Origin of the sequence: Nonomuraea sp. WAC 01424 (assembly GCF_003947315.1) — a bacterium.
GTDB lineage: Bacteria > Actinomycetota > Actinomycetes > Streptosporangiales > Streptosporangiaceae > Nonomuraea > Nonomuraea spiralis.
In genome coordinates this window covers 114,237-171,907 of sequence record NZ_QHHZ01000011.1, presented here as the reverse complement: position 1 = coordinate 171,907, position 57,671 = coordinate 114,237, and the positions used below count along the sequence as shown (strand labels likewise).

Here is a 57,671-nt window from a genome sequence, read left to right as displayed (position 1 = left end):
GGTGGTCTCCCCCGGCTTGAGCCGCGGCTGCGCGCCCGCCGTGTTGAGCTGCGGGACGGAGTGCAGCGCCGAGTCGCCGTGGCCGGGCAGGTCGATCTCGGGGATGACGGTCATGCCGTTCTCCCCCGCGTAACGGACGATCTCGGCGTAGTCGGCCTTGGTGTAGAAGCCGGTGATGCCGGGTTCGGTGCCCCGCTCGGTCATCGCGGTGGCGCCGCCGACGCGGGTGAGCAGGCCGTAGTCGATGCCCGAGGGGTTCGTGGCCGGGTCGCCGACGGCGATGCGCCAGCCCTGGTCGTCGGTCAGGTGCAGGTGCAACCGGTTGATCTTGAACCGGGCGGCGGCGTCGACGGCGGCCTTCACCTCGGCGACCGGGTAGAAGCTGCGGGCGACGTCGAGCATCATGCCCCGGTGCGCGAAGCGCGGGTAGTCGGTGATCGTCACCGCGGGCGCCGTCCATCGCGCGGGCACGGCCGAGCCGGACTCCACCCACTGTGGGAAGAGCTGGCGTAGCGTCTGGACGCCGTTGAGCGCGCCGTTGGGCGTGCTCGCGGCGATGGCGATCCGGCCGGGGGCCACGCTGAGCCGGTAGCCCTCGTCCTCGTGACCGGCCGGCCCCTTGCCGGGGCCGACCTCGACGACGATCGGCGCGACGCCCTCGCCCGCGGTGACGACCGGCAGGCGGTGGCCGGTGGCCGGGCGCAGGGCCCTGGCCAGGTACTCGGCGGGCGCCCGCGCGTCCTGTCCGGCCGCGACGACGCGGGTGTTCTTGTGCAGCGTGTACGGCGTCCCGCCCTGTTCCTGGACCTCGACCGGCTTCGGCACCAGGCCCAGGACGGGCTTGGGCGGCGCGGGCGGCCGGTCCCAGATCTCGAACTCCGAGACGGAGTAGCCGTAGGTGGACCAGCGCTGGCGTCCCTGCATGCGGACGTAGGAGACGGGGGCCTGCGACGCCACGTCGATGACGTCGGTCCGCGGGCAGGTGTCGCGTTGCAGCGAGGCCACGTCGGTCCAGGTCACGCCGTCGGCGGAGGTCTGCAGGACGAAGTCGCGGGCGCAGGCGTTCGGCCAGCGCAGGGTCACGTGGTCGACCTTGGCGGGCGCGGCCAGCCGTACCTGGATCCAGTTGTCGTCGGCGTACTTGGAGGACCAGCGGGTGGCGGTGTTCCCGTCGTTGACCTGCGCGGCGACGAAGTCGGCGCGGTCGAGCTCGACGCTGGAGGCGGTGGCGGTGCCCGCGAGGGCCAGGTTGACGGGTTCGTCGTCGGCGACGGCGGCGAGCGCGCCCGACAGCGGCACGAGGAACGAGGCCACGAGCGCGGCGGTCACGAGATGTCGGCGCATCGGACTCCTTCGGGGAGGGGGGTGGTCATCGCACAGTGTGATCACCCTCACGGATTTACGTCAAGGCATGGGAAATAAAAAGCGACATCGCCCCCACATCAACCTCTTGCGGAGTCCATGATCCTCTTTTAACGTAAACCCTCAAGAAAAAATGAGCGATCGGAGAGCGAGTGACCAGTCCCCGCAACGTCCTGTTCCTGATGACCGACCAGCATCGGGTGGACACCCTCGGCTGCTATGGCAATCCCGTCGTGCGCACCCCCGCGCTGGACGGCCTGGCGGCGGAGGGCACGCGCTTCGACCGGTTCTACACGCCGACCGCCATCTGCACCCCGGCCCGCGCGTCGCTGTTCACGGGACTGCACCCGTTCCGGCACGGCCTGCTGGTCAACCCCGAGCGCAACGGCGGCGGCCGGGACGAGCTCGCCGACGACCACCCCACCCTGGCCGCGCCGCTGCGGGCCGCCGGCTACAACCTGGGCCACGTCGGCAAGTGGCACATCGGCCGCGAACGCGGGCCCGAGTTCCACGGCATGGACGGCGAGCACCTGCCCGGGGCCCTGAACCCGTTCGACCACCCCTCCTACGAACGCTGGCTGAAGGAGAACGGCCACCCGCCCTTCGCCGTGGACAACCCGGTCTTCGGCAAGGCCCCGAACGGCACCGGCCGCGGCCACCTCATCGCCGGCCGGCTGCGGCAGCCCCCCGAGGCCACGATCGAGGCGTTCCTCGCCGACCGCACGCTGGAGCTGCTGGAAGGCTACGCCGCCGAGTTCCACCGCACCGGCCGCCCGTTCCTGCTGTCCTGCCACTGGTACGGCCCCCACCTGCCGTACCTCATCCCCGACCACTACTACGACATGTACGACCCCGACCTGGTGCCGCTGCCCGCCTCGATGGCCGAGACCTTCGCCGGCAAGCCGGAGGTGCAGCGCCGCTACTCCGAGTACTGGTCGGCCGACCACTTCGACGCCGACGCCTGGCGCAAGCTGATCGCCGTCTACTGGGGCTACGTGACGATGATCGACGACCAGATCGGCCGGCTCCTGACGGCCCTGCGGGAGTTGTCGTTGTGGGACGAGACCTCCGTCGTCTTCACCGCCGACCACGGCGAGTTCACCGGCGCCCACCGCCTGAACGACAAGGGCCCGGCCATGTACGAGGACATCTACCGCATCCCCGGCATCGTCCGGGTGCCCGGCACGACGGCCAAGACCGTGGACGCGTTCGCCAACCTGATCGACCTCAACCCGACCATCCTCGACCTGGCGGGCCTGCCGCCGCAGCAGCCCTGCGATGGCGAGAGCCTGCTCCCGCTGCTGCGGGGCGAGCCCGCCGAAGGCCGGGACTCGGTGGTCGCCGAGTTCCACGGCCACCACTTCCCCTACTCCCAGCGCATGCTCCGGGACCGCCGCCACAAGCTGGTCTTCAACCCGGAAGGCGTGCACGAGCTCTACGACCTGGACGCCGACCCGCACGAACTGCGCAACGTCTACGCCGCCCCCGCCTACGCGGCGGTCCGGCGCGAGCTGACCGTCCGGCTGTACCGGGAACTGCTGCGCCGCGGCGACCCGGCCTACACCTGGATGAGTTACATGGCCGACATCGGCGAGGGCCGCGCCCCCGACGTTGACGGCGTCGCCGACGAGGTGGCATGAGACCGCCCGCGTCACCCCCCGATCCCTCCGTGAGACGAGAAAGGACCCCACGATGAGGCGTCCTCGCACCCTGGTCAGCGCCCTGGCGGCGCTGGCCGTCCTCCTCCCCGCCGCCGCCTGCGGCTCCTCCTCCGAGGGGGGTTCCGAAGCCAAGAGCGTGCGCTTCGGCTACATCGCCGACTTCTCCGGCGCCGCCGCGCTCGCCGCGGCCGACAAGCAGGGCCTGTGGGCCAAGCAGGGGCTGGAGCCCGACCTGAAGGTGTTCACCAACGGCCCGCTGCAGATCCAGGCGCTCGGCTCGGGCGACCTCGACTTCGGCTACATCGGCTCCGGCGCCACCTGGCTCGCGGCCAGCGGCAAGGCCAAGATCATCGCGCCGAACATGCTCGGCCAGGCCGACCGGGTGATCACCTATCCGGGGTCCGGCGTCACCTCGATCAAGGAGCTGAAGGGCAAGAAGGTCGGCGTGCCCGAGGGCACGTCCGGCGACATGATCCTGGAGCTGGCGCTGAAGGAGGCCGGCCTGTCCGGCAAGGACGTGCAGAAGGTCAACATGGACCCGAGCACGGTCGTGACCGCCTTCAGCGCCAAGCAGATCGACGCGGCGGCCATCTGGTACCCGCTGATCGACACCATCAAGAAGAACGTGCCGGACCTGGTGGAGCTGACCAAGAGCGAGGACTACTACCCCAAGCTCAGCTTCCCCAGCTCGTTCGTCGCCCGCAACGAGCTGGTCGCCGACGACGCGGCCACCGTCACCAAGGTGGTGAAGGTGCTCCAGGAGGCCAACGACTGGGTCGCCGGGCACGCGGCCGAGGCCGAGACCCTGACCGCCACCTTCCTCAAGGCGCCGCCGCAGCAGTTCAAGGGCGCATCTGCGGTGACGAAGATCCTGCCGACGCCCGAGCTGGTCAAGCTGGCCAAGGACGGCACGGCGGGCGGCTGGTACAAGGGCCTGGCCGACCTGTTCGTCACGATGGGCAAGCTCCAGGACTCGCCCGACCCGTCCACGTACTTCACCGCCGACCTGTACGCGTCGGCGTCCGCCGGATGAGATGGCCGGAAAGTTGACCTTGTTCCCCTGCCCACCATCATGGTCCCATGTCGTCACCCACTGACGCGCTTCAGCGGCTGCGCCTGGTGCACGAGGACGCCGTGCTCACCACGCTGCGCGCGGCCGGCGCGCTGAGCCGGGGCCAGCTCACCGAGCGCACCGGACTGTCCCGCAGCACGCTGTTCGCGATCATCTCCGACCTGATGGACCGCGGCGCGGTGATCGAGACGGACGCGGTGCCCGACGCGCCGCGCGGGCGCGGCCGGCCCGCCGCGCTCGTCTCGCTCAACCCGGCCGCCGGGCTGCTGCTCGGCCTCGACCTGGGGCGGGGCCGGGTACGGCTGGCCGTGGCCAACGCCGCCCACCAGGTGGTGGCCACCGCCTCCGCCTCCCTGCCGGAGGACGCGGCCCCCCTGGAGGAGGCCGAGGCGGCGATCCGGCTGGCCCACGAGGTCGCCGCCGAGCGCGGTATCGGCCTCGGCGCGCTGGAGGCCGTCGGCCTCGGCCTGGTCGGCGTCGTGGACGAGACCCCCGCGCCGGCCCCCCTCGACCTGCCGGGCATCCCGCGTACGCTCCCCGCCTGCTACCTCCCGGTGGCCAGGCGGGTCGCCGAGGAGTTCGGCGTACGGGTGGCCGTGGACAACAACGCCAGGCTCGCCGCGCTGGCCGAGGCCACGTGGGGCGTCGGCCGATCGGTGCGCGACATGGTCTACGTACGCTGGTCGGTCGGCGTCGGCGGCGGCTTCATCGTCGCGGGCCGGCTGCTGCGCGGCGCGCACGGCGCCGGCGGCGAGATCGGCCACGTCTCCCTCGACCCCGGCGGCGAGCCCTGCCACTGCGGCAGCCGCGGCTGCCTGGAGGGCGGCATCGGCGGCCAGGGCCTGCTCAGGGCGTGCGCCGCGCGCGGGATCCGGCTGTCCGGCCTCGACGCGCTGGTCGCGGCCGCCCAGGACCGGGTGCCGGCCGTGTGCGAGGTCATCGTCTCGGCCGCGGCCGACCTCGGCCGGGTGCTGGCCGGCACCGTCGCCCAGCTCGACCCCGCGCTGATCGTGGTGGGCGGCGAGCTGGCCGGCCTGGGCACCCTCGTCCTCGACCCGATCCGGGACGCGATCGCCCTGCTGGCCCTGCCCCGCTCCCCCCGCGAGATCGCCGTCGCACAGGCCGACCTGGGGGTGAACGCCTCGGCCATGGGCGCCATCGCCCTCCTCGTGCACGAGGAGCCCTCGATCCCCGCCCACCTCCGCCCGTCCGCCCCCTGATCTCCCCGACCACCCCTGACAAGCGCTGCCCGGAAGGATCCCTGCGACGATGACGAGCCCCGAACCATGACCGCCGTGACCGTGACCGACCCTCCCCCGGCCCCCCGGCGGCGCCTGCCGCGCCCCCGCCGCGCGCTGGTGCTCAACGCGGCCGCCGTCGTGGCGGGCCTGGCCGCCTGGAGCGGGCTGTCGCTGGCCGGCATCCAGGGCCTGTCCAGCCCGGCCGACGTGGCGGCCCGCGCCGCCGCGCTCGTCTCCGACGGCACCCTGCCCGCCGACCTGCTGGCCAGCCTGCGCCGGGTGTTCACCGGCTTCGCGCTCGGCACCGCGCTGGCCGTCCCGGTCGGCTTCCTCATGGGCTGGTACGCCACCGCCCGCGCGCTGATCGAGCCGTACGTGCAGTTCTTCCGGACGATCCCGCCGCTGGCGATCATCCCGCTGGCCATCGTGCTGATGGGCATCGGCGAGACGCCGAAGGTGTTCGTGATCTTCCTGGCGGCGTTCCTGTCGAGCGTGGTCTCCACCTTCCAGGGCGTCCTCGACGTCGACCGGACCCTGATCAACGCGGCCAGGGTGCTGGGCGCCGGCGACCGGACCATCTTCATGAAGGTGATCGTCCCGGCGTCCACGCCGTTCATCATCGTCGGCATGCGGATCGGGCTGGGCGCGGCGTGGGGCACGCTGGTGGCCGCCGAGCTGATCGCCGCCCAGGAGGGGCTGGGCTACCGCATGCAGCAGGCGCAGCTCTACTACGACCTGCCCACGATCTTCGTCGGGCTGATCAGCATCGGCGTGCTCGGCCTGGTCATGGACCGGCTGCTGCTGCTCGCCGAGCGCCGTTTGACCGGATGGCAGGAGCGCCGATGACCCCCAAGATCTCCTTCGAGGCCGTCTCCAAGACGTTCCCGCTCAAGGACACCGAGTTCGTCGCCCTCGACCGGGTCGACCTGGACATCGCCGACCGCGAGTTCGTCACGGTCGTCGGCCCGTCGGGCTGCGGCAAGAGCACGCTGATGAGCATGGCCGCGGGCCTGACCGAGCCGGGCGGCGGGCGCATCCTGCTCGACGGCGTCCCGGTGACCGGGCCCGGCCCCGAACGCGGCGTGATTTTCCAGCAGTACGCGCTGTTCCCGTGGCTGACCGTGCGCAAGAACGTCGAGTTCGGCCTCAAGCTGGCCGGCCTGCCCGCCGACGAACGCCGGCGGCGGGCCCAGCACGCCATCGACCTGGTGGGCCTGACGGACTTCGCCGACGCCCTGCCCAAGATGTTGTCGGGCGGGATGAAGCAGCGCTGCGCGATCGCCCGCGCGTACGCGGTGGGCCCGCAGGTGCTGCTCATGGACGAGCCGTTCGGCGCGCTCGACGCGCTCACCCGGGTGCAGTTGCAGGACCAGCTCCTCGACACCTGGAGCAGGGAACGGCGCACGGTCATGTTCATCACCCACGACGTGGACGAGGCGGTCTACCTCGCCAACAAGGTCGTCGTCATGGCCGCCCGGCCGGGCCGGATCCACCGCGTCGTCGAGGTGGACCTGCCCTACCCGCGTACGGAGGAGATCCGGCTGTCGCCGGAGTTCGCCCGTATCAGGAACGAGGTGTGGCACGCGGTCTACCACCAGGAGTCCGCCGCCTGACCGGGCGGCCCCGGGTGGTCCGGCCGCCGGGCACGGCGCGACTGACGACGACGCCCGCGACGAGGCACGTCGCCCCGGCGACCGCCAGCCCCGCGGCGGGTCCGAGGGCCGCCATCACCCCGGTGGCGGCGGCCAGGACCAGCGTCTCCAGGCTCATCCGCGTCGTGCTGAACAGCGCCGCGCCCGCCCCGCCGCGCCGGGCGGGCACGTACGCGAGAGCCTGCCCGTCGGGGACGCCTTCGGTCAGGCCGAGGCACAGACCGACGACCGCGGCCGCCCCGAGCAGGGCGGCGGGCCGCTCGGTGAGCTGCAGGACGACGGCGGTGGCGGCGCAGGCGAACAGGGCGACGGTCACCTGCGCCCGCGCCAGCCGGCGGGCCAGCCGCGCGGCGACCAGCGGCAGGACCGTGGACGGCACGGTCAGCAGGCTGAGCATGACCGCCGCCGTGCCGGGGCCCATGCCCTGGACGGCCCCGAGCTGCGGAAGCACGGTCAGCCCCACGACGAGCATCCCCATGAAGGCGCCCGTGGCCAGCCCGTAGGCCCGGTAGGCGGGGATCCGCAGCAGGTCCACGGGGATGGCGGGCTCGGCGGCGCGCCGTTCCACGCGGACCAGCAGGACCGCGCCGGCGACCGCCACGGCGATCAGCCCGCCCGGCCCCCACCACGGGACGCCGCCCCCGAGGCCCAGCCCGAGCGCGGTCACCGCGGCGGCGACGGTCACCCCGAACAGGACGGCGCCGGCCAGGTCGAAGCGGCCGGGCGTCCCGGGGGCGCGCAGGCCCGGCAGTCCGGACGTGGCCAGGGCCGCGAGGGCGGCGACGGCCGCGGGCGCGAGGAAGACCAGGGACCAGCCTCCGACGGCCATGAGAGCCTGGGCGACGACCGGTCCCAGCGCCAGGCTGCCGCCCAGTACGGCGCCGGAGTAGCCGTACACGCGGCGCCGTTCCTCCGGCGGGTAGACGGCGAGGATCATCGACGACCCGCCGGCGGCGCACATGGCCGCGCCGACGCCCGCGAGCACCCGCAGCGCCACCAGGGACGGCAGGTCAGGGGCGAACGCCGACAACACGCCGGTGACCGCGACCAGGCCGTTGCCCACGGCGAAGAACCCGGTACGGGCGGTGCGGTCAGCGGTCGCGCCCGCCAGCAGGAGGGCGGCGGCGAAGAGCCCATTGTAGGCGAGGACGACCCACGGCCCGAGGGCGTCCGGGCCGGGAAGCCGGGCGGTCACCTCCGGGACGACCGCCGTAGCGCCGGTGATGGCGAGCGGGAACACCGCGGTGGAGACGAGCTCGGCGGCGAGCACCCGCCGGCGTTGGCGGGTGGACAGGATGAACAAGGGTGCGCTCCGGGACAAGAGGATTCCGAGCGCCACGACGGCGCCCCTGGCCAGAGGTCAGGAGCGGCAGCGAGAACCGGGGGTTTGCGCCGCCGCTCTCAGCGACGGCGCACCTTGTCCGTTTTAGGCACGTTCAACACCTTAACAGCGCCCGGTCGACGGCCCCGGGGCTCGGGCGGGGATCAGGTGAGCAGGCGGAGCAGCTCGGCCTCCTCGTCCGGCGTGAGGCCGGACCGGCTCACCGTGTGGCCGGAGTCGCGCAGCCAGGTGAGCGTGTCGCGGGCGGTCTCGGCGCCCGGGCGGATGCGCAGGCCGGCGGCCAGCGTGGCGGAGGTGTCCCGGACCAGGAACCCGGCGTATTCCGGCAGCGGCAACCACATCGGCAGCGAACGCGGACCCATCCACGGCTCGACCTTGTGCTCGGTCAGGAACTCCTGATCGGCCCAGACCAGCTCCGGCTCCACCCCCAGGCCCTCGGCGATGCCCGCCAGCAGCTCGCCCCTGCCGAAGGGCATGGAGATCGCGTCGTACGGTCCGGCCAGCCCGGCCTGTCCCGCGTCGAGCGTCCAGGCGGCCAGATCGCGTACGTCGACGAGCTGGACGGAGTCGGCGGGCGAGCCCGGAGCCAGCACGGGCCCGCCGCGCGCCAGCCGCTCGACCCAGTAGGTGAACCGGTCGGACTGGTCCTCGGGGCCGACGATCAGCCCGGCCCGCACCAGCAGCGCGCCGTCGCCGACGATCTGCTCGCAGGCCACCTTGGCCGGCCCGTAGTTCTCCGGGTCGTTCTCGTCGGCATCGGCCGGCAGCGGGTCGTGCAGCTTCTGGTTGACCTCGCCGAAGTCGGCGTAGACGCTGCACGTGGAGACGAACGCCCAGTGGCCCACGCGCCCCGCCAGCTCCTCGACCGCCCGCCGGACCACGCTCGGATGCCTGGCGACGTCGACGACCAGGTCGAACGATCCTTCCAGGGGCGCGAGCCAGCCGTCCTCGCTCCGGTCGACCCGGACGAACTCGACATCGGGCGGCGGGTCCCCGGCGAGCCCGCGCGCCGCGCACACCACCTCGTGCCCGCGGTCGCGGGCCTGACGCGCGATCTCCCTGGACAAGAACTTCGTGCCACCCAGAACAAGTGTCCGCATCCCCTCATCCTGGCCCACCCGCCCCTGCCGGGCTCCCCCCTTCACTCCCAGCGCAAAACCTCCCGAAGGGCCGCCGCGAAAGAGGTCGCTCGCATTCCGCAGTCACGTGACGACGGACCGGCAGATGTGCTCTCATAGGGATGTTTCGGGGATCCAGCTCAAGTCAGGCGAGGAGCCATGCCCGAATCAGCCTCCCCAGCACCCTCCGGCGGCCCTCTCGGCACGGCGCCGACCATCGAAGAGGCCGCCCGGACGATCCTGCTCGACGTGGCCCCCGAGGACGTGCGATTCCTGCCGCTGGCCTGCGCCGACTTCTTCGGCAACCCGGCCGCCCGGCGGCGCGCGGTCCGCGCCACCCTCCGGGGCCGCGAACGCGACCAGCCCACCGGCTTCGCCACGGGCGAGGGGATGCAGCTCGTCCTCGGCGTGGTCCTGACCCTGCTCAACGGCGTGGCCTGCGAGGTGCTGACCGGCATGGCCACCGAACGGGTCGACCGGCTGCGTGCCGGATGGCGGGACCGGCGCCGCCGCAGGGCGCTGACCTCCTCCGTCGCCCCGCAGGCCGAGCGTACGCCGCTGCCCAGGGTCAGCGCGGTCGACGCCGCGGCCATCGGCCGTCAGGCGGCCGACATCGTCCGCGCGGCGGGCCTGCCCGAGGAGGCCGCTCAGCGGGTGGGCACCCTGCTCGCCGCGGCCCTCATCGACCCCCGGCCCTGACGTGCGCGCCCCCGTCGGACCGTTCCAGTACGCGGCCCCGCCCCCGCCGAGGCTGGACCCGTTCGCGTTGCCGGCGGCGACCACGGCCCGCTTCCTGCTGCTGATCGTGGTCGCGGTCACCAGCTCGATCCACCTGTACCTGACGCTGCTCGACCCGTACGTCACCGGCAGGCCGGACACCGTCTCCGGCGCCTGTGCCCTGGCCGCGCGGTCCGGCGCGGGACGGGTGCCCGACCGCGAGCTCGTGTCCTCCTACGTCGACTGCGTCCAGAGGGGGTCGGTGCGGACCGGGGTCGCGCTGGTCGGCATGGTGGTCGTGCTGCTCGCCGTGGCCGTCGTCATCCACCTGCTCCACCCGCGCCTGGTCATGCTCTCCCGTCCGCGCCCGCTGGCCCAGCTCGCGGTGGACGAGGGCATGGCCGCCGTGGTGCGGCGCGTCGAGGACACCGTACGGGCCCTCGCCTCGGGGACCGAGGTGTACGTCGCGACGCTGCGGGCGAGCGCGGGCGGACGCGCGTTCGGCCGCCGTCCCCGGTTCCGGATCATCCTCGACCTCGGGCTGCTGCGCGGGGCCGACACCGATCCGGGGCCGCTCGACGCCGTACTCGCCCATGAGCTGGCCCACCTGCGCAACAAGGACGTCGGCCTGACCACGTTCGCGTTCGCGATCTGGTGGTCGTACCTGCTGGTCGTCGCCCTGCCGCTGCTGCTGGTCTCGGCCGTCACGCCCGCGCTGCTGCCCCTCCTGCCGTGGCGGCTGGCCGTCGTGCTGGCTCTCCTGTGGCTCGCCCGTACCTCGGTGCTGAGGACCAGGGAGTACTACGCCGACCTGCGCGCCGGCTCCACGCCGGACGGCGAGCGTGCGCTCCTGGACGCGCTGCGTCCCCGGCGGCCGCAGGGCGGGCGGCGCCGGTGGCACCGGGGGCCGTTGTCGTTCCATCCGGGCGAGGAGGAGCGGGCGGGCGTCCTGCGCGGCGCGCCCCGGCTCTTCCGGATCGGCGTGGTGGAGTCGGCGGCCGCCGGCATGCTGCTCGGGCTCGGCTACTCACCGTGCGTCAACCTCGTGACGATGATCCTCCCGGACACCACGGCCACCCTGTTCACCCCGGAGCGCCTGGCCGTGGGGGTGTTGTTCGGGGCGCTGGCCACCGGGGCGGTCGCGGGCACCGTGTGGCGGGCCGGGCTGCTCGCGCAGGCCACCCACACCCGCCCGCCGTCCACGCTGCTCGCCGCGCTGGCACTGTCGGCCGGGGTGGTGACCGGACAGCTCGTCGCGCCGCCGCTGGTGACCGCCGACGGCTCGTGGGCCACGGTCCTCGCCGGGAACCCCGTGATCGCCGCCGCGCTGGCCGTGCTGCTCGCCGTGCTGTTCCAGCTCATGCTCAGGTGGGCGTTGTTGTGCGCGTCCGTGTGGCTGCCGCTCGCCCGGCGGGTCCGTACGGCGGCGCTGGCCGGGGCGGCGTTGTCGGCGTTGATCTTCGGGGCGTGGCTGAGCCTGTGGTTCGACATCATCACGTGGATGACCGGCAGCGCGACCAACTGGGGGTTGCTCTGGTTCGGCCTGTTCAGCACCGCGTTCAATCCGACGTTGCAGCTCTGCGTGCTGCTGGCCTGCGCCGCCGCGCCGGCCGGCTGGGCGGTCCGCCGCGCCCTGCCGCCCAGGCCCCACGCGGCCGTCTGGCGCGACGCGCCGCCGAGCCGTCTGGCGGCACCGCGCCTGCCGCTGCCGGCCGTCAACGTCACCGCGCTGGCGATCGTCCTGGTGTACGCCGGGGTGATGATCCCCTTCTACAGCTGGCTGCGCTCGACCTTCGGCGGCGTGCCGCTCACCGGGGCCGTCCCGGCGGGGACCCTGGCCGGTGTCTTCGCCCCGCTCCTCGTCGTGGGGATGGTCGTGGCGCTGGCCGGGGCGTTCTGCTTCGGCCTGGTCGCCGGAGGGCGCGGCGGCACCGCGCCGGCCCTGGCGGGCGCGGGGGTGCTCATGTTGCTGGCCGTCTTCGGCATCGTGCCGCTGGTCTTCGCGCATCTGTCGGCGGCGGCGTGCGGGGCGGAGGGGATGTGGTCCTGCCTGTCCCGTCTGCCGGAATTCCTCGACCTGTCGCGCAGCGGGCCGATCTTCACGGTCGGGTTCGCCGTACTGATCGTCGCGGGCACCGCCGCCGCCTGGCTGGGCAGCGCCCTGCGCGGCGGCGCGCAGGCGCTGTCGGGCGCCGGTCCCCGCCCGTGGGGGGCGCGGCCGTGGGACGGCGCGGTCGGCCGGCCCTTGAGTGCCGTGCTCTCGCTGGTTCCCACCGTCCTCGGGATGCTCCTGTTCGGCTACCTGTCCGTCTCCGCGCTCGCCTCCAGTGACGGCGGGTCGGTGCCGGTCGACCGGGCGGTCGTGGAGCGCGAGCTCCAGGCGGCTCCGCGAGGGCCGTTGCCGGCCGTACGCGCCTGCTCGGCGGCCGGGGCGGTCGTGTCCGGGCTCGGGTTCGCCGACACCTTCGACCAGTCCGGCGTATTCGCCGGCATGGCCAGGAGCGCCGGGTACGCCATGGCGGTGCGCGAACCGGCTCTTCAGGCCATGGGCCGCGAGACCGCCGCCGCGCTGCTGGCCGGGGACTCCGGGCGGGCGTACCGGGCCCACGACGCACTGCGCCACCTGTGCGTCGTCACGAACGGGCCGCCCACCGGCTGAGTACGTGCCCGGCGGGACGGGTTCAGGGGGCGGGCGGGAGGCGCAGGGCCATGACGGCGATGTCGTCCAAGCCCGTGAAGGGGAGTGCGCTGAGCAGGTGGTCGCAGAAGGTGTCCACCGGCTCGGCGGCCAGCGACTCCGCGACCCGGCGCAGGCGGCCGAGGCCGAGGTCGAGGTGCTCGCCCGACCGTTCGACCAGGCCGTCGGTGTAGAGCAGCAGCGTGCTGCCCGGCGGCAGCGGCACGGCCTCGGAGGCGCGGGTCCCGTCGTCCGGGAGGCCGAGCAGCGGGCTGACGGCGCCCTCCAGGAAACGTCCGTGGCCCTGGGCGGTGACCAGCAGGGGCGGCGGATGGCCGGCCACCGCGTACCGCAGCCGGTGGCCGCCGTTCCACTCCTCCACGCGGCCGAACACGCACGTGGCCGTGACGTCGTCGGAGGACAACGACTCCATCGCGACGTTGAGCCGGGTCAGGATCTCGCCCGGCGGCTCGCAGCGGTCCATCGCCAGCGCCCGCAACATGTTGCGCAACTGGCTCATCAGGACGGCCGCCGACAGATCGTGCCCGGACACGTCCCCGATGACCATGACGGGGACGCCGTCGGGCAGGACGAAGGAGTCGTACCAGTCGCCGCCCACCTCCGCCGCGCTCGGGCTGGCCTGGTACCGGGCCACGATCCGCAGGCCCGGCACGCGCGGCGGCTCGACGAGCAGGCTGTACTGCAGGGCCAGCGCGACCTGCTGGGTGCGCTGGAAGCGGATGGCCCGGCTCAGGGCGTCGTGGGCGTGGCCGAACATGTTGCCCAGCAGCGTGATGTCGGCCCGGTTGATCGCGGGACGATCCCCGCACGACACCACCCCCACCACGGCCGGGACCGCCCCGTCCACCACGACAGGCAGGATCAGCATGCTGTTGGCGCCGTTGGCCGTCAGCCACGCACGTGTGCCCGACGGCGCCAGGTCGGGCGGCGGCGACCCGGCGGGGAACGTCTGCAGCAGGGGCCGCCGCCGGCGTACGGCCATCACGAAGGCGTTGCCCTCGTCGAGCTGCTCCTCGCTGTACGGCGCCAAGGGCACCAGGCCGCGGCGAACGGCGGTGGCCAGCCGCTCGACGATGAACGGCGCGGCGCCGTGCCGCTCGCCGGTCAGGTCGGTGATGAGGTAGACGCCGCAGCCGTCGGCGAGTTCGGGCACGATGACGTCCGACAGCGCGCCGAGCATCTCCTCCAGGCTGGAGAGCTGCGCCGTGGCGGCGGCGGCGCTGTCGAGCAGGCGCTGCCGCCGCTGCTCCTGCCACTCCTCCTCGATGTCGGTGCACGATCCCACCCATTCCAGGACCCGGCCGCTCTCGCAGACGGGCACGGCACGAAGATGGAAGTGCCGGTAGGAGCCGTCGGCGGTGTGCAGCCGGTAGACGTGGTCCCAGGCGTCGGTGGCCCTGCTGACCGCCCGGGACCACGACCTCACCGTCGCCGGCCGGTCCTCGGGGTGGACCATCTGCAGCCAGCCCTCGCCGCGGTACTCCTCCCACGGCTGCCCGGTGATCCGCGCCCAGCTCGGGCTCGGCTCGTGCACGTAGCCGTCGCGGGTGGTCACCCAGATGATCTGCGCGCTGACCTGCATCAGGCTCTCGTAGCGGCGCAGGATGCGGCGGCGTTCCTCGGCGATGGCCTCGATCCGGCGCGCCGCGGTGACCTGTTCGGTCACCTCGATCACCACTTCCAGCACGCCGTAGTCGCCCGGCCCGAAGACGACCCGCGACAGGCTGGAGGTGAAGAACCGTTCCTCGGAGCTGTCCTGCCCGCCGACGACGCACTCCGGCTCCGCCGTGCTGACGAACGGCTCGCCGGTGGCGTAGACCCGGTCGAACTGCTCGCGGAAGTGCACCTGGACGAACTCCGCGAACGCCTCCTCCACCGGCATCCCGGTACGCTCGTCGGCGAACAGCGACCGGTACACGGCGTTGGTGTAGACCAGCAGGTGATCGGGGCCGCGCGCGACCGCCACGCCGACCGGCGCCGGATCCAGCACCTCGAACGCCAGCCCGCTACCTCCAGGCCCGTCGTCAGCCCCCATCGTGACCTCCCCCGACGGTCACAGCCTCCTTACCACCCTACCCGCGCACCATCCACCGCGAACCGTTTCCGCTGCTCAGACGGCGGCCAGGCGCCACCGGGCGACCGGCGAGCAGGAGACCAGCCGGACCTGCCGGTCGTAGTCGGCGGCCAGGGAGCGTCGCCCCTGGAGCAGGTGGATCTCGCTCAGCAGCGACAACGCCGGACCGTGCAGGAGCCGGAAGTCGCTGGAGCACACCATCTCCAGGGCCCGTCCGGCGGCGTTCAGGGCCCGGTCGAGGTCGCCCAGGCCGAGGCGGGCGCGGCCGAGGCCGATCAGGGCGCGGGCGCGCATGAACTGGATGCCCGCGCTGTCGGCGTGGTCCAGGGCCTCCTGGTGGGCGAGCAGGGACAGCCGGCCGTCCCCGCCCAGCAGGTGGATCGTGCCGATCGTGTTGGCCGCGCCGCACCAGGCGTAGGTGTGATGGGTCTCGCGGGCCAGCCGCCGCGCCCGCGTCGCGTCGTCCAGGGCCTGATCCAGGAGCCCTTCGTCGCGCCGCACCTCGGCCAGGACGGTCAGGCTGCGCGACTCCCCGGCCCGCGAGCCGGCGGCCCGGTCGGAGCGCAGCGCCTCGCAGGCCAGTTCCGCCGCCTCGGCCAGCCGTCCCCGCAGCCGGTGGACGGTGGCGAGCCCGCCGAGCGGGACGCTGATCTGGGCCTCCCCCATGCTCTCCCGCAGCTCCACCGCGCGCCGCAGCCGTTCCTCGGCCGCCTCCAGGGCGCCGAGCTCGATCTCGACGACACCCATGTTGGCCAGCGCCTTGGCCTCGCCCTGCCGGTCGCCGCCGTCGCGGCTGAGGCTCAGCGCCACCTGGAAGTGCTCGATGGAGCGGTGCAGCTCGCCCAGGTCGTGGCAGGTCGCCGCGGCGTTGTTGTGCGCCGCCGCGGCTCCGCGCGCCCAGCCGGCCCGTTCGCAGTGGCGGGCCGCCCCGACGTAGCCGGTGCGGGCCTCGGCCAGGTCGAAGCGCAGGTGGTGGGCGGTCGCGAGGGTGAGGTGGGCGACGGCCAGGCCCTCTTCGTCCTGTTCCGCGGACGCGGCGCGAAGGGCCGCCTCGCCGGTCACGAAGCAGTCGGCGACGGCGGGGTGGAGGACGAAGTGGCCGCGCAGGGAGTCGGCCAGCGACCAGGCGTGGCGGCGGGGGCCGTACGCGGCGGCGTGGACGGCGGTGGCGATCAGGTTGGCCTGCTCGTCCCGCAGCCAGGCCGCGGCGCCGGCCCGGTCGTCCGGGGTGAGGGCCGGCTCGTACGCCGGGCCGTGGGGCAGCCGGGTGATGAACGGGTGGGCGAGCGCGGCGGCGCGGGCCGCGGAGGTGGCGTACCAGTGGGTCAGGCGGTCGAGGGCCTGCCGCCGGGCCGCGGGCTCCTCCTGCCGTTCGGCCAGTTCCTTGGCGAGCAGGCGCAGCAGGTCGTGGAAGGTGTAGCGGCGTGCCCGGCGCTCCTCCAGCAGGTTCGCGGCGGCGAGCCGGTCGAGCAGCCGGCGGGCCTCGGCGGTTTCGACGCCGGCCAGCGCGGCGGCGGCCTCGGCGGTGACGTCCTGGCCGGGCAGGAGGCCGAGCAGGCGGAACAGGCGCCGCGCCGGGGGCGGCTGGCGGGCGTAGGACAGGCTGAGCGCCGAGCGCACGGCCAGGTCGCCGTCGATGCGCAGGGCGTCGAACCCGTCCAGGGCGACGGCCCGCGCGTACTCGGCCAGGGACCAGCGCGGGCGCGCGGCCAGGGTCGCCGCCGCCACGCGCAGGGCGAGCGGCAGGCGGGCGCACAGGCGGATCAGCTCGGCGGCGTGGGCGGGCTCGGCGGCCACGCGGTCGTGCCCGGCGATCGAGCCCAGCAGGTCGAGGCCGGCGGCCTCGTCCAGGACGCCGAGCGGCAGCAGCCGGGCGCCGTGTGAGGAGACCAGCCCGGTGAGGGTGTCGCGGCTGGTGACCAGCACGAGGCAGCCGGAGGCCGCCGGGAGGAGGGGCCGCACCTGGTCGGCGGTGTGGGCGTCGTCGAGCACGACGAGCACGCGCCGGCCGGACAGGCGCGAGCGGTACAGGGCGGCGGCGGCCTCCTGCTCGGCCGGGATGTGCTCGGGGCGCACGCCCAGCGAGGCCAGCAGGCGGGCGAGCGCGGCCGAAGGCGTCACGGGCGGCTGGGCCGCGTGGCCACGCAGGTCGAGGTGGAGCTGCCCGTCAGGGAACCGGGCGGCCAGCCGGTGCCCGGCGCGTACGGCGAGCGCGCTCTTGCCCACCCCGGCCGCCCCGGTGACGGCCACCACCCTGACCTCCGAGGCCCCCTCGTCCTGCGTACCGGCGGGCGGGGCGAGGTCGTGCAGCCAGGCCAGAGCGTGTTCGCGGCCCGTGAAGCCGCGTACGTCGGGGGGCAGCTCGGCGGGGACGGGACGGGGCTCCGGCTCGTCGCCGGGGGCCGCGATGGCGGGCGCGTCGGCCAGGATGTCGGCTTCGAGCCGGCGCAGCGCCGGGCCCGGGTCGAGGCCGAGTTCGTCGGCCAGCAGTCTCTTGCCGTCCTGGTAGACCCGCAGCGCCTCGGCCCGGCGTCCGCAGCGGTAGAGGGCGAGCATGAGCTGCCCGCGCAGCCGTTCGCGCAGCGGGTGCTCGGCGACGGGCGCCGGCAGCTCCGCGGCGAGCCCGTGGTGGCGGCCGAGCGTCAGCTCCAGCTCGGCCCGCTCCTCGAGCACGGTCAGCCGCAGCTCCTCCAGGCGGCTCGCGACGGCCCGTACGTCCGGCGCGTCGAGCCCGGCCAGGACCGGGCCGCGCCACAGGCCGAGCGCCCGGCCGTACAGCTCGCCGGCCTCCTCCGCGCGCCCCTCGGCCGCGGCCCGGCGGCCGAGCTCGACGCTCTCCTCGGCCAGGCGCGCGTCGACCAGGCCGCCGTTCAGCCGGTAGCCCGAGCCCACGGTCTCGATGACGCCGGGGTCGGCGCCGGCGTCCCGCAGGCCGCGGCGCAGACCGTTCACGGCGATCATCACCTGGTTGCGTACGGACGCGGGCGGGTCGTGCCCCCACAGGGAGGTCAGCCGGTCGATGGAGACCACCCGGCCGTGGGCCTCGGCCAGCAGCGCGAGCACCGCCTGGCTGCGGGGGCCGCCTAATCGTACGGATCGCGCCCCGGCGACGGCCTCGATCGGCCCCAGGATCCGGATCTCGACGTCGCCGGCCCCCATGGCACCCACCCTACCGGCCCGGCCCCCGCCGTCAGCCCTGGACGACAGGGGGCACCAGGCCCGACTGCTCCTCCAGGTACGCGATGGCCCCGACGCCCTCCTCGGCGAAGAACACCAGCTCGGTGAGGGGCAGCGGCAGGAATCCCTCCGCCTCCATACGCTGGAACTGCTGCTTCAGCCCGTCGTAGAAGCCGGCGGTGTTCAGCAGCACGACAGGCTTGGTGTGCAGGCCGTGCTTGCGCAGCTCCAGGATCTCGGTGGCCTCGTCGAGAGTGCCGCTGCCGCCGACCGTGATCACGAAGCCGTCCGCGCGGGCCAGGAGCTGGGCCTTGCGCTCGGCCAGGTCACGGGTGATCACCATCTCGTCGGCGCCGGGCCTGGCCTTGTGTGCCAGGAACTCGACCGATACGCCGACCAGCCGGCCGCCGGCCTCCTGGACGCCGTCGGCCATGACCTTCATCAGCCCGGAGTCGGAGCCGCCCCACACCAGGGTGTGGCCGCCCTTGCCGATGAGCCCGGCGAACTCGCGGGCCGGGCGGGTGTATCGGTCGTCGAGGTCGGCGGCGGAGCAGAAGACGCAGATGTTCACGCCGCCACTGTAGGCGAGCCGGACCTGTGACGGCCCGCACGCTGGGGGTACGTGCCGGGCCATGGAGAAAGCCATCAACGTGTGCCTGGGTGTGGACGTGGACGCCGTGGCGGGCTGGATCGGCTCGTACGGCGGCCAGGACTCGCCCAACGACATCCAGCGGGGCGTGTTCGCCGCCGAGGTCGGGACCCCGAGGTTGCTGCGCCTGTTCGCCCGCGAGGGGATCAGGACGAGCTGGTTCGTGCCCGGACATTCCGCGGAGTCGTTCCCCGACCAGATGCGGATGATCGTCGAGGCCGGGCACGACGTCGGCGCGCACGGCTACATGCACGAGAATCCCGTCTCGATGTCGGCCCAGCAGGAGGAGGACGTCCTGGCCCACAGCCTGGAGGTGCTGGACCGGGTCCTCGGCGTACGGCCGCGCGGCTACGTCGCGCCGTGGTGGGAGATGTCCGCCCGGACCATCGAGCTGCTGCTGCGCTACGGCTTCAGCTACGACCACTCGCAGTCCTACCGCGACTTCCTGCCCTTCTACGCCCGCAAGGGCGAGCAGTGGACCCGCATCGACTACGAGCAGGACGCCTCGACCTGGATGAAGCCGCTGGTGCACGCCGAGGAGGTGGACCTGGTGGAGTTCGCCGCGAGCTGGTACCTGGACGACCTGCCGCCGATGATGTTCATCAAGAGCTCGCCGAACAGCCACGGCTTCGTCAGCCCGCGCGACCTCGGACAGCAGTGGCGCGACCAGTTCGACTGGGTCTACCGCGAGCTGGACTACGCGGTCTTCCCGATCACGCTGCATCCCGACGTCAGCGGGCGTCCCCAGGTGCTGCTGATGCTGGAACGGCTCATCGCGTACATGCGCGGGCACAGGGGCGTCACGTTCATGTCGATGGCCGAGGCCGAGAGCGACTTCCGCGCCCGCTACCCCTTCGGCGGCGGGGAACGCCCGGCCGACGTGCGGTGAGCCGTCCCCGTCCGGGTCGGTGTCTCTTCCGCGAGCGTGCACCCGTAGCCGGTAGAAGCCTTCGCCGTGGTGGGTGAGGTCCGGCAGGTCGGGGAGATCCCCATCGAGCCCGCACACGATCAGTGATCCTGAAGTGGATTCGATGGAGACCTCGACGATCTCCTCCCAGTTGTCCAGATCGATACCCGGAGGCTCATTCGTCAGCTGCACCTCAACGTCGACGACGCCGATCGCGATGCCGGTGAAGATCGTCGCGCCGTCGGGTTCGTCATCCATCACGATCAGCCCGTTGCCGTGGCCTTCTACCGGCACCGGTCCGCCCTCGTCGGGGTCTCGGAGCTGGATCTGGTGGTAGGACAGATGGACGTCGGCCCAGTGATCTGGAGGTGTACTGATCATGGGAGGAGCCTTTCCGTCCGTCAGGACTTCAGGTCGGCCTTGACGTGGAAGGCATCCGCGTCGGTGGTGAGTCGACCAAGCCGGCATTGCCGCGCCATGTCATGCCCGCCCGCAGAGCAGTGGCGGGGCTCCCCCTCCTTCCAGTGAAGCGCTGAGAGCGTCTCTGACAAAGTCGCCTTTTACGCATCCCTTCCATATGTGGCTGATTCTCCGTCCCACTCGACGCCACGTCACACAACCAACATGATGCGCACGTGGGGGATCTTTGGGAGCTGTGGATGCGCTGGCTCCATGGCCATCAACTCGTCGGCGCCACTCTGTGGGGACACCCCCTGTACATCTGGGGGCGCGCCGGTAAAGCACTCCAGTTCTTCGCCGCCCTGACCGTCGTGCTCGACCTGATCGGACCCGAATCATTGCGAGCCGTGGGGCGACGGGCTCGCCGACGCGTCTTCGAGCATCATTCTTGGCGAAGCCCCATCCTGGGCACCGTAGTCATGGCTACCGCAGCCTTGGCCTGGGTGGTCTTCGTCAGCTACATGCTGGTGCTCAGCCTTACCTCCACTGATCCATTCCTCCCCCGCTGGACGGCAGCGTCAGCTCTTCTTCTGTGGACTGTCGTGGCGGCCATGGCTGTGCTTGTCCACCGAATCACGAGCAGGGATCACTGGTCCTTCAAACGCGGACTCGGCATCTGGATCGGTGCCTTCCTCCTGGGCACCCTGGCGATACCCGCCCTTCTCTTCGTATTTCTGGCGATGGGCGTGTTCGACACCCTCGCCACCCTTCTTGATCGTGCACGTCCTGCTCATGCGCTGCGCTGGATTGCGCTGGCGCTGTTCCTCATCGGTTTTCACTTCGACTTCCTCGCCTCCTGACCGGCAGCAGCATGAGGCAGCAGCACGAGGAAGTCCGTCCTTCTGCACCCGGCGGCCGCCTGACAAGCCGTTCGCGGTCATGACCGTCTTCGCACCGAGTCTCAACGGGATCGACGGCACATGCATCGTGAGGTGCTCAGACCGAGGTCTGGGCAGCCAGCATCCCCACGGCGGCGACCAGCAGCCGCGCCGCCGCCACGAGGGTGTCCGGCTGGACGCGGTCGGGGGTTTCGGCGGGGGTCTGGTAGCCGGGCATGCCCATGCCGATGCCGATCGCGGCCAGGCCGGCGGCGGCGTAGCGGCGGTTGTCAGACGCCATCGCGCCGGCCCGCAGCGGCACGCCGACCAGGCGGGCGGCCTGGTCCAGGGTGGCCAGCAGGGTATGGGCGGGGCCGCCGGCCTCGACTGAGGCGGCCTGGTGCAGTTGCGCGGCACCGTCGAGGTTGATCACCAGCGTGTCGGACGGCAGGGCGGGCGCGTGGTGGGCCGATCCCCATGCCCCGGTCTCCTCGGCGTCCAGGAAGGCCACCGACAGCTCGGCCCGGATGGCCGGAGCAACCGTCAGGACACGGGCGGCCTCCAGGACGGCGGCCACTCCGGAGGCGTTGTCGGCGGCTGCGGGCATGCGCTGGTCGGGGTCATCGCCGACGCCGTCGTAGTGCGCGGTCAGCAGTACCCGCGGCCCGGTCCTCGCGCCCCCGGCGTGGGAGAAGGCGGGCAAGCGGGCGTGGACGTTGTGGCCGTCCGTGGAGATCTGCCGGAGCGGCATCGACCCGGTCACCTGCACCTTGCCGGCGGCCAGCGCGTCGGCCAGGCGGGCGTGCAGGTCGGTGCGCAGAGCGATGATCGGGACGGTGCGGGTGGCCGGTCCGGCGATCATCTTGGGCATCCATCCCTCGGGGTCGGTGCCGCGCGCGGTCAGTACTCCGGCTGCGCCGTGGGCCTCGGCTCGTTCGCACGCCTGCGCCCAGTCTCCGGCCCGGGCCAGCACCCATCGGCCGTGCAGGTCGGCCTCGGAGGCGGCGGCCAGCGGCGCGATGTGCGGGTCCGGCGACTCGGCGGTGGCGAGGTGCTCGACGAAGTCCCGGCGGTGCTCCAGGCGCAGCGCTTGGCCGCCTGCGTTCCATTCGAGCACCGGGGTGGCATACAGCTCCCGCACGTCGGCGACGGGGAAGGAGTCGAGTTCGACCTCGGCGCCCAGCTCGCGCAGCCGCTCGGCGAGCCATGCGGCGGCGGCGCGGCCTCCGGGCGTGCCCACGCGCCGCCCGGCGTAGTGGTCGCGGGCCAGCTCGTGCACCGTGGCCAGCATCCGCACCGCCGACACCCGCTCCACGACGGCGGCCAGGCCGGGCGCCTGAGGGATGTCCGGCATGGTGGAGGTCATCCGCAGCAGCCGACCTGGGCGGCCTCCTGCGCGGCGGCCGTACTTCCGCAACAGGCGGTGGCGGCTACCTCTACCTGCTGGGCCGTCTCACCGGCCGGGGAGGCGGAGGTGGCGGCAGGAGCTCCACAGCAACCTCCTGCGGCGGGCGGTGTGAATGCCTCTGCCAGGTCGCCGATGAAGCCGCCGCTGGTCTGGTTCGCGGTCATGGTGGTTTCCCTTCTGTGGGTGTGAGGCCGAGACCAGGTGTGAGGTCGAGACCGTCAACACTTAGACGTATGTCGAATCAGGAGTCACGATCTCATGTTGTTTAGACGCCCGTCAAGATAGACGGCAGTCAAAGCAAGGGAGTTGGTGATGCCGGCGCCTGCGCTTAGAGCTGGGCGGTGATCTCCGCGGCCAGTTGCCGGGCCGTGCGACCGGCGCAGATGAGGCCGGCCGAGGCGGGGCCGGTCCAGTCGCCGTAGCCGAGCAGGTGCAGGCGCGGTTCGGCCAGGGCGCGGGTGCCGTCGGTGGCGATCACGCCGCCGGGGCCGCGCAGCCGTAGCGGGGCCAGGTGAGCCAGGGCGGGACGGAAGCCCGTGCACCACACGATCACGTCGCACGCCGCCGTGCTGCCGTCGGCCCACGCCACGCCGTCAGGAGTGATGCGGGAGAACATGGGCTCGGCCTTGAGCACACCCCGGTCGCGGGCCTCGCGCACGGGCGCGACGGCGACGATGTCGCCCAAGTCGCCGACGCCCTCGGCGTCCTGCCCGGCCAGGGCTGCCTGGTGGCGACGGGTGGCCAGGTCGAACAGGGCGCGGCCGTCGATCTCGTCGGGCAGCAGCCGGGGCGGGCGCAGCGGAGTTGCCGCCGCCCACGACCAGCACCCGGCGGCCGTGGAAGGGCTCGGGGCCGCGGTAGCCGGCGGTGTGCAACTGCTCACCGCGGAAGTCTCCGATGCCGGGGCAGTGCGGCACGTAGGGACGCCACCAAGTGCCCGTGGCGCTGACGACGATCCGGGTGTGCCAGGTGCCGGCGCTGCCGTCCACGGCCAGGTGGTTTTGCTTGCAACTACCGACCGCACTTGTTCGTGAGTGGCGACCCACCCCGAGCTTCAGCGAAGTTGATGTTTGCCAGTTCTGACCGCACCCCGACGGCAGGCGGCAATGGATCGCTGACCTGGGCTCACGACGGCCAGCCGGATCTGTCCGGGAGCGGCCATACCGAGCTGCCCGGTGGCGGCAACGTGATTACCTAGCGTGATTGGCGTCCAACGTAGACGCGCGTAGCCGCCGTTCGGCGCTCATCCTCTGGCCTTCATGATGCCCTCGCGGAGGGTTCGAGATCGGACATCATGGGCGGGTGCTGCGCTACGTACTGTTGCGCGACGCCCTTCGGAACCTCAGTCTTGAGCCCTCGGCAGGATGTCGTGGGGTGAATCATCTGGGCCTCACGGGATCGGATCCGCTGCAAGGATGACGGCCGTGCGCCGCTACGAGACGAGTATGTACGACAGCAACCGCTGGGACGGCTTCGAGCTCCGCCCCGGCGACATCATCATCAGCACCCCGCCAAAGTGCGGGACGACGTGGACGCAGATGATCTGCGCCCTGCTCATACTGCAGGAACCGGAGCTTCCGCTCCCGTTGGACACGCTCTCGCCGTGGATCGACATGGTGACTCGCGCCCGCACAGACGTGTTCGCGGACCTGGAAGCCCAGACGCACCGCCGGTTCATCAAGACCCACACGCCGCTCGACGGGATACCCAACGATCCGACGGTCACGTACATCTGCGTCGGGCGGGACCCGCGCGACGTGGGGCTGTCGATCGACCACCATATCGATAACACCGACATCGGCGCGTTCCTCCGCCAACGCAAACGGGCGGCCGCGATCGACGGTATCGAGCTCGGACCATTGCGGCCACCGCGGCCGCGCCCCGACGGCGAGCGGGACCGCTTCTGGCAGTGGGTCGACGACGAGACGCCATCGACGCAGGTCGGGTCGTCGCTGCGGCGCACTGTAGAGCACCTGCAGACGTTCCGGGACGCCGCCGACGATCTCGACGTCGTGTACGTGCACTACGACGACCTAAAGGCCGACCTGGAGGGGCAGATGCGGCAGATGGCCACCCGCCTCGGCATCGACGTCGACGAGCACCGATGGCCCCGCCTGGCCCAGGCGGCGACGTTCGAGTCGATGCGCAGCAGGGCCGACACGACCGTCCCCGCCGGCGGTCCGGAGCACTGGATCGATCCCGCCGCGTTCTTCAGCCGCGGCACGAGCGGCCAGTGGCGCGACCTCCTCGACGACGCCGACCTCGCCCGGTACGCCGCGCGCGTGCGGGCGCTCGCGTCCGACGATCTCGTCGAGTGGGTGCATCGCGAGCCGATCGACTGAGATCACCGTCCGGCGGTATACCCGCACTACCCAAAGCTGATCGTCAGCGCCGCCCGCCGCCCATAACTGCCGATCCGCGCTCGGGACCAACATCAGGGGTCTGCGCCTCAACCGACGCCGGATTCGGCGATCGGGGCAGTGTGGCAGCGCGTCGGGCCAGACGCGCAACCCGGGCCCGCACCCCGGCCCGCATCCGCTCGGACCCAGCCTCCTGCTCCTGGTGCTTCTCGCCGCCCACCCCGCCACTATCACTCACCACGGCCGGAGAAATCTGCGCAATCTCCGATCAGGTGTCGCCCAGTTCCGTCTCAGGTTCCGCCACCAGAACGGCCGCCCACGCTGGATGAAGGCAGGTCCGACGACGAGCTGCGAACGAGCCGCCCTCCATTGCGGGGCAGGCTCCTTGCACCCAGAGCATCAACGCGTAGCAACGAGAGGGCAACCAATAGTCACATGCTGGCGTCTCATCCTGTGGGCCGCCGCCTGTCAGTACTCCCCTGAAGGGCCATTGATGCGCTCTCGTCTCCTCGTAGCCGCTGTCACCCTCGCGCTCACGGCAGGCTGCGGAGCCACCATGGCTACGCCGACGCCGACCAGCACGCCCACGCGCACAGTGACCCCTGCCACCTTGGCGAGCACCACAGCGACCCCTAAGTCCACCCCGTCGCCGAAGGCGAAGACGCCACGCATGGTTGCACGTACGCACGCTCCACGCCCCATCCCTAAGAAGACCCACAAGGCGGCCCAGCCGTCCATCAGGGGCGGCGTCCGCCCTGGGGCGTTCTGCGCCCCAGGGCGGGCGCTCGGCCGGACGAACGCGGGCACGTTGATGAGGTGCAGTCCGAAAGGCGGTGAGCTGGCGCGCTGGCGGCGCGCGTAGCGATCAGAGGAACACGAAGAAGCCCCGCCCGCCCCCTAGAGGGAGATGAGGCGCCGCCGGTCGTGCGGGCGGAGCTCCGCGATCACATACGCGCGCTCCAGACGCGGGATACCCGCCTTGGCCGCCGGCTGGCGACCGGCCGCGCGCCGCCCGCGGGTGACCTTGGCCAGGACCCTTGGGTGAGGCCGCTCGGCGCTGCTGCGAGTGCGGCCACCTTGTCGCGCAAGCTTCGTGCGGCGAGGCTGCCCGCTCAACCGGTCCGCAACCCCGCGCTGCTCACCCTCGCCGCTGACCTGCCGGCCTCGGTAGCCAGCTCCTTGCTACGCCTACCTCGCTACACGCACGGACCTGGCAGAACCTGGAGCTTCAGCTCCCGTGGTCATCTGAGTTCTTGGCATATCACCGCAGGTCAGAACTCGATGGATCTGCGCCCTGTTCGTGCGGCGGCTGGGCGCCATGGAGGCGGCCAGACCGACAGCTGACGACCGGGCCCCGGCACGTCGGCTGTCGAGCGCCCCGAACCAGAAGGTTCTGGGGCGTTCCTGTGGCTAGCGCAGCCGGTCGAAGGTGCCTTCGGGAGTGCTGTCGAATCCGTCGTCGCCTCGCCAGCGAGCCAGGAGCCGGGCGATGTCTTGAGGGGTGGCGGAGGAGTATTCGGGCCAGCTGCTCCATTGCCCGTGAGGGTAGCCGAGCAGCATGTTCAGCACGTTGTTGACAGCATCGTCTTGCTCGCCAGGGTCATCGGTGTGCGGCCATGCCTGGGCGATCGCGGATACTTCTTCGCGGCTGAAGCCCATGAGGGTCTGGAACTCCCAGTCGGGGAAGAACGGGCCGTCGACGGCGGCGTGCAGGCATTCCTTGATCGTCTGCAGATCGCGATCACTCATGGATCCAATGGCGCCCATGGATTGGATGATCTCATCCGGTGGCGGTGAACACGTAGTCGCTCGAACTCGGCCTGATCTTGATATGGCCGGGTCGCTGGAGTAGGGCCAGGCCACCGCCTCGCTGATCGCCGGCAAGTGGTCGGCCACCGCCGGGCCGAATGGTGGCCGCTCCGCCCACGGCCCACCAAGGACGGTGTCGACGCCGTAGCGCAGGCGGGGTAGCTCTCGGTGGCCTTGAGGACGTTCCCGAGGCTGGTCGGCATGACCTGCGCCGCCTCCCCGGCGGGTAGCGGTGGTGCACAAGGGTCTCGGCGAGCCTGTCGGCGCGGGCTGCTGCGGCGAGGGTGGTGAGGCGGCGCCGGGGCCAGGTGCCGCCGAGATCGGTCTACTTGACGGTTGGGGCCACGCTCGGGAAGGGGACGCCGTCTACCCGATCAACAAGCCTTCAACGAATCCTCAACCTGGCGGGTCTCAGACTCGGTGTGACGTTCGACGCGTTACAACTTCGATCCACTGAGGAGAGCAGCTATGCGTATCACCCACGCGATCAAGGTCCCGCTAACCGGCCTGGCCTGTGCGGCAGCACTTACGTTGGGTCTCGTAGCCTTCCCGGCGCCCGCGAGCGCGGCCCAAGCAACAGTGGGCGCCCATTCCGTGGACGCGGCCGCCGCGGTCGGTCTGCGGGCGCCGGCCCAGGCCCTGGGCCGCTGGATCACCATTGGCCACGACTCCCACACCCCTACCAAGTTCTGGTCGGTCAGCCGGAAGTACAAGTCCAAGTCCAAGACGCTGCAGGTTGTCTTCCGCTGCTGGGACGGCGGCGACAAAACCAAGATCGCGGCCGATCTGCGACGGGTCATCACCGGTGACGTGGACTGGCCGGCGGGGCATTCGAGCTGGTTCTCCTGCGGCAACGGCCGGAAGCACTACCTGAAGATCAAGGCCAAGAAGGGCACGAACTACAGGCCGGTCTTCAGCCTCAAGGGGCGCAAGCACACCATCGAGTACTGGATGCAGAACGAGCTCTGAGGCTGCGAGGCTTGTGGCTGGCCGGGGGGCGCAGGCAGCAAGCGTGCACAGTGAGGAGGAGCCAGCGCCCTCAACTCAAGAACTGTTGCTTACCCGATCAGGGCGGCGGCACCGTCACGGTGGGGGGTGGCGGTGGGCCGGCTGCTGGTGAGGAGGCGGGTGACCGTCGCGCCGAGGTCGGTGGTGGGCCGGCCAGAGTGGTCGATGCCCAGGTGGTCGGCCAGGCCCGCGACGTGCAGGCGGACACTGGCTTCGACGAGGGTCGCGTAGGCGTCGGCGGCGCTTCTGACGCGGTGCTTGGACACCATGGCCAGAACCGTCGCCGTGGACAGGGCGGGCCACCACCAGATCGTCAGGGGGAGGTAGAGCAGCGCCCAGCCGCCCAGGGTGGCGGCGCGGGCCAGGGCCGCGCGCCGATCTCGGCGGTGAGCCAGTCGAGGTTCAGGGCGTGGGCGTGGCCCAGTGTGCGAGCGGCGAGCCCGACGGCCAGGAACAGAGCAGCGGGCAGCACCAGCAGTGACAACCACCGTTCGGCGATCTTCTTGCCGAGCTCGCTCAGCAACGCGTTCATCGGCTACAACCGGTCCAGGCCGTCCCGCAGCGCGGTCACATCGCCCTGGTCGGCGCTTCCGGCGCGGGCAAGTCCACCATCTTCTCTCTGGCCGGCCGCTTCCACGACCCCGACCAGGGCATCATCCTGTTCGACGGCATCCCCGCCGACCAAATCGGCCGGTACGCCTGCCGCGCCCGCATCGGCCTGGTCGAACAGGACTGTCCGCTGCTCCACGGCACCCTGCGCGACAACATCGTCTACGCCGCCCCCGACGCCGACGACAACGACATCGCCCGCGTCATCGACCTGGCCGGTCTTCGCTCCACCCTCGACCGGCTCCCCGGCGGTCTGGACACACCGGTCGGCGAGCACGGCGTTCTGCTGTCCGGCGGCGAACGCCAGCGCGTGGCCATCGCCCGCGCGGTGCTGCCCCGCCCCCGACTGCTACTCATGGACGAACCCACCGCCCACCGGATCCTGGTCCTGGCCGAGGGCCGGATCACCGCCACCGGCAGCTACGACGACCTGATCGACACCAGCCCCGCCTTCCGCGCCTTCGTTCACTGGCCCGCAGGCGCCGAGCCGGACACAGCACCAGTGACGTCGCAGGTCGCGCAAGTCGGGGATGGCTGGCAGAACTAGCCCCAGGGGAGGCCGACGGCCCAGCTCACGTCGGCGGCCCAGGAGGTGGCGCTGTCGAAGACGTGCGAGCCGCCGTTCGCGGCGAGGTGGACGGTGTTGTCGTAGTGGCGCAGGAACCAGTCGGGGAAGTTCGCGGAGGCGAACGAGGTGCCCTGGCCGCTCCTGCCCGGCTGCGGGCAGAAGGTGGCGTCCGCGGCGAACAGCGTGCCGCCGTCGTTGTGCTGCCGGTGGCGCTGGTAGTTCTGGTGCCGCAGGTAGTCGCCCGGGTAGTTCCTCGACTCGAACGACACGCACGAGGAGGCGGCCAGGCCGTTGCGGACGATCCACGTGGCGTCGCTCCTGTCCAGCGACGAGCTGCCCGAGCCGATCACCGACGTGACGACCTGGTCGTTCTGGTGGCGCAGGTAGCGGGTGGTGCAGCAGGCCGTAGTCGCGCGCAGTGAGACCGACGCGCCGGGGGTGAGCGTCCCGTCGGCGGGGCCGCCGCCCGTCGTCGCGTAACCGGCCGCGACGATGTTCGCCTGTACGGCGTTCTCGGTGGCGTTCGACGGGTAGCCGGAGGTCATGACGCCTTCGTAGAAGGTGCCCGCGGAGCCGTTGCTGTTGTCGCCGCCGATGCCGAGGATGATCGCGCCCTCCTTCTTCATGGGGTTGTAGCCGGGGGCGTTGGGGCGGGGGCCGTCGTAGTAGGTGGACAGGGCGCCCGACTGCGCGTTCCCGGCCCGGATCGCCCAGTGGTTCGGCTCGCCCTTGACGACGACGGTCAGGTAGCGGTGGCTGACGCTGGAGTCGCCCGCGTTGTAGCCCGGGTTCACGCCGGAGAACAGGCCGTTCTCCAGGTCGGCCATGACCCAGGGGCCGTTGCCGGTGCCGTAGCCCCAGACCTTGATGTCGCCGAAGTAGACGGCCTCCATCGTGCCGTTGCCGTTGTCGCGGCTGTTGGTCTCGGCGTTGCCGTAGTCGAAGCAGCAGCCGCCGTTGTGGTGGGTGCCGTCGAAGACGGCGTACATGCCTTCGGGCTGGTCGCCCTTGGCGACGCCGTTGGTGGTGTTGTCGCGGTAGCCGGTGCCGGGGGTCACGCGGACGCCGTACGCCTTGTGGCCGTTGACCAGGGTGGGCGCCGCGGTGGCGAGGGCGAGGTTGTCGTACCCGCCCGGGGGCGCCTGGGTGAGGTGGTTGCCCCGGCCGGACTGGTCGTAGACGACCGTGATGAGGCACGTCACGCCGGCGCAGAACGAGTCCTGGGCGGCGGCGTCGGCGTAACCGCCCGCGCTCAGGAGGCCGATGTCGCGGGTGGCGTTGTCGGAGGTGCGGCGGACCTGGTAGAGCGGGCCGTTGTAGGCGGCGTACAGGGCGCGGGTCGTGCTGTGGGCCGCCACGCAGGGGGTGCCGCCGGCGGCGTAGAGGTCGCACGACTGCTGGGCGGCGGCCCGCGCGGGCGCGTGACCGGCGGCCAGCAGACCGGCGACGAGCACGACGGCCGCGCCCGCTTTATGGAGACGACGTAATCCGGACCGGGCGATCATGAATGGACCTCTGCCTTTCTTGGGGGGCGCCGTGAATCGCCAGGGAAATGCGGACATGGGCCATCGGCGAACAAAAGGGCGTCGATCGCTTGTGCCCGCTGACCTGCGACCACACGAGAGGAGAGTTACCGTGTTATCGCTAACATAATTTCCGCTGAAAGCCTCCGGGAGATCAAATGGAGTTGACCGGCCCACTATGGAACGACGACACCGGGCGCGTCAAGCTTTTCCCCGCGACCCGGGGTGGTCAACGTCTTCTCAACGAGAACTCAACACGGGCCGACGAGACTGTGTCCGATCGGCGACCCCACCTCGACACGGAGCTGTGATGACCACTGGCACGTCGCGGGACGACCTCGGGCCGGCCGGCTCGCCGGCTCCCCCGAACCATGCGTGACCTCGCCGACCCCGGCCTGTTCGAGGCGGGCGGTCAGTACGCGGCCTGGCGGTGGTGGCGCGAGCACGACCCGGTGCACCGCCACGAGCGGGGCTTCTGGTCGGTCACCAGGTACGCGGACGTGGACCGCGTCCTGCGCGACCACCCGTCCTTCACCGGCGAGCGGGGAACCTCGCCCGGCCACGGCAACCCGGCCGCCGGACCGGGGCCCGCCGCCACCGGCCCGACCGGGCCCGACCGGACGCGCGCGGCGCTGCGGAAGGTCATGGGCATGCGTCCGGCCGGGAGCTACGAGCCGTCCCTGATCGCGGCGATCACCGCCGCGCTGGCCCCCGGGCTGGACGAGCAGTCGTTCGACCTGGCGGCGGCCGTCCGGGGGTTGCCGCTGGCGCTGGCCGGGCCGCTGCTGGGGCTGCCCCGCGCCGACTGGCCGTACCTGTCCGGCCTGGCCATGGCGGCCGGCGCCGAGGACGACCCCGGCCACCGGATCGGCGACGCCGCGCCAGGGACGCCGCGCCGGGCCCACCGCGAGTTGTCCGCCTACTTCCTCCCCCTGGTACGGGAGCGCGCCCGCACGCCGGGCGTGGACCTGGTAAGCCTGATGGTGTCCGACGCCGGCGGCCGGATGGACCCGGAAACGGCCGTCGCCGGCTGCCGCGACCTGCTGCTCGGCGCGAGCGTGACCCTGCCGGACGCGGCGAGCTCGACGGTGTACGAGCTGGCCCGCGCCGGCTCCTACCGCGCCTGGGCCGACCGGCCCGACCTGCTGCGCACCGGAGTCGAGGAGGCGCTGCGCTGGGCTTCGCCCGGCAGCCACTTCATGCGGCACACGACCCGGCCGGTGCGGTTGTCGGGCGTCGACGTCCCGGCGGGCGAGCCGGTGGTCGCCTGGATCGGCTCGGCGAACCGCGACGCCGCCGCCTTTCCCGACCCGGACGCCTTCGACCCGGAACGTACGCCCAACCGCCACCTCGCCTTCGGCGACGAGCCCTACCACTGCGCCGGATCCCACCTGGCCCGGCTGACCCTGCGGCTGTTCTTCGCCACGCTCTTCGCGACGTTCGCCGACGTCGCGGTGGCCGCCGAACCGGTCCGGGTGCGATCGACCTTCCTCACCGGCTTCAAGGAGCTGATCATCTCGGGCACGCCCAGACGCGGCCACTGACGGGCCCGCCCGGCTACGGGCGGCTACGGGCGGCCGCCGCCGGGCCAGCCCTCGTGGCCGAACAGCGGCATGCAGGCCAGGTCCGGGCGGTCGAGGTCGCCGATCAGCAGCGCCACGCCGAGGTCGCCCTTCCAGAGGCTGTTCGGCAGGCTGTCGCCGCCGCCCGCCTCGCGGGTCGCCGCGCCGGCCAGCCTGTGGGCGGCGGCCAGCCAGCACGGCTCGCCCGACAACCGGTGGGCGGCCAGCATGGCGTACGCCTGCCCGGCCAGCCCGCAGCACAGGGTCGGGATCCGTACGTGTGCCGGGGCACAGGCGCGGGCGGCCCGCAGCGCGTGCCCGGCGTACGCGTCCTCGCCCCCCACGGCCGCGGCCGTGGCCCAGAGGTGCACGTATCCGGAGGGGCCGTGGCACCAGCCGGTCATGGGGATGTCGTGGGGGCCCTGCCAGGTGGTGCGGCCGTCGCGGGTGCGGCCGAGCGCGGCCAGCTCGTCGAGGCGGTCGCGGACCACGTCGGGGACCTGGGTCCCGGTCGCCGCGTACCAGCGCAGGGCGGCGTACAGGATGCCCGCCCAGCCGTGGGCGACGCCGCGGTAGCGGAGCCCGGCGTCGTCCGTCACCGACGGGGGCAACCGGCGCAGGATGGAGGCGAGCGTCTGGTCGGCCAGACCGGCCAGCCCGCAACGGTCCGGTACGCCGGTCCCCTGGAGCGCCTCGGCGAGCATCGCCGCGCCGAGCACGGTGCCCGCGCGGCCGAGGGTCAGGTCGAGGGTGTGGCACGGCAGCAGCGAGGCGGTGACGAAGGCCCCGACCGCGTGCACGGCCCGCCGCCGGTCGCCCATCGCGTTGGCCACGAGCGCGTCGACGCACGCGGTGCCCGCCGGCGAGTGGTAGATCGACACGCGGCCCACCTTGTCGGGCAGGATGCCGAGCTCGGCGGCGTGGAAGGCGTGCCGGTCGCCGGCCTGCCTGGCGGCCCAGGCCAGCCACCGCCGCGCGGTGTCCAGGTGCCGCGGCTCCCCGCTGATCGCGGCCAGCCGGTAGAAGAAGTACGCGATCCCGGCCGCGCCGTAGTTCACCGACACCCGTGGCGCGGCCGTCAGGCCCGTGTCCACCGGGCCGCCGGGACGGCCGAGCCGTTCGGTGGTCTCCCGCAGCAGGCCGGCGCCCGGAGAAGCGGCTGACCGGCGGGGACCGCCCGCGTCCTTGAGCGCCGAGCCGGCGGCGGCCATCGACGGGAACCGGTCCTGCGGCCGTTTGGCCAGCATCCGGGCCAGGACGCCCTCCACGGCCGGCCAGGCCGGGACGCCGTGCGTGCTGAAGGGCGCCGGGTCGTCCTCGGCGATCCGCGCGAGCAGGGCGCCCGCGCCCGCCGTGGCCTCCACGTAGTGGTGGCCGGTGAAGACCTGGTAGAGCAGGGCGCCGACCGCGTACTGCTCCCCCGCGAACGTCGCGGGCGGCGCGGCCATACGGCGCCGCCGCGCAACGGCCCACTCCGGCTCGCAGTAGGGCAGGACGCCGCCGCGCCGCCCCTGCGACAACCCGGGGTCGCCGGGCACGCGGGCCAGGCCGAGGTCGATGAGCGTCACGTCCCCGGCGGCGGACACCAGGACGTTCCTCGGGTGCACGTCGGCGTGCACGATGCCGCGCGCGTGCAGCCCGGCGTAGGCGTCGAGGATCGCGCCGGCCAGGGCGAGCGCCGCCGCGGGCCAGGACGGGTCCCACGGCCGGCGGACACGCGCGGCGTGCTCGGTCACGCTCGCGCCCTCGACCCAGCCGAGCGCCAGGAACGGCCGTTCCTCCCCGGTGTCGTCACCGGCCAGCGCCGGGACGCGGCAACCCTGGGCGAGCCTGAGGACCGCGGCCTCGTGCCGGAGCGCCGAGCGGCTGTTCTCGTCGAACGGGTCGGAGGGCAGCTTGATCGCGACCTCGGTCCCGTCCGGGGCGTGCGCCCGCACGACCGTGAGGTCGGGGAGCCGCTGGACGAGCCGCCGGACGGCGTAGTCCCCCACCCGGTCGGGCACGTCGCCGGACGCGCCGCCCACGCCGGCCGCCGGGACGAGGAACCCCGCGCCGATCAGCTCGCGGACGACCGGGAAGGCGTCGTCGAGGACGAGGTGCGGGTCGGCCCGGTGCCGTACGCCGAAGGTCACGACCGCCTCGGTCAGGGACATCGGCTGCCGGAACAGCTCCACCAGCGCCGCGGTCTCGGCGCTCACCAGCATCGTGGTCTGGCGGCCCGAGGGTTTGGTGAGGCAGTGCTGACCGGCCCTGATGTCCAGTTTGGCCTGCACGGTCGAGGCGAGCCGGTCCGCCGGGAACAACATGACCTCGGGCGGCAGCGCGAACAGCTCATCGGTCATCCGAGGCTCCACAGGCCGGGCCCCGGCGACCAGGTGCCGGTGTCCACGCCGTCCTCGCGCAGCCGGAGGCAGGCGTACTCGACCCTTCCCCCGGCGTCGGGCGCGTCGGAGGCGTGCAGGTGGGCGGCCAGCTTGCGGGTCACCCACTTGCGCCAGCTCGGCCCGTAGCCGGCCGCGTCGGGCGGCGGGTCGCAGGCCCACGACACCGCGGGGTGACGCGGGGCGTGCGTGAACGGCACGCCCTGGGCCGGCTGCCCGGCCAGCGCCCCGGCCAGCGCCGCCGCCAGCTCCCGGGTCTCCTCGCGGGTCGCGCAGTAGATCACGAAGCGGTCTGGGCGCGGCAGGCCGCGCGGGTGCCGGGCCAGCTTGAAGCTGTGCGCGCGGTGGTCGGCCAGCACATGCACGCAGCGTTCGAACGCCGCGGGCAGCGCCCCCGGCAGCACGCTGACGTACACCTTGTACGGCCCGGCGAGCCGGCCGCGGCGGACCGCCCGCCAGTGGTTCCAGCTCGCGTCCTGGGAGCGCAGCCAGCGGCTGTCCAGGACGCGCGCGGCGCGTTCGCCGACGACGTACCGGGTCACGGCGTCCTCGTCGGGGAAGCGGGCGAGCCAGGCGGGCGTCACCGGGAGCCAGTTGGCGTGGTACAGGTATCCGGCCGTGGCCTCGCTGTCGCCGCCGGGCGCGATGGCCGCCGCGGTCAGGAGCACGTCCCGCGAGACGTGGCCGAGCGGTCGGGCGTCCATCAGGAGGGCGCCGCGAGCAGGGCGTCGATGCGCTCGTGCAGCGCTCGGAGGTTCACGTCGCAGGTCAGGCTGTCGCCCTCCGAGGTCACGAAGATCGGCTCGGTGTTGACGCACTTGGCGGTGTCGGCGCACAGGAACGTGTCGTCACACCCGTTGGTGTTGAGGCACTCCCCGGTGTCGGCGCACGTGCCGCCCGCAACGCAGCCCGGACCGGGGTCGGTGACGCCGATGCAGTCGGTGTTCCCGCAGCTGTCGCCGTGGCAGCTCGCCATGTCGCAGGACGGGCCGCCGCCGCAGGTGGCGGACTCGCACGAGTCGCCGCCGGGGCAGGTCGTCCCCGGGCAGGTCAGCAGGCCGCCGCAGGTGTCGCCCTCGCAGAAGCTGGCGTCGTGGCAGCCGGAGTCGGCGCAGGTCCCCGAAGGGCAGGTGAAGTCCTCGCACTGCGTACCGTCGGGGCAGGTGCCCTCCGGGCAGGTGTTCCCGGGGCAGGTGTTCTGCGGGCAGGTGCCGTCCGGGCAGAACGGGTCGTCGCACTCCTGGGCGCGCGGAGGGAGATCCGCGCCGCTGACCGGCATGAAGGTGGCAGCAAGCATCTGACAGGTGAACATCTCGGTCCCCCTCTCCCTGAAACCGAGTATTCGAGTACAAACCAGGACAGGACAACTGCCATTCGGTCATGGTTTGCCCGGTACGCCGCCAAAGGTCCCGCTGGGGTCACCCTTCGGCGGCGTCACCCTCGGCCGCGTTGGGCAGCCCTTCGAGCTCGCGTACGCGCTCGATCATCTCCCTGATCGCGGTCAGGGACTTGGGCGAGAGGCCGGCCGCGCGCAGCGCGATGCCGCGTACGGAGGCATCGCGCATGGCGGCGAGCAGCGACAACTCGGCGTCGATGCGCTCGGCCGCCTCGTCGTCGAAGAAGTAGGCGGGCGGGACGCCGAAGAATCCCGCGAGCGCTTCGAGGTGGCGCTTGGTGGGGTTGTCGCGCAGCCCCTTGCGGAGCTGCCAGATGTACGTGCCCGAGATGGTGGGCCCGCCCGCCGCCCGCAGCGCGTCGGCGACGTCCTCGAAACTGTATTCGCCGCCCTCTCGCGGATGGACCGTGCGGAACAGGTGGTCCAGCTTCGACGCCAGCGTGCGGCGTCCCTCGGGTGGGGTGTCGGGCATACTTCCTCTGCCGGATGGACGGAGGCGGCTGGGGGGAGAAGGGGATGCTGCCGCCAGCATACCAGAGGAATTAACTTCAGTTGACGACCGAATGGCGTTCCGTTAACGACAGTTATGCGGGCTCCAGTTCCCGGCCGTGGTGCAGCGTCTCCGCGTACGAGAACACGTACCCCCGTCCCACCTCGACCGGCGCCAGTCCGGCGAGGTCGGCGTCCGGCAGGTCGGGGAAGCGCAGCTCGGCCCGTCCCGTCCAGATCTCGGAGAACTCCACGTCGCTCACCTCCGAGGTCACCAGCCGCGTCACCGGCTCCTCCCCCGGTAACCAGGCCGGGAACAACCGCGTGTGCACGAGCGGGACGGTGTGCAGGAACGGCGGCCCGTCGACGCGGCCCTCGACGGTCACGGCCGCCTCGGCGACCCGCCTGCCGCCCGCCGACAGCGCGGCGTCGAAGCGGCCTCCGGGGGCGAGCCTGGGCCCCGCCTTCCCGACCTGGGCCGGCCTGATCTGGTGCACCTGGCCGAACTGCTTGGGCATGCCCTGGATCCAGCCACGTACCAGGGGCACCGGCTCGTCCACCCAGGCGTACGGGCAGCGGGCCAGGGGGCGGCCGCGGTACTCGCAGGCGAGCAGGATCAGGAACTCGGCGAACCGGCAGCGGGCGGGGTCGGCCAGTTCGGCGCCGTCGTCGGAGCACCACTGCCACTCGGCGAAGACCGCGGCGGCGGCTCCCGGGTCGGGGCCGAGGGTCAGCTCCGGAGGCAGGAAGCGGGCGGCGGCCTCGGGGTCCACGCGGTAGTCGGCCATGACGACGTCGCCGGAGAAGTGCCAGGGCGGCGGCGTGACCATCGCCGAACGCCCCGAGGGCGAGAGAGGGAGCGTGTAGCCGTGCGGGGGCGCGGTACGGGCGGGGGCGGTGTCGGTGGGGGTGTCGTTGGGGGTGTCGGTGGGGGTGTCGGTGGGGGTGTCGGTGGGGGTGTCGGTGGGGGCGGTCATGTGGTGGGTCCTTCGGGGGCAGGAGGGATCGGGGTCTCGCGGGGGATCGGGTTCCAGGCCGCCGCCAGTCGTTCCGCGGCCGCGGCCAGCTCGTCCGGCTCGTTGAGGCCGTACGCGAGCCGCACGGCGCCCGCCACCCCGCCACCGCGAGCCGCCGAACCGGGGACGGGGCCGGGGGTGAAGCGGGACCCGGCGGCGACCAGGACGCCCGCGCGCCGGGCCGCGGCGACCAGGGCGGCTTCGCGGCGGTCGGCGCGCACCCACACGAACAGGCCGCCGGCCGGCCGGTCGAGGACGAAACCGTCGTCCAGCCGCGCCGCCAGGGCGTCCACCAGCGCGTCGCGCCGTTCGCGCAGCCGTTCGCGCAGCCAGGTCAGGTGCTGGTCGTAGCGGCCCCGCTCCAGCAGGGTGCTCACGGCGAGCGAGGTGGTGTGGTTCGGGCAGCCGCCGCTCTGGAACACGCCGTGGGCGGCCAGCCGGTCGGCCACGGCGGGCTCGGCCGTCAGCCAGCCCAGCCGCAGCCCGGGGGCCAGCGACTTGGAGAACGTGCCCAGCCTGATCACCCCCCGGTGCCCGTCCAGGGCGGCCAGGGCGGGGGGCCCGGTGTCGCCGTCGAGGCGCAGGTCGGCGTAGGCGTCGTCCTCGACGGCGGTCGTCGCGTGGCGGCGGGCGACGGCCAGCAGCTCGCGGCGGCGGGCCAGGGGCATGACGCGGCCGGTCGGGTTGTGGAAGGTGGGGTTGAGGTAGACGAAGGCCGGGCGGGTGCGGGCCAGGGCGGCGTCGAGGGCGCGCGGGTCCATGCCCGAGGCGTCGCCGGGCACCCCGTACGGCCGCAGGCCGCAGTCGGTGAGGATGAGCCTGCCCAGGTCGTAGCAGGACTCCTCGACGAGCACCGCGTCCCCCGGGCGGGCCAGGGCGGTGGCGAGCAGGTGAAGCGCCTGCGAGGTGCCCGCGGTGACCACCACACCGTCCGGCCCGTCTGTTGCGTCGGGGCGGGAGGCGAGTGCCGTGCGCAGGGGGAGGGCGCCGCGGTCGTCGCCGTAGGCCAGGGCGGCCGCGCCGTAGACGCTCATGGCCTCGGTGTACGCCTCCGCCAGCAGGTCCACGGGCAGCAGGCCGGGGCCGAGGTAGCCGGGGCCGAGGTCGGTCGTGCCGGGCGGCGCCACCGACTGCACGACGCCCGGCTCCCACCGCAGCGCGTGCGACCCGGGCCCGGCCCGCCCCCGCGCCGGGGACAGGGCGGGGGTGGGGTTCATCGGGAGGACAGGACGAGGCGGAGGGCCCGGGTCGCCTCGTCGAGCGAGGCGGCCGGCCGGGCGAGCGCCACGCGGAGCATGTGGTCGCCCTCGGACGGGTTCGCCCAGTGGAACTTCTGGCAGGGCAACATGTACACGTTGTGCTCGCGCAGCGCCGACCACACCTCCAGCGACGAACGCCGCGCGAGTCGGACCCGTTCGACGCTGGCCCGGCTGCCGGGGTCGGGGAAGTCGACGTCCGGCAGGCCGGTGAGCGAGCGCCGCACCAGCGCGCGGTTGCCGGCGATGAAGCGGTGCAGGTCGGGCAGGCCGCCGTCGGCGGCGTCCTCGGCGAAGCGCTGCACCAGCGCCAGTACGAGCGGCGAGGCGCCGAGCAGGATGTCGGAGTAGACCTTGGCGACCGGCAGGCCCGGCTCGGCCGAGGTCACCAGCCAGCCGATCTTCAGCTCCAGCGTGGGCCACAACTTGCCGGTGTCCTCGATGACGACCCAGCGGCAGCCGCTGTCCTCCAGCACCCGGTAGTGGTCGAAGTGGGCCCGGGTGTCGAAGCCGCGGAAGGAGGTGTCCAGCGTCAGGACGACGTCGTGCTCGGCGCACTGGGCGGCCAGGGCGCGCAGCCGTTCCTCCGTCACGACGCGGCCGGTGGGGTTGTTGGGCGTGGTGACGAAGACGCAGCTCACCGCGTCGAGCAGGGCGCGGGGCAGGTCGCCGCCGTGCAGGACGTCCTCCTCCAGGGGCAGCAGGTTCAGGCCCACGCCGCGCAGGATGTCGGGGATGTTGTCGAACGTCGGGTGGATCAGCGCGACCGCGTCGCCCTTCTGGGCCAGGGCCCTGGCGAAGATCTCCATGGCCACCGAGGAGGAGTAGCAGGCGAACACGCGGCTCTCGCCGACCGGGTGGCTGTGCTGGCCGAGCAGGCCCAGGTACGCGCGGCAGGCGTCGAGCTCCACCTCCTCGGGAGCCCGCGCGGCGGCCTTGGCGAACAGGTTGGGCAGGTCGTCGATGATCCGCGCCTGGCTCGCGGTGAGCGCCTGCCGGGCGTGCCCGTCGGCGAGGTTCAGCGGGCTGTTCAGCGCCAGACATTCGAATTCGGTGAGATTGATCGCCTGGAGTTCCTGCATCACATTCACCTCACGTGCGTTTTGGAGTGGGATACCCGGACGCAAAATAAGTCGCGCAATTCGTTTCCGTCAATGCATGGCGAAGGACTCCGCCGACGAGCTGTGTGTTTTCCGGACGAGTCAATTCCGTTGTGTCTTCATCGACTCGATGGGAGGCTGCGACCAGCGGTTACACCTCCACAAACGCTGGAAGGGGTTTTCGTGGACACCGTCGCAGCTATTGCTCCGCCACGGGCGGAAACATCTCAGGAAAGGGCCGTCATCGGCCTTTCCGTGGTCACCGTCGCCGTCGTCGTGGTTTTTCTGGCGTTCGCCGGCGGCCCCGGCTACTACGTCGACGAGCTCTATTTCCGGGTCGCCGGCGAGCACCTCGCGTGGGGGTACGTCGACCAGCCGCTGCTCGTCCCCCTGCTGGCCCGGCTGCAGATCGTGCTGTTCGGCGACTCGCTGACCGCGATCCGGGTCGTGCCGGCGCTGCTGACCGCCGTGTCGGTGCTGGTCACCGGGCTCATCGCAGGCGAACTCGGCGCCGGACGCCGGCTCCAGGTGCTGACCGCGTGCGTCTGCGCCGCCACGCTGGCCACGCTCGCCGCCGGGCACGTGCTGCACCCGACCGCCGTCGACCACCTGGTGTGGATCACGGCGTGCTGGCTGGTGATCCGCGTCCTGCGGACCGGCGACGAGCGGCTGTGGCTCGCCGTGGGCGCGGTCGTCGGCGTGGGGCTGCTGGCCAAGTACCTGGTCGTGCTGCTGATCGTGGCCCTCGCGGCGGGGCTGCTCGTCGCCGGGCCGCGGCGCGTGCTGCGCAGTGGGTGGCTCCTGGGCGGCGTCGGGGTCGCGCTGCTGATCGCCTCGCCCGGGCTCGTCTGGCAGGCCGCGCACGGCTGGCCGCAGTTCACGATGGCCGGTGAGATGTCGGCCGGGCCGGCGGGCGCCGTCAACTTCCTGGTGGGTCAGGTGCTCATGATCGGGCCCTTCCTCACGCCGGTCTGGCTGATCGGGCTGGTGGCCCTGCTCCGGCGGGCCGAGTGGCGGCCGTACCGGCTGGTGGCGGCGGCGTACCTCGTCGTGGCGCCGCTGCTGATGCTGCTCGGGGCCGAGCCCCGCTACACCGAGGGGCTGCTGACCGTGCTGGTGGCGGCCGGGTGCGTGCGGGCTGCGACGCTCGGCCGCCGCCTGTGGCTGGGGGTGGCGGCGGTGCTCAACGGGGTGCTCGCGGCGCTCATGGTGCTGCCGGTCCTGCCCATCGCGACGTACGCCGGGAACCCGGTGCTGGCCGTGCTCGGCGAGGAGCAGTTCGGGGAGACCGGCTGGCCGGACCTGGCCGCGCAGGTGTCCGCCGTCCACCGCGCGCTGCCGGCGGACGAACGGCGGCGGGCCGTCGTGTACGCCCAGAACTACGGCGAGGCCGGGGCCCTGGCCCGGTACGGCGGCGCGTACGGACTGCCCAGGACCTACAGCGCCCAGAACTCCTACGCCGACTTCGGGCGTCCGGCCGACGACGTGGACGTGGTCGTCGCGGTCGGGGTGGACCGGGCGTCGTTCTCGGCGCTGTTCGGACAGTGCGAGGCGCGCGGGCGGCTCACCTTCGACGTCCCGCACTTCGAGGAGGGCAAGGAGCTGCTGGTGTGCCGGGGGCCGCGCCTGCCGTGGGAGCGGACGTGGCAGCGGTTGCGGTGGACGGGCACCTTCTGAGCCGGTCATGACGGCTCGGTCCCCGGACGCCAGGACGAGTAGGCGCGCAGGCCGTACAGGAGGGGTACGGCCGGCGCGCACCGCTCGATGCCGTACACCTCGCCGAAGACCACGACGTGGTCGCCGGCCTCCACGGTCCGCGCGACCCGGCAGTCGGCGACGGAGTGGGACTCCTCCACCAGGTGCGGCCCGCCGTAGGCGGGGCGGGCGGACCAGCGGACCCGGTCGAAGCGGTCGGTGGCGCCCGAGGCGAACAGTTCGGCGGTGTCGCGGGCGTGGGCGTGCAGCAGGTTCACGGTGAACTGCGCGGTCTTGAGCATGGCGTGCAGCGTGGGGCTGAGGCTGCGGGCGCAGACCAGCAGCGTCGGCGGGTCGAGGGTGACGCTGCACACCGACGAACAGGTCATGCCGCGCGGGCTGCCGTCGGGGTCCGTCACGGTCACGACGGCGACGCCGCTCGGGAAGGTGGACATCAGCGACCGGAATCGGTCGGGGTCGACCGTCGGCGTCATGGGCAGGGCCTCCACCAGCGGGAGATCCGTCATCGCAAGCCTCCGTTCTGTGCGACGGGTACCGGGGCCGTCCCGCGCGGCCGTCGCGGCCGCTGGAGGAGGGCGTACGACGGGCCGGTCGCCGCCGTGGTCACCAGCGCCATGACGGCGAGCGCGAGGAACATGGCCGGGGTGAGGATCCCGGCCTCGTGGCCGATCTGCAGCACGACCAGCTCGGTCAGGCCCCGGGTGTTGAGCAGCACGCCCAGGCGGAGCGCCATCCCGGGCGGCTCGCCGCCGAGACGGGCCCCCGCGTACGCGCCCCCGACCTTGCCCGCCATGCCGAGCAGCGTGACCAGGACGATCGCCGCCCAGGGGGCGACCGCGAACGGCTCGGCGAACACGGTGAACCCGGTGACCACGAAGAACACCGGGACGAGCAGCCGCCCGGCGCCCGCGACGAGCCGTACGGGCCGCGCCCACGGATCCTCGCCGCCGCCCCTGGCGGGCCCGTCGGCGGGAGCCGGGGCCGTCAGGGGCAGGGCGAGGGCGGCGAGGGCCGCGCCCAGGATCTCGGTCAGCCCCCACGAGCGCATCGCCGCCGCGGCGGCCAGCGCCCACACGGCGAGGAGCACCGCCGCGGCCCGAGGGACGCGGGCGGGCAGGCGCAGCAGCGGGGCCGTGCCCAGCGCCCGCCGTACCGCGACCGCCCCCGTCAGGGCCGCGGCGGTGACGGCGGTGAGCACGGCCACGTTCCCGAGGCCGCCGGTCGCCAGGCTCACGGCCAGCGCGACCAGCAGCCAGGCCACCGCGTCGGTGACCGTGGCGACCGTCATCGACAACACGCCCGCCCGGGTGCCGACCAGGTCGCGTTCGGACAGGATCCGCGCCAGGACGGGGACGGCGGTGACCGACAGCGACACCGCCAGGAACACGACCAGCGCGGACGCCGGGGCCGTGCCGCGCAGGCCGGGCTCGTCCCCGGCCAGCGCCCACACGGCCACGGCGGATCCGGCCAGCATCGGGACGGCGAGCGCGCCCGCCGCGGTCCAGCCCACCGCCCGGCCGCGTACGAGAGGCGCGGCCAGGCGCAGCTCGTGGATCACGCCGACCAGGTAGAGCACCAGGCCGGCGTGCCCGCACCAGCTCAGCCAGTCGAGGGGCAGCGCCCGCGCGGCGCCGGGACCGGCCACGGCCACGACCAGCGGGCCCGCCGCCATCCCGAGCGCCACCTCGCCGATCACGGCCGGCTGGCGCAGTGCTCCGGCCAGCAGCCGCCCTGCCCAGGCGAGGAGGAGGACCGCCGCGAGCACGACGCCGAACAGGGCGATCCGCGCCGGTCCCTCGGCCGGGATCATCGTGTCCGGCTCAGCTCGGGTCGCCGTCCGGGCAGCGTGTCGCCGTTGAGTGCGGCGATGTACTCGTACTGGCTGGGCAGGTTGGCGACCAGCGCCTCGGCCTGCTCGCGGACGAGCCGCAGCTCGCGTTCCGCGCGGCCGTGGTCGAAGTGCCGCAGCGCGGGCGGGGCCTGCACCGGGACGCCGCCGAGCCCGAGCAGCATGGCGATATAGGAGTAGGACTCGAAGCCGTGGTAGTGCGGGAAGACCGTCTCGCTGTCGGGCAGGCGCGCCTGCCACAGCTCAAGGCGTTCGGCCAGCCCGTCGGGGACGGGCCGGGTGGCGGCGTCCTTCCAGTAGTCGTTGTCGGAGCGGGCGGCGGCGTGGTAGTGCAGCGCGAGGAACTCGCGCACGCCGTCCATGACGTTGGCGACCTGGCGGTTGTACGACTCGCGCAGCCGGTCGTCCCAGCGGTCGGCGGGGAAATGCTTGACCAGTTGCTCGATGGCGTTCTGGATGAAGAACAGGCCGGTCGACTCCAGGGGCTCGACGAAGCCGCTGGACAGGCCGACGGCCACGCAGTTGTTCACCCAGGAACGCTCGCTGCGGCCGATCCGCATGCGGATGTGGTTGGCCTCCAGGTCGTCCGCCTCGGGGCCGACGAACTCGCGCAGGGTGCGTTCGGCCTCCTCGGGGGTGCAGTAGTCGCCGGCGTAGACGTAGCCGGTGCCGACGCGGCCGTACAGGGGGATGGTCCAGATCCAGCCGGCGTCCATGGCGGTGGCGGTGGTGCAGGGGCGCAGGCCCCGGGCGGCCATGTCGGCGGGCACGCGCAGCGCCACCGCCCGGTCGTTGGGCAGGCTCTCCTGGTAGGAGACGAAGGGGACGGACAGCGCCTTGTTCAGCAGCATGCCGCGGAAGCCTGTGCAGTCGATGAACAGGTCGCCGGCCAGCTCGCCGTGCTCCTTGGTGAGCACGTGGTCGATCCAGCCGCGCTCGTCCAGCCGGACGTCCACGACGTCGTCCAGGACGTGCCGGACGCCGCGCTCGGTGCCGAACCGGGTGAGGTAGGAGGCCAGCAGCGCGGCGTCGAAGTGGTAGGCGTAGGGGAACTGGGTGTTCTGCTCGGTGAGGGTGGTGCGGTAGGCGCGCTCGTCGGGGTTCTCGGTGAAGTCCTGCTCGAACAGCTCGCCCGACAGGTAGCGGGGCGAGCGCTTGGCCTCGCACAGCCAGCTGATGACGAAGCAGTCGCGGTCGAAGTCACCGCCGGGGCGGGTGCCGAGCCACCAGTCGGTGAGGGGGAAGCCGTCCACGACGCGCAGGCGTTCGAACGGGTGGTAGAAGTGGTGGCCCGGGGCGCGCCAGTTCTCGAACCGGATCCCCAGCTTGTACGTGGCGTGACACTCGGGCATCCACTCCCGCTCGTCCAGCCCGAGATAGTCGAAGAAGTGGCGGATCGTACTGAACGTGGCCTCTCCCACGCCGATCGTCGCGATGTTCTTCGACTCGACCAGAGTGACGGCGATTCGGTCGCCGAATGCCGCCCGGAGATATGCGGCGGTCATCCAGCCCGAGGTGCCGCCGCCCACGATGACGACGTTCTTTACCATTCTTGAGCCCTTGTCCATGGCGTTGGGAAACGCGCGTCGGAAGAACCGGAAAAAGGATTGGGCAGTGCTCCGACCGCCCTTTTCCGAGCGTGCCGGACGGTCCCGGTCGATTTCCAGCTCATTGACGCCGGAGCTAAACAGGGCGGTCAGACGGGTGGCGGCGGCGCGGCCCGGCAGCTCGGCATGCGGCCCTGTGCAGGGCGTTCACGGTTGCCCACAGGCGGTCATCAACTGGCGTAGATGCAAATTTCTTGATCCACCAACGCCAGTTGACTTCCCAACTGCCTCCGAGTTAGCTTGAGCAAAACTGGGGGCTCCCACCGCGGACGCCCCTCCTCGCCCAAGCCGCCCTGATTCACGCGGCCACCGCGTCGTGCGCATTTTCCCCGCGCCGCGGCGTGATCGACGAACCCGGAAAATGCGAAATGGGAGCCGCGGTGCTGCGGATTCATTTCACGGTCGAAGACCTGGCACGCCTGCGCATGGCGGCGACGCTGGGCCCGGTGACCGAGAGCGTCTTCGCCCTCGACCTGTTCGCCAGAAGCGGCGGCGCGGTCCACGGCGAGTGGCGCAGGGACGTGCGCGAACGCATGAACGGCACGGCCGGCCAGGTGGATCGGCTGGCCCGCGAGCGCCGGCCGCTCGGCGAACTGCTCGGACTGCTCGACCGCTCACCCGGCGAGTCCGGCTTCCGCGCCGGGGACGCCGCCGTCCCGTGGGCGACCGCCACCGTGCTGGCGTTCTGCCGGGCCGCGGTGCTGCCGTACTGGGGGCGGGTGCGTGCCTACCTGGAGCTCGAACGGGAGACGTTCGGGCGTATCACGATCACCAACGGCGTCGAGTGCCTGCTGGACACCCTGCACCCGAAGCTGGTCTGGAACCCGCCGGTCCTGGAGGTCCCGCACGACGAGGACCGCGACGTGTACCTCGACGGCAGGGGCCTGCTGCTCAGTCCCTCGTTCTTCCTCCAGGTCAGGCACTGCCTGTTCCTGGACAGGGAGCACGAGACCGGGCTGCCCGCGCTCGTGGTCTCGGTCCCCTGGACGCCGGCCGTGCTGTCGGACCTGGTGGCCGAGCCCATGGCCGACGACGAGGCGCTCGGCGCGCTCGTCGGGCACACCCGGGCCGCGGCCATGCAGGCGCTCATGGACAGCTGCACCACCGGCGCGCTGTCCGAGCGGCTCGGCATCTCCCTGGCCGGCGCCAGCAAGCACGCCACCGTGCTGCGCAAGGCCGGGCTCATCACCACCGCCCGCAACCGCAACACGGCCCTGCACACGCTGACGTCGCTGGGCATGGCGCTGCTGCGCGGCGGCGGCCACCTCATCTCACAACGCAACTGACCTTCCCTGGAGGACGAACGATGAGCACGAACCCCTTCGAGGACCCCGAGGGCATCTACCTGGTGCTCGTCAACGACGAGGGACAACACTCGCTCTGGCCGGCCTTCGTGGACGTGCCGGCCGGATGGGCGGTCGCGCTGCCCGAGACCGACCGGGAGCGCGCGCTCGGCTACATCAACGAGAACTGGACCGACATGCGGCCCAAGAGCCTCATCGCGGCGATGGAGGAGTGAGCCGTGCTGATCATCGAGGGTGCCGGCGAGCCCGTCCAGGACCGGATCAGGGCCGGGCAGCGCCCGCTGCGCGAGAGCCTGACCAGCCACGGGGCGCTGCTGTTCCGCGGCTTCGACGTGGGCGGCGCCGAGGGGTTCGACGCCGCCGTACGCGCGTTCTCCGGGACGCCGCTGGCCTACACCGAACGGTCGTCGCCGCGCAGCGTGATCAAGGGCAACGTCTACACCTCGACCGACTACCCGCCCGAGGAGGAGATCTTCCTCCACAACGAGAACTCCTACCAGGCCGTCTGGCCCATGGTGCTGTTCTTCCACTGCATGCGGCCGCCGGAGTCGCAGGGGGCCACGCCCCTGGCCTCCACCCGGGAGGTGCACGACACCCTCGACCCGGCGGTGCGCGAGGAGTTCGAGCGGCGCGGCTGGATGGTCGTGCGCACCTACGACGACGAGCTCGGCATGCCGTGGTCGGAGGCGTTCAACACCTCCGACCGGGACGAGGTCACCGCGTACTGCGAGCGCAACGGCGTACGGGCGACCTGGCTCGGGGACGGACGGCTGCGCACCGAGGCCGTACGCGCGGCGGTGCACCGGCATCCGGTCACCGGCGAGCCCGTCTGGTTCAACCACGCCACGTTCTTCCACGTCACGACGTTGCCCGAGGCCGTACGCGAGGGGCTGCTGGAGATGTGCGGGCAGGACGGGCTGCCGAGCAACACCTACTACGGCGACGGCGGCGCCATCCCCGATGATGTCACCGACCACCTGCGCAAGTGTTACCGGGCGGCCTCCCGCCGCTTCGACTACGCGGCCGACGACCTGCTCGTCATCGACAACATGCTCACCTCGCACGGGCGGGAGCCGTACACGGGGCCGCGGCGGATCGCGGTCGCCATGGCGGAGCCGTCACAGCCGTAGCTCCGGAAACCTCAGCCGTCCCGGTCCTCGTTCCCGGCCCGCGCCCCCGGCCCGCGGGCGGCGTCGCGGGCCGGGGCGGTTCTGCGCAGGTGCCGGTTCGTCGTGCCGAGCACGGCCAGCACCAGCAGGTCCGCGACCAGCCCCGGCACCGCCGAGAACTGGTTCACGATGAACGTGAACACCTGGCCGAACAGGATGTCGACCAGGAGCGCGAGGTAGAGCGCCTGGAAGGCGGCCGGCCGGTTCCACCGTAACCGGGCCGCGCCCCACAGGCTGAGCAGCACCGTCACCGCCGCGGACGCCGCCAGGCCGATCACCGCTCCCCACTCCCGTTCCTGGCCGAGGGAGTCGTACGAGCTCTCCAGGGCCAGGCCGACCAGGGGCAGCGGGGCCCGTACGGCGAGGTAGACCACGGCGAGCACCACCACGACCGGCCGCCGGCACAACCGCTCCAGCCAGGCCAGGGCGGCGCGCACGGCGGGGAAGCGGGGCGGTTCGCTGGAGGGCACCATGCCGAGCAGGCGGACCGTGGCCGCGTCGAGCGGGTCGCCGGAGTCCTGGACCAGGCGGATCGCGCCGCGCCGCTGCTCGATCGTCAGCCCGGAGGTGACGCCGACGAGGGCGGCGTGCAGCGCGTTGGCGGTCCGCTCGGCGCCGGTGTAGCCGGTGCGGCCCTTGAGCCACTGGGCCAGCACCACGAGGACGGCGAAGACCAGGTAGATGATGCCGGCGGCGGGCCGGTAGAAGTAGTCGTTGCGCTCGGTGACGAACTTGCCGACCTCGTCGAGGAACGTGCCGAACCCGGCTCCGCCGAGCAGCGCGCCCCACGTCCTGGCCCGCTCGCCGAGGAAGGCGAGGGTGAGGCCGAGCCCGACCGCCATCAGCAGGCCGCCCCACAGGACGTGCGCGATGTGCAGGTCGCCGGCGCCGAGCTTCGGGTAGCCCGTGCTCGCCAGCCAGGTCCTGATCAGCAACACCGCGCTGATCCCCGCGATGGCGAACACCTGCAGATGAGCCGCCGCACTCGTGATCCTTGCCAGACGTGATCGGCGCACCGGGTCCTCCTCCGCTGTCAATGACGTCGTGGGAAGCGCCGACCAGGAGCCGGGTCGTCGGCGAATTTCACTTGCGCGGCGCTTCCGCCCGGGGGCCGACACCGGCACGGGACGCTCGCTGATACCTTTTCGACGCTAGCACACCGGCTTCGTGACTGCCCTGTTTAGCTTGAGGCTCAAACACATTGAGCTCCGGCCCTCCGACGACCGAACCTTGACCGGACGGGTGTCGCCGAGGAAGGGAGCGAGTTGTGTCGACTTTCGAACTGCGGAAAGACGAGGTGACCGCGATCACGGAGCTGGCGGGCGAGCTCGCCCGGCAGCATCCGGGAGTCGAGTCCGCGAAATTCCAGGAAATCGGCCGGGTTTATGCCGACGAGCTGCCGAGACGCCTCCGCGCGGAGTTGCACGATTTTCGCCTGGCCGAGCCGTCGGGCCTGCTGGTGATCTCCGGCCTGCCGGTGGACGACGCCGCGCTCGGCCCCACTCCCGAGGACTGGAAATCGCGGCCCACGCCGTCGCCGACACTGTCGCTGGACATCGCGTTCTACCTGGTCATGAGCCTGTTGGGCGAGCCGATCGGCTGGGTGACGCAGCAGGACGGACGCATCATGCACGACGTTTTCCCGATGCGCGGCTTCGAACGCGAGCAAATCGGCTGGAGCAGCGCGGAAACGCTGGTCTGGCACACCGAGGACGCCTTCCACCCGCTCCGCACGGATTATCTCGGGCTGTTCTGCCTGCGTAATCCCGACAAGGTGGAGACGACCTTCGCCGAGGTTGGTTCGATACATCTCGACGAGGCCACAGAAGCCTTGCTCCGGGAGCACCGATTTCTCATTCTCCCGGACGACTCGCACCGTCCCGAGAATCGCGCCCCGGACCGGGACGACGACCCGAGGGTGGCCGACCTGAAACGCCGCAGTTATCGCCAGGTCGAAAGCGCGCTGACCGATCCGAAGCCGATGCCGGTGCTTTTCGGCGCCCCGGACGACCCGTATCTCTGCGTCGATCCGCACTATATGCAAGGAATACAGGGAGAGGACGAGGAGAAAGCGCTCGCCGCCCTCGCCGCGACCGTGGACGCGGCCATGACCGGGATCGTGCTCGAACCCGGCGACATCTGCGTCATCGACAACTACAAGGCCGTGCACGGGCGCAAGCCCTTCCGCGCCCGGTTCGACGGGACGGACCGGTGGCTGCGCCGGCTGAACGTGGCCAGGGATCTTCGTAAGTCGCGCGAGTTCCGGCTGGACGCGCGGTCCCGCGTCATCTACTGAGGCTAGGAGCACCGGGTGATGGACAACTCGACACGTGACGTCCTCGATCTGTTCGCCGAGCGGGTCCGGCTGGCTCCCGGCGCGACCGCCGTCTCCTCGGCCGCGGGCTCGCTCGCCTACCGGGAGCTCGACACGCGCGCGAACGGGTTCGCCCATCGCCTGCGCGGGCTCGGGGCCGGCCCGGACACGCTCGTCGCCGTCTACGCCGAGCGCGGTCTCGACCTGGTCGTGGCGCTGCTCGGCGTGCTCAAGGCGGGCGCGGCGTACCTGCCGCTGGATCCCGGCGTGCCGGCGAGCCGCCTCGCCGTCGTGATCGACGACGCGGGCGCGCCCGTCGTCGTCACCCAGCGGGCGCTGCGCGAGCGGCTGCCCGTGACCGCGGCGCGGGTGGTGTGCGTGGACGACGATCCCGCGCCGTTCGCCGACGCGCCGCCCGCTTCCCCGGGCCGTCCGGCGGACCTGGCGTACGCGATCTACACCTCCGGCTCCACCGGCCGTCCCAAGGGGGTGCTCGTCGAACGCCGGCAGCTCGCCGCCTACCTGGCCTGCTGCCTGCGGGACTACCCGGGGCTGGCGGGCACGGCGCTGCTGCACTCGTCGATCTCGTTCGACCTGTCGGTGACCACGCTGTGGGGGCCGCTCGTCGCGGGCGGGCGCGTCCACGCGGGCACGCTCGACGAGCCGGGCGGCGTCCGGCCGTCCTTCCTGAAGATCACCCCGAGCCACCTGCCGCTGCTGGAGGACGGGTCGCCGGACGCCTCCCCGGAGCGCGGCGAGCTGGTGATCGGCGGCGAGGCGCTGCACGGCGACGCGATCGGCCGCTGGCGCGCAGACCGTCCCGGCGTGACGGTGGTCAACGAGTACGGCCCCACGGAGACCACGGTCGGCTGCGTGGCCTTCCGCCTCGAACCCGGCGACGGCACGCCCGGCGGCGCGGTGCCGATCGGCCGGCCCATGTCCGGGTCGCGGGCCTACGTCCTCGACGCCCGGCTGCGGCCCGTCCCGCCGGGTGAACGGGGCGAGTTGTACGTCGCGGGCGCCGGGGTGGCCCGCGGGTACCGGGGGCGTCCCGGCGGCACCGCCGAACGGTTCGTCGCCGACCCGTACGGGACGGACGGCGAGCGCATGTACCGCACCGGGGACGTGGTCCGCCTGCTGCCGGACGGGGAGCTCGAATACCTCGGACGGGCGGACGACCAGGTCAAGCTCGGCGGGCACCGGATCGAGCCCGGCGAGATCGAGGCCGCCCTGACCCGGCATCCGCGCGTGGCCGCCGCCGCGGTCGTCGCCGACGGCGACCGCCTGGTGGCCCACATCGTCCCCATCACCCGGCCCATTACCCGGCCCATCCCCCAGCCCGCCACCACCTCCGAGGCACCCACGGCCGTCCCTGCCGAGGCGCCCTCGGGCGCTCCGGGCGGTGCGTCTCTTGAGGGGGCGGCTGGGCCGTCGCCCGAGCAATTGCGGGCGTTCCTCGCGCGGGACCTGCCCGAGTACATGATCCCTTCGGTGTTCCAGCCCCTCGACCGGCTCCCTCTCGCGGCCAGCGGCAAGGTGGACCGCGCCGCCCTGCCCGCCACGGGCCCCCAGGGCGCCACCGGCTACACGCCTCCCGGCGATCACAAGGAACGGGTGATCGCCGAGTTGTGGGCCGAGGTGCTGGGCCTGGACCGGGTGGGCGTGACCGACGACTTCTTCGCCATCGGCGGCAACTCCCTGCTGGCCTTCCGCGTGGTGCCGCGCATCCGTGCCGCGCTCGGCACGAGCCTGTCCCCCCGGGCGATCTTCCGCGAACGCACGGTGGCCGCCCTGGCCGCCTCCCTGAAACCGGACGAGAACCACGCCGAGAACGGCGACGAGAACCACGCCGGGAATCGGGACGGGGTTCGGGACGGAGTGCGAAACGAGGGGCGCGCCGAGAGCCGCGACGAGGCGGGCGACGCGGGCACGGACGTCGTCACCCCGCTTCCGCCCGGACACGACGCGCCGCTCTCCTACGCCCAGCGGCGTTTCTGGTTCTTCCACGCGCACGACCCCGGCGGCACCGAGTACAACGTCCGGTTCGGCTACCGGCTGAACGGGCCGTTCGACCCCGAGGCGCTGCGCACCGCGCTCGGCGAGCTCATCGCCCGGCACGAGCCGCTGCGCACGACGATCGAGGACGGCGGCGCCGACCCCACGCGGGCCGAACCCGTACAGAAGGTGCACGCGGACGTCGAGGTGCCGCTGACCGTCACCGACGTCGCCGGCCTGCCCGGCGAGGAGCTGGACCGCATGTTGCGGCACGAGGTGACCCGGCCCTTCGACCTGGCCCACGGCCCCGTGCTGCGCCTGGCCGTGCTGCGCCTGGCCGCCGAGGAGCACCTGCTGGTGCTGAGCCTGCACCACTCGGTGATCGACGCCGTGTCCATGCGCGTCCTGGCCGACGAACTGGGCCTGCTCTACGACGCCGCCCGCCACGGCCACCGGGCCACCCTTGCGCCGCTGCCCGTCCGGTACGCCGACTACGCCGCCTGGCAGCGCGACCGCTGGACCGACGACAGCCTGGCGGACCAGCTCGACCACTGGCGTCGCCGGCTCGACGGGATCACCCCGCTCGACCTGCCCGCCGACCGGCCGCGCCCGGCCGTACGCAGCTCGGCGGGGGCCGCGCACCGCTTCACCGTCCCGGCGGAGCTGGCCTCCGCGCTCGGGGACCTCGCCGCGCGTACCGGGGCGACGCCGTTCATGGTGCTGGTCGCGGCCTGCCAGGTGCTCCTGTCCAGGTACGCCGGCCAGCGGGACGTCTCGGTCGGCACCCCCGTCTCCGGACGCGACCTGCCCGAGCTCGAACCGCTCATCGGCTGCTTCATCAACACCCTGGTGCTGCGCTCCACCGTGGACGAGCGCGCCACGTTCGCCGAGTTCCTGGGCGCGGTGCGGGAGACCGTGCTGAACGCGTTCGCCAACCGGGACGTGCCCTTCGACCGGCTGGTGCGCGAGCTGGACGCCGAACGCGATCCCAGCAGGACGCCCCTGGTGCAGGCCATGGTGGCGTTGCAGAACGCGCCGCCGAAGACGCCGCGCTTCGCCGGGGCGCGCACCGAGCCGTACGGGCTGCCGCACGTGTCCTCGATCTTCGACGTCACGCTGGAGTTCGTCGAACGCGAGGACGGCGGCGCGCTCGACGCGATGATCGAGTACAGCACCGACCTGTTCGAGGCCGCGACCGCCGAGCGGATGGCCGCGCACCTGATCGCGCTGCTGGAAGCGGTGACCGCGACCCCGGACCGCCCCCTGGCCCGCCTCCCCCTGCCCCCCACTCCCCGGACCGCCCCCGTGCTGACCGGGCCCGCCGTTCCCGCTGCCGGTCGCGGCGGCGGGCGGGCCGGGCGGCCGGTGCATGTGCAGGTGAGTGAGTGGGCGCGGGTCGCGCCCGACGCCGTCGCGCTGGAGTGGGACGGCGGCACCCGCACCTACGCCGACCTCGACCGGCGCGCCGACCGGCTGGCGCACCGGCTGCGCGGCCTCGGCGTGGGCCGGGGCGTGCCCGTGGTGGTGTGCATGGAACGCGGCCCGGACATGGTGACCGCCGCCCTCGGCGTGCTCAAGGCGGGCGGCGCGTACGTGCCGCTCGACCCCGGCATCCCGGCCGAGCGGCTGGCGTACGTGATGGCCGACACCGGCGCGCCGATCCTGCTGGCCGACGAGGACCACGAGGGGCTGCCCGTCGTACACCCCGGCGACATGGAAGCGAGCGACCGCGCCGGCGCCGGGCCCGATTGCGTGGCGGAGCCGGGCGACCTGGCATACATCATCTACACCTCCGGCTCCACAGGCCGTCCCAAGGGTGTCATGATCGAGCACCGCGGCCTGGCCGACCTGTGCGCCTGGCACGTGGCGGCGTTCGGGGTGGTGCCCCGGGACCGGGCGTCCCAGGTGGCCTCGCTCGGGTTCGACGCCGCCGTGTGGGAGGTCTGGCCCTACCTGTGCGCGGGGGCCCGCGTCGCCTTCCCCGGCCAGGACGCGCTCGACGACCCGGACGAGCTGGTGGCCTGGTTCACCGCCATGGGCACCACGATCTGCTTCCTGCCGACGCCCCGGCTGGAGACCGTGCTCGACCTGCCCGCGATCGACGGGACGGCGCTGCGTACCGTCCTGACGGGCGGCGACGTGCTGCGCCGCCGGCCTCGGCCCGGCGTCCCGTTCCGGCTGGTCAACAACTACGGGCCCACCGAAGCCACCGTCGTGGCCACCGCCGGGGACGTGAGCCGGGAGGGCGAGGGGCTGCCGCCGATCGGCCGCCCGCTGACCGGCAGCGCCGGGTACGTCCTGGACGCCTATGCCAACCCGGTCCCGGAGGGCGTGCCCGGCGAGTTGTATCTGGCGGGGCCCGGGCTGGCCAGGGGCTACCTGAACCGGCCCGGCCTCACCGCCGAGCGCTTCGTCGCCGACCCGTTCGGCCCTCCAGGCGGACGGATGTACCGGACCGGGGACCTGGTCCGGCGGCTGCCTGGCGGCGAGCTGGAGTACCTGGGGCGGAGCGACGACCAGGTGAAGATCCGCGGTTTCCGGGTGGAGCCGGGCGAGATCGAGGCCGCCCTCCAGCGCCACCCCTCGGTGGGCGGCGCGGTCGTGCTGGCCTCCCCAGGACGCGACCGCCTCAACGGGTACGTCACCCCGGCGGGCGACGCCGAACCCGACGCCGCCGCGCTGCGCGCCTTCCTGGCCGGGTCACTGCCCGACCACATGATCCCCGCCGTGATCATGGTGCTGCCCGCGTTCCCGCTGACCGAGCGGGGCAAGGTGGACCGGGCGGCGCTGCCCGAACCCGGCGCGCGGGCGGGAACGGCGGCCTACGTCGCGCCCTCGGGGCCCGTGCAACGGGAGCTGGCCGCGATCTGGGGCGAGGTGCTGGGCGTCGAGCGTGTGGGGGCCGAGGACTCCTTCTTCACGCTGGGCGGCGACTCGATCCTGGCCATCCAGGTCGTGTCCAGGGCGCAGCGCGCCGGGCTGCGGCTCACCGCGCGCGACCTGTTCCGGCGGCAGACCGTGGCGGCCCTGGCGCCGTACGTGCGGCGGGCCGAGCAGCCCGCGAACCCCGCCGCCGAGGATGCCGCCGACGGCGGGCCCGCCCCGCTGACGCCGATCCAGCGTTTCCTGTACGACCGGTTCACCGTGCCGGGGACGTTCCACCAGTACGTGGAGGCCGAGCTGGCGGCGGACGTGGACGTACGGGCGCTGGGCGTGGCGGTGTCCGCCCTGGTCACCCGGCACGCCGCGCTGCGGACACACTTCACCCGGCACGACGGCGAACGATCCCAGCACGTCACCCCGCCACCGGCCGGGAACGTCCTGCGCCACGTCCATCTCGACGACGAGACCGACGAAGGCGACGCGCGAGGCGTGATCGCGCGCGAGAGCGAGGCCGTGCAGCGTGGCATCGACGCCGAGCGCGGGCCCGTGTTCGCCGCGGTGTTGTTCACCGGCTCCGGCGCGCCTCGGCTGCTGCTCACCGCGCACCACCTCGTCGTGGACGGCGTGTCCTGGCGGGTGCTGCTCCAGGACCTGCACACCGCGTACGGGCAGGCCGTCCGCGGCGAGCCCGTCGACCTGGGCGCGGAGACCGCCTCCTGCGTGAGCTGGTCCCGCGCCCTGGCCGCCCACGCCGCCGCCGGCGCCTTCGACGGCGAACTCCCCCACTGGACCCGGGCGGCCCGCACCTCGACCGGAGCGACCGGAGCGACCGGAGCGACCGGCGCCCTGGACGTCCCGCTGGACCGCGAGGGGGCCAACCTCGTGGCGTCGGGACGGCGTACGACGGTGTCGCTGGACGAGGAGACCACCCGCGCCCTGCTGCGCGACGTCCCCGGCGTCTACCGTACGGAGGTCAACGAGGTGCTGCTGGCCGCGCTGGCCCGCACCCTGGGCGACTGGACCGGGCGTACGGACCTGCTGCTGGCCACCGAGGGCCACGGCCGGGAGGAGATCTTCCCCGGCACCGACCTGTCCCGCACGATCGGCTGGTTCACCACCTACTTCCCGCTGGCCCTGCGCCTGCCCGACGGCGGCGACGACGGCGGCGGCGGCTGGGGCGAGCTGTTGAAGAGCGTCAAGGAGCAGGTCAGGACCGTCCCCGGCCGCGGCTTCGGGTACGGCGTGCTGCGTCACCTGCGCGGCACCGCGCCCGATTGCCACCCCGGCGTCTGCTTCAACTACCTCGGCCGGTTCGACCCGCCTCTGGGCGACCTCTACCGGGACGTCGCGCCCATCGGCCTGTTCCAGGACCCCGGCGACGTCCGGCCGCATCTCCTGGACGTCGTCGCCGCGGTGCGCGCCGGCCGCCTGGAGGTGACCTGGGAGTACTCGGCCGACCTGCACGACGAGGCGACCGTCGCCCGGCTCGCGGACGGGTTCGCCGCGAACGTGACCCGGCTGGTACGCCACTGCGCCGAGCCGGGCGCGGGCGGGCGTACCCCGTCGGACTACCCGCTGGCGGGGCTGGACCAGGCGAGCCTGGACCGGCTGATCGCCGACGGACGCGACGTGACCGACATCGCCGACGTCTACCCGCTCACCCCCGGCCAGGCCGGCATGCTCTACGAGTGCCTGGCGGCCGGCGACGACCTGTACGTGGCCCAGTTCGGCATGCTGCTCGACGGCGTCACCGACCCCGGGACGCTGGCGCGGGCGTGGCAGTCGGTCGTGGACCGGACGCCCGTGCTGCGCACGTCCCTGGTCTGGGAGGGCCTGGACCATCCCGTGCAGATCGTGCACGGGCGGGCCAGCCTGCCGGTCGTCCGGCACGACTGGCGCCGCCTGCCCGAGGACGAACGGCGGGCCGCGCTGGCCGCCCTCCTCGCCGCGGACCGGGCCGAGGGCCTGGACCTGACGGCCGCGCCGCCGTCCAGGCTGGCGGTCATCCGGCTGGACGACGACACCGTGCGCGTCGTGTGGACCCTGCACCACATCCTGCTGGACGGCTGGAGCGTGCACCGGCTGCTGCGCGACGTGCTGGCCGCGTACGCCCGGCTCTCCGGAGAGGGCGACGGCGGCGCGCCCGAGCCGCGCCGCCCCTTCCGCGACTACGTGGAGTGGCTGGCCGGCCGCGACCTCGCCGCGGACGAGACGTACTGGCGGGAGGCGCTGGCCGGGCTCACCGCCCCGACGCCGCTGCCCTACGACCGGCCGCCCGGCAGGGAACACCGTCCCAAGGCGGCCGGACGGGTCCGCGCCGCCCTGCCGCCCGACCTGACCCGGCGGCTGGCCGACCGGGCCGCGGCGGCCGGCCTGACGCTCAACACGCTGGTCCAGGGCGCGTGGTCGATCCTGCTGTCCCGGCACAGTGGCGAGCCGCGGGTGTGCTTCGGCGCCACGGTGTCGGGCCGCCCCGAGGACCTGGACGGCGCCGAGTCCATGATCGGCATCTTCATCCAGACGCTCCCCGTCCACGTCCACGTGGACGGCTCCCGCCCGCTGCTGCCCTGGTTGCGCGAGCTCCAGGAGTCGCAGGCCGGGGCGCGGGAGCACGAGGCGGCCTCGCTCACCCGGATCCGCGCGTGGAGCGACGTGCCGCCGGGGACGGCGCTGTTCGACAACATCGTGGTCTTCGAGAACTACCCGATCGACTACGCCGCCCCCGGCCCGCGCCTGCGGGACGTGGACGCCGCCGAGGCGAACGGCTACCCGCTCGGCCTCGTCGTCTACCCGGGCGAGGAGCTGTCGTTCGTCCTGCTCCACGACGAGGAGCTGTTCGACGCCGCGACCGTGCGGCGGCTCGGCGAGGGCCTGTCGGCGCTGCTCGGGCAGCTCGCCGCGGACCCCGGCGGGACCGTGGGGTCGCTGAGCGCGGTGAGCGCGCGGGAGCGGCGGCTGACGCTGACGGAGTGGAACGACACCGCGCGCGACTACCCGCGCCGGACGGTCCACGAGCTGTTCGCCGAGCGGGCGCGGGAGATGCCCGGCGCGGTGGCGGTGCGCGGCGGCGGCGCGGAGCTGACGTACGGGGAGCTCGACCGCCGTGCCGGGGAGCTGGCGGGGGTGCTGGCCGGGCTCGGCGTGCGCGCCGAGTCGCGGGTGGCGGTGTTGCAGGGACGCTCGCCGGACGCGCTGGTGTCGATGCTGGCCGTGCTCAGGGCGGGCGGCGCGTACGTGCCGCTGCATCCGGACTTCCCGGCCGAACGCATGCGGTGGATCCTGCGGGACACGGGCGCGGTCGCGGTGCTGACCGACCGGTCGCTGGCCGGGCGCGCCGCGGACCTGGGCCTGCCCGCCGTCGAGGTGGACGGCGACCTGCCCGTGCCTGATCCCGCCGCCCGG

Annotated in this window: 41 protein-coding genes and 2 pseudogenes (2 of these 43 cut by a window edge); 20 read left to right on the top strand and 23 right to left on the bottom strand. The window is 72.9% G+C overall.

Annotation, left to right across the window (positions count from 1 at the left end; translation table 11 throughout):
- On the bottom strand, nucleotides 1–1,344 hold the 5' portion of the coding sequence (locus tag DMB42_RS29260; RefSeq protein ID WP_125638456.1) for a family 20 glycosylhydrolase. 1,023 nt of this gene lie to the left of the window's left edge; only the first 1,344 of its 2,367 coding nucleotides appear in the window; the start codon lies at nucleotides 1,342–1,344; its stop codon lies beyond the left edge, outside the window.
- Between the two features lie 170 nt (nucleotides 1,345–1,514).
- On the opposite strand from DMB42_RS29260, the gene DMB42_RS29255 reads away from it, so the two are divergent.
- From DMB42_RS29255 to DMB42_RS29235, 5 genes are all read left to right on the top strand, one after another.
- Nucleotides 1,515–3,002 carry a sulfatase-like hydrolase/transferase gene (locus DMB42_RS29255; RefSeq protein ID WP_260478015.1) on the top strand — a complete coding sequence of 496 codons (1,488 nt, stop codon included), beginning with the start codon at nucleotides 1,515–1,517 and terminating at the stop codon, nucleotides 3,000–3,002.
- Between the two features lie 52 nt (nucleotides 3,003–3,054).
- On the top strand, nucleotides 3,055–4,056 hold the full coding sequence (locus DMB42_RS29250) for an aliphatic sulfonate ABC transporter substrate-binding protein (protein ID WP_125638453.1): 1,002 nt from the start codon (nucleotides 3,055–3,057) through the stop codon (nucleotides 4,054–4,056).
- Between the two features lie 47 nt (nucleotides 4,057–4,103).
- Complete coding sequence (locus tag DMB42_RS29245) at nucleotides 4,104–5,315, top strand: ROK family transcriptional regulator (RefSeq protein ID WP_125638450.1); 1,212 nt, start codon at nucleotides 4,104–4,106, stop codon at nucleotides 5,313–5,315.
- A 66-nt stretch (nucleotides 5,316–5,381) separates the two neighbouring features.
- A complete protein-coding gene (locus tag DMB42_RS29240) occupies nucleotides 5,382–6,182 on the top strand; it encodes an ABC transporter permease (protein WP_125638447.1) in 801 nt (266 codons plus the stop codon).
- Nucleotides 6,179–6,949 (top strand): ABC transporter ATP-binding protein, encoded by a 771-nt coding sequence (locus DMB42_RS29235; RefSeq protein ID WP_125638444.1) that lies wholly within the window; start codon nucleotides 6,179–6,181, stop codon nucleotides 6,947–6,949. Before DMB42_RS29240 ends, DMB42_RS29235 begins: the two co-directional genes overlap by 4 nt.
- On the opposite strand, the gene DMB42_RS29230 is transcribed toward DMB42_RS29235, so the two are convergent.
- Both DMB42_RS29230 and DMB42_RS29225 read right to left on the bottom strand, forming a co-directional pair.
- Nucleotides 6,900–8,291, bottom strand: a complete 1,392-nt coding sequence (locus tag DMB42_RS29230; RefSeq protein WP_125638441.1) for an MFS transporter — start codon at nucleotides 8,289–8,291, stop codon at nucleotides 6,900–6,902. The two genes, DMB42_RS29235 and DMB42_RS29230, sit on opposite strands and share 50 nt — an antisense overlap.
- Before the next feature lie 182 nt (nucleotides 8,292–8,473).
- Nucleotides 8,474–9,430: a reductase gene (locus tag DMB42_RS29225; protein ID WP_125638439.1), complete on the bottom strand. Its 957-nt coding sequence runs from the start codon at nucleotides 9,428–9,430 to the stop codon at nucleotides 8,474–8,476.
- A 177-nt stretch (nucleotides 9,431–9,607) separates the two neighbouring features.
- Here DMB42_RS29225 and DMB42_RS29220 point away from each other — a divergent pair, with 177 nt between their 5' ends.
- Together DMB42_RS29220 and DMB42_RS29215 are read left to right on the top strand one after the other, a co-directional pair.
- Nucleotides 9,608–10,147 carry a hypothetical protein gene (locus DMB42_RS29220; protein ID WP_125638437.1) on the top strand — a complete coding sequence of 180 codons (540 nt, stop codon included), beginning with the start codon at nucleotides 9,608–9,610 and terminating at the stop codon, nucleotides 10,145–10,147.
- Nucleotide 10,148: 1 nt separating this feature from the next.
- Entirely contained in the window at nucleotides 10,149–12,824 is a 2,676-nt protein-coding gene (locus DMB42_RS29215) for a M48 family metalloprotease (protein WP_125638435.1), read from the top strand.
- Between the two features lie 22 nt (nucleotides 12,825–12,846).
- On the opposite strand, the gene DMB42_RS29210 is transcribed toward DMB42_RS29215, so the two are convergent.
- The 3 genes from DMB42_RS29210 to DMB42_RS29200 all read right to left on the bottom strand — a co-directional run bounded on the left by DMB42_RS29210 (nucleotide 12,847) and on the right by DMB42_RS29200 (nucleotide 18,685).
- Nucleotides 12,847–14,898 carry a SpoIIE family protein phosphatase gene (locus tag DMB42_RS29210; RefSeq protein ID WP_125638433.1) on the bottom strand — a complete coding sequence of 684 codons (2,052 nt, stop codon included), beginning with the start codon at nucleotides 14,896–14,898 and terminating at the stop codon, nucleotides 12,847–12,849.
- Between the two features lie 75 nt (nucleotides 14,899–14,973).
- On the bottom strand, nucleotides 14,974–18,096 hold the full coding sequence (locus DMB42_RS29205) for an AfsR/SARP family transcriptional regulator (RefSeq protein ID WP_125638431.1): 3,123 nt from the start codon (nucleotides 18,094–18,096) through the stop codon (nucleotides 14,974–14,976).
- Nucleotides 18,097–18,127: 31 nt separating this feature from the next.
- Nucleotides 18,128–18,685, bottom strand: a complete 558-nt coding sequence (locus DMB42_RS29200) for a TIGR00730 family Rossman fold protein (RefSeq protein WP_125638429.1) — start codon at nucleotides 18,683–18,685, stop codon at nucleotides 18,128–18,130.
- Between the two features lie 61 nt (nucleotides 18,686–18,746).
- Here DMB42_RS29200 and DMB42_RS29195 point away from each other — a divergent pair, with 61 nt between their 5' ends.
- Nucleotides 18,747–19,652: a polysaccharide deacetylase gene (locus DMB42_RS29195; protein ID WP_125638427.1), complete on the top strand. Its 906-nt coding sequence runs from the start codon at nucleotides 18,747–18,749 to the stop codon at nucleotides 19,650–19,652.
- A 677-nt stretch (nucleotides 19,653–20,329) separates the two neighbouring features.
- On the top strand, nucleotides 20,330–20,929 hold the full coding sequence (locus DMB42_RS29190; protein WP_125638425.1) for a hypothetical protein: 600 nt from the start codon (nucleotides 20,330–20,332) through the stop codon (nucleotides 20,927–20,929).
- Nucleotides 20,930–21,065: 136 nt separating this feature from the next.
- Here DMB42_RS29190 and DMB42_RS29185 read toward each other — a convergent pair whose 3' ends face one another.
- Both DMB42_RS29185 and DMB42_RS29175 read right to left on the bottom strand, forming a co-directional pair.
- Nucleotides 21,066–22,313, bottom strand: coding sequence for a M28 family metallopeptidase (locus tag DMB42_RS29185; protein WP_125638423.1), 1,248 nt, complete (start codon nucleotides 22,311–22,313; stop codon nucleotides 21,066–21,068).
- A gap of 370 nt (nucleotides 22,314–22,683) precedes the next feature.
- A pseudogene (locus DMB42_RS29175) lies at nucleotides 22,684–23,353 on the bottom strand (pyridine nucleotide-disulfide oxidoreductase); the annotation flags it as partial.
- A 426-nt stretch (nucleotides 23,354–23,779) separates the two neighbouring features.
- On the opposite strand from DMB42_RS29175, the gene DMB42_RS29170 reads away from it, so the two are divergent.
- Complete coding sequence (locus tag DMB42_RS29170; protein WP_221762400.1) at nucleotides 23,780–24,697, top strand: sulfotransferase domain-containing protein; 918 nt, start codon at nucleotides 23,780–23,782, stop codon at nucleotides 24,695–24,697.
- 1,428 nt (nucleotides 24,698–26,125) lie between these two features.
- On the opposite strand, the gene DMB42_RS29160 is transcribed toward DMB42_RS29170, so the two are convergent.
- On the bottom strand, nucleotides 26,126–26,464 hold the full coding sequence (locus tag DMB42_RS29160; RefSeq protein ID WP_125638415.1) for a hypothetical protein: 339 nt from the start codon (nucleotides 26,462–26,464) through the stop codon (nucleotides 26,126–26,128).
- A 528-nt stretch (nucleotides 26,465–26,992) separates the two neighbouring features.
- Between DMB42_RS29160 and DMB42_RS29155 the strand changes: the two genes are divergently transcribed.
- Nucleotides 26,993–27,493, top strand: a complete 501-nt coding sequence (locus DMB42_RS29155) for a hypothetical protein (protein WP_125638413.1) — start codon at nucleotides 26,993–26,995, stop codon at nucleotides 27,491–27,493.
- An 89-nt stretch (nucleotides 27,494–27,582) separates the two neighbouring features.
- Here the strand turns inward: DMB42_RS29155 and DMB42_RS29150 are convergent, their stop codons facing one another.
- Together DMB42_RS29150 and DMB42_RS29145 are read right to left on the bottom strand one after the other, a co-directional pair.
- Nucleotides 27,583–27,801, bottom strand: coding sequence for a hypothetical protein (locus DMB42_RS29150; RefSeq protein WP_125638411.1), 219 nt, complete (start codon nucleotides 27,799–27,801; stop codon nucleotides 27,583–27,585).
- A 44-nt stretch (nucleotides 27,802–27,845) separates the two neighbouring features.
- A complete protein-coding gene (locus tag DMB42_RS29145; RefSeq protein WP_125638409.1) occupies nucleotides 27,846–28,064 on the bottom strand; it encodes a hypothetical protein in 219 nt (72 codons plus the stop codon).
- A 39-nt stretch (nucleotides 28,065–28,103) separates the two neighbouring features.
- Here DMB42_RS29145 and DMB42_RS56405 point away from each other — a divergent pair.
- A pseudogene (locus DMB42_RS56405) lies at nucleotides 28,104–28,454 on the top strand (ATP-binding cassette domain-containing protein); the annotation flags it as partial.
- A gap of 42 nt (nucleotides 28,455–28,496) precedes the next feature.
- On the top strand, nucleotides 28,497–28,688 hold the full coding sequence (locus DMB42_RS55230; protein ID WP_260478013.1) for a hypothetical protein: 192 nt from the start codon (nucleotides 28,497–28,499) through the stop codon (nucleotides 28,686–28,688).
- Here the strand turns inward: DMB42_RS55230 and DMB42_RS29135 are convergent.
- Nucleotides 28,685–30,214 (bottom strand): alpha-L-arabinofuranosidase B, encoded by a 1,530-nt coding sequence (locus DMB42_RS29135; RefSeq protein ID WP_125638405.1) that lies wholly within the window; start codon nucleotides 30,212–30,214, stop codon nucleotides 28,685–28,687. The genes DMB42_RS55230 and DMB42_RS29135 overlap by 4 nt on opposite strands.
- Before the next feature lie 389 nt (nucleotides 30,215–30,603).
- On the opposite strand from DMB42_RS29135, the gene DMB42_RS29130 reads away from it, so the two are divergent.
- Nucleotides 30,604–31,776, top strand: a complete 1,173-nt coding sequence (locus tag DMB42_RS29130; protein WP_125638403.1) for a cytochrome P450 — start codon at nucleotides 30,604–30,606, stop codon at nucleotides 31,774–31,776.
- A gap of 23 nt (nucleotides 31,777–31,799) precedes the next feature.
- Here the strand turns inward: DMB42_RS29130 and DMB42_RS29125 are convergent, their stop codons facing one another.
- The 7 genes from DMB42_RS29125 to mppP form a co-directional block, all read right to left on the bottom strand.
- Nucleotides 31,800–34,136, bottom strand: a complete 2,337-nt coding sequence (locus tag DMB42_RS29125; protein ID WP_125638401.1) for a lanthionine synthetase LanC family protein — start codon at nucleotides 34,134–34,136, stop codon at nucleotides 31,800–31,802.
- Nucleotides 34,133–34,879, bottom strand: a complete 747-nt coding sequence (locus DMB42_RS29120; RefSeq protein ID WP_125638399.1) for a hypothetical protein — start codon at nucleotides 34,877–34,879, stop codon at nucleotides 34,133–34,135. The genes DMB42_RS29125 and DMB42_RS29120 overlap by 4 nt, the downstream gene beginning before the upstream one ends.
- On the bottom strand, nucleotides 34,879–35,472 hold the full coding sequence (locus DMB42_RS29115; RefSeq protein WP_125638397.1) for a hypothetical protein: 594 nt from the start codon (nucleotides 35,470–35,472) through the stop codon (nucleotides 34,879–34,881). The genes DMB42_RS29120 and DMB42_RS29115 overlap by 1 nt, the downstream gene beginning before the upstream one ends.
- Before the next feature lie 121 nt (nucleotides 35,473–35,593).
- The gene (locus DMB42_RS29110; RefSeq protein WP_125638395.1) at nucleotides 35,594–36,043 is read right to left on the bottom strand and encodes a helix-turn-helix domain-containing protein; all 450 of its coding nucleotides are present in this window, start codon (nucleotides 36,041–36,043) and stop codon (nucleotides 35,594–35,596) included.
- A gap of 112 nt (nucleotides 36,044–36,155) precedes the next feature.
- A complete protein-coding gene (gene mppR / locus DMB42_RS29105; protein WP_125638393.1) occupies nucleotides 36,156–37,037 on the bottom strand; it encodes an enduracididine biosynthesis enzyme MppR in 882 nt (293 codons plus the stop codon).
- Nucleotides 37,034–38,293, bottom strand: coding sequence for a PLP-dependent aminotransferase family protein (locus DMB42_RS29100; protein WP_125638391.1), 1,260 nt, complete (start codon nucleotides 38,291–38,293; stop codon nucleotides 37,034–37,036). Before DMB42_RS29100 ends, mppR begins: the two co-directional genes overlap by 4 nt.
- Nucleotides 38,290–39,414 carry an enduracididine biosynthesis enzyme MppP gene (gene mppP / locus DMB42_RS29095; protein ID WP_125638389.1) on the bottom strand — a complete coding sequence of 375 codons (1,125 nt, stop codon included), beginning with the start codon at nucleotides 39,412–39,414 and terminating at the stop codon, nucleotides 38,290–38,292. Before mppP ends, DMB42_RS29100 begins: the two co-directional genes overlap by 4 nt.
- A 273-nt stretch (nucleotides 39,415–39,687) precedes the next feature.
- On the opposite strand from mppP, the gene DMB42_RS29090 reads away from it, so the two are divergent.
- Entirely contained in the window at nucleotides 39,688–41,109 is a 1,422-nt protein-coding gene (locus DMB42_RS29090; protein ID WP_185844920.1) for a glycosyltransferase family 39 protein, read from the top strand.
- A 5-nt stretch (nucleotides 41,110–41,114) separates the two neighbouring features.
- On the opposite strand, the gene DMB42_RS29085 is transcribed toward DMB42_RS29090, so the two are convergent.
- Genes DMB42_RS29085 through DMB42_RS29075 form a run of 3 tightly spaced genes read right to left on the bottom strand, consistent with a single transcriptional unit; the run spans nucleotide 41,115 to nucleotide 44,547 of the window.
- Nucleotides 41,115–41,654 carry a flavin reductase family protein gene (locus tag DMB42_RS29085; RefSeq protein ID WP_221762399.1) on the bottom strand — a complete coding sequence of 180 codons (540 nt, stop codon included), beginning with the start codon at nucleotides 41,652–41,654 and terminating at the stop codon, nucleotides 41,115–41,117.
- A complete protein-coding gene (locus tag DMB42_RS29080) occupies nucleotides 41,651–42,958 on the bottom strand; it encodes a cation:proton antiporter (protein WP_125638385.1) in 1,308 nt (435 codons plus the stop codon). Before DMB42_RS29080 ends, DMB42_RS29085 begins: the two co-directional genes overlap by 4 nt.
- The gene (locus DMB42_RS29075; protein WP_125638383.1) at nucleotides 42,955–44,547 is read right to left on the bottom strand and encodes a tryptophan halogenase family protein; all 1,593 of its coding nucleotides are present in this window, start codon (nucleotides 44,545–44,547) and stop codon (nucleotides 42,955–42,957) included. The genes DMB42_RS29080 and DMB42_RS29075 overlap by 4 nt, the downstream gene beginning before the upstream one ends.
- Nucleotides 44,548–44,984: 437 nt before the next feature.
- Between DMB42_RS29075 and DMB42_RS29070 the strand changes: the two genes are divergently transcribed.
- The 3 genes from DMB42_RS29070 to DMB42_RS29060 are packed head-to-tail and all read left to right on the top strand — an operon-like array spanning nucleotide 44,985 to nucleotide 47,038.
- Nucleotides 44,985–45,890: a helix-turn-helix transcriptional regulator gene (locus DMB42_RS29070; RefSeq protein WP_125638380.1), complete on the top strand. Its 906-nt coding sequence runs from the start codon at nucleotides 44,985–44,987 to the stop codon at nucleotides 45,888–45,890.
- 20 nt (nucleotides 45,891–45,910) lie between these two features.
- A complete protein-coding gene (locus DMB42_RS29065) occupies nucleotides 45,911–46,123 on the top strand; it encodes an MbtH family protein (protein WP_125638378.1) in 213 nt (70 codons plus the stop codon).
- Nucleotides 46,124–46,126: 3 nt separating this feature from the next.
- Nucleotides 46,127–47,038 (top strand): TauD/TfdA family dioxygenase, encoded by a 912-nt coding sequence (locus tag DMB42_RS29060; RefSeq protein ID WP_221762398.1) that lies wholly within the window; start codon nucleotides 46,127–46,129, stop codon nucleotides 47,036–47,038.
- Between the two features lie 11 nt (nucleotides 47,039–47,049).
- Here the strand turns inward: DMB42_RS29060 and DMB42_RS29055 are convergent, their stop codons facing one another.
- Complete coding sequence (locus tag DMB42_RS29055) at nucleotides 47,050–48,093, bottom strand: hypothetical protein (protein ID WP_185844919.1); 1,044 nt, start codon at nucleotides 48,091–48,093, stop codon at nucleotides 47,050–47,052.
- Nucleotides 48,094–48,344: 251 nt separating this feature from the next.
- Between DMB42_RS29055 and gntD the strand changes: the two genes are divergently transcribed.
- On the top strand, nucleotides 48,345–49,373 hold the full coding sequence (gene gntD / locus DMB42_RS29050; RefSeq protein WP_125638375.1) for a guanitoxin biosynthesis L-enduracididine beta-hydroxylase GntD: 1,029 nt from the start codon (nucleotides 48,345–48,347) through the stop codon (nucleotides 49,371–49,373).
- Between the two features lie 18 nt (nucleotides 49,374–49,391).
- Nucleotides 49,392–57,671, top strand: partial view of a non-ribosomal peptide synthetase gene (locus DMB42_RS29045; protein WP_125638373.1) — the 5' portion only. The gene runs 1,365 nt beyond the window's last position; only the first 8,280 of its 9,645 coding nucleotides appear in the window; its start codon is at nucleotides 49,392–49,394; its stop codon lies off the right edge, out of view.

Coding starts and splice junctions, on each gene's coding strand:
- DMB42_RS29250 (WP_125638453.1), top strand. CDS start 3,055: ATGAGGCGTCCTCGCACCCTGGTCAGCGCCCTGGCGGCGCTGGCCGTC.
- DMB42_RS29245 (WP_125638450.1), top strand. CDS start 4,104: ATGTCGTCACCCACTGACGCGCTTCAGCGGCTGCGCCTGGTGCACGAG.
- DMB42_RS29240 (WP_125638447.1), top strand. CDS start 5,382: ATGACCGCCGTGACCGTGACCGACCCTCCCCCGGCCCCCCGGCGGCGC.
- DMB42_RS29235 (WP_125638444.1), top strand. CDS start 6,179: ATGACCCCCAAGATCTCCTTCGAGGCCGTCTCCAAGACGTTCCCGCTC.
- DMB42_RS29225 (WP_125638439.1), bottom strand. CDS start 9,430: ATGCGGACACTTGTTCTGGGTGGCACGAAGTTCTTGTCCAGGGAGATC.
- DMB42_RS29220 (WP_125638437.1), top strand. CDS start 9,608: ATGCCCGAATCAGCCTCCCCAGCACCCTCCGGCGGCCCTCTCGGCACG.
- DMB42_RS29210 (WP_125638433.1), bottom strand. CDS start 14,898: ATGGGGGCTGACGACGGGCCTGGAGGTAGCGGGCTGGCGTTCGAGGTG.
- DMB42_RS29205 (WP_125638431.1), bottom strand. CDS start 18,096: ATGGGGGCCGGCGACGTCGAGATCCGGATCCTGGGGCCGATCGAGGCC.
- DMB42_RS29195 (WP_125638427.1), top strand. CDS start 18,747: ATGGAGAAAGCCATCAACGTGTGCCTGGGTGTGGACGTGGACGCCGTG.
- DMB42_RS29190 (WP_125638425.1), top strand. CDS start 20,330: ATGCGCTGGCTCCATGGCCATCAACTCGTCGGCGCCACTCTGTGGGGA.
- DMB42_RS29185 (WP_125638423.1), bottom strand. CDS start 22,313: ATGACCTCCACCATGCCGGACATCCCTCAGGCGCCCGGCCTGGCCGCC.
- DMB42_RS29160 (WP_125638415.1), bottom strand. CDS start 26,464: ATGAGTGATCGCGATCTGCAGACGATCAAGGAATGCCTGCACGCCGCC.
- DMB42_RS29155 (WP_125638413.1), top strand. CDS start 26,993: ATGCGTATCACCCACGCGATCAAGGTCCCGCTAACCGGCCTGGCCTGT.
- DMB42_RS29150 (WP_125638411.1), bottom strand. CDS start 27,801: ATGGTGTCCAAGCACCGCGTCAGAAGCGCCGCCGACGCCTACGCGACC.
- DMB42_RS29145 (WP_125638409.1), bottom strand. CDS start 28,064: ATGAACGCGTTGCTGAGCGAGCTCGGCAAGAAGATCGCCGAACGGTGG.
- DMB42_RS55230 (WP_260478013.1), top strand. CDS start 28,497: ATGGACGAACCCACCGCCCACCGGATCCTGGTCCTGGCCGAGGGCCGG.
- DMB42_RS29135 (WP_125638405.1), bottom strand. CDS start 30,214: ATGATCGCCCGGTCCGGATTACGTCGTCTCCATAAAGCGGGCGCGGCC.
- DMB42_RS29130 (WP_125638403.1), top strand. CDS start 30,604: ATGCGTGACCTCGCCGACCCCGGCCTGTTCGAGGCGGGCGGTCAGTAC.
- DMB42_RS29125 (WP_125638401.1), bottom strand. CDS start 34,136: ATGACCGATGAGCTGTTCGCGCTGCCGCCCGAGGTCATGTTGTTCCCG.
- DMB42_RS29120 (WP_125638399.1), bottom strand. CDS start 34,879: ATGGACGCCCGACCGCTCGGCCACGTCTCGCGGGACGTGCTCCTGACC.
- DMB42_RS29115 (WP_125638397.1), bottom strand. CDS start 35,472: ATGCTTGCTGCCACCTTCATGCCGGTCAGCGGCGCGGATCTCCCTCCG.
- DMB42_RS29110 (WP_125638395.1), bottom strand. CDS start 36,043: ATGCCCGACACCCCACCCGAGGGACGCCGCACGCTGGCGTCGAAGCTG.
- mppR (WP_125638393.1), bottom strand. CDS start 37,037: ATGACCGCCCCCACCGACACCCCCACCGACACCCCCACCGACACCCCC.
- DMB42_RS29100 (WP_125638391.1), bottom strand. CDS start 38,293: ATGAACCCCACCCCCGCCCTGTCCCCGGCGCGGGGGCGGGCCGGGCCC.
- mppP (WP_125638389.1), bottom strand. CDS start 39,414: ATGCAGGAACTCCAGGCGATCAATCTCACCGAATTCGAATGTCTGGCG.
- DMB42_RS29085 (WP_221762399.1), bottom strand. CDS start 41,654: ATGACGGATCTCCCGCTGGTGGAGGCCCTGCCCATGACGCCGACGGTC.
- DMB42_RS29080 (WP_125638385.1), bottom strand. CDS start 42,958: ATGATCCCGGCCGAGGGACCGGCGCGGATCGCCCTGTTCGGCGTCGTG.
- DMB42_RS29075 (WP_125638383.1), bottom strand. CDS start 44,547: ATGGTAAAGAACGTCGTCATCGTGGGCGGCGGCACCTCGGGCTGGATG.
- DMB42_RS29065 (WP_125638378.1), top strand. CDS start 45,911: ATGAGCACGAACCCCTTCGAGGACCCCGAGGGCATCTACCTGGTGCTC.